57 protein-coding genes (2 of these 57 cut by a window edge) are annotated in these 57,671 nt (G+C 38.9%); 26 read left to right on the forward strand and 31 right to left on the reverse strand.

What is annotated here, in order from left to right; genetic code table 11:
* The 4 genes from E3D81_RS03600 to E3D81_RS03615 all read right to left on the reverse strand — a co-directional run.
* A protein-coding gene (locus E3D81_RS03600; RefSeq protein WP_245153278.1) for a nucleotide exchange factor GrpE crosses the window boundary here: on the reverse strand, positions 1-396 show its 5' portion. The gene continues 126 nt to the left of window position 1, outside the view; only the first 396 of its 522 coding nucleotides appear in the window; its start codon is at positions 394-396; its stop codon lies off the left edge, out of view.
* Between the two features lie 127 nt (positions 397-523).
* The gene (locus E3D81_RS03605; protein ID WP_099366755.1) at positions 524-1,207 is read right to left on the reverse strand and encodes a cell division ATP-binding protein FtsE; all 684 of its coding nucleotides are present in this window, start codon (positions 1,205-1,207) and stop codon (positions 524-526) included.
* A gap of 5 nt (positions 1,208-1,212) precedes the next feature.
* Positions 1,213-1,416: a fructose-6-phosphate aldolase gene (locus E3D81_RS03610; protein WP_099366756.1), complete on the reverse strand. Its 204-nt coding sequence runs from the start codon at positions 1,414-1,416 to the stop codon at positions 1,213-1,215.
* A gap of 60 nt (positions 1,417-1,476) precedes the next feature.
* Positions 1,477-2,490 (reverse strand): acyl-CoA reductase, encoded by a 1,014-nt coding sequence (locus E3D81_RS03615; protein ID WP_134776434.1) that lies wholly within the window; start codon positions 2,488-2,490, stop codon positions 1,477-1,479.
* Positions 2,491-2,650: 160 nt separating this feature from the next.
* Between E3D81_RS03615 and E3D81_RS03620 the strand changes: the two genes are divergently transcribed.
* Positions 2,651-3,001, forward strand: coding sequence for a 4Fe-4S dicluster domain-containing protein (locus tag E3D81_RS03620; protein WP_099366757.1), 351 nt, complete (start codon positions 2,651-2,653; stop codon positions 2,999-3,001).
* Between the two features lie 54 nt (positions 3,002-3,055).
* Here E3D81_RS03620 and E3D81_RS03625 read toward each other — a convergent pair whose 3' ends face one another.
* Complete coding sequence (locus E3D81_RS03625; RefSeq protein ID WP_209023098.1) at positions 3,056-3,880, reverse strand: DUF5694 domain-containing protein; 825 nt, start codon at positions 3,878-3,880, stop codon at positions 3,056-3,058.
* 160 nt (positions 3,881-4,040) lie between these two features.
* Here E3D81_RS03625 and E3D81_RS03630 point away from each other — a divergent pair, with 160 nt between their 5' ends.
* The 3 genes from E3D81_RS03630 (at position 4,041) to E3D81_RS03640 (ending at position 7,397) form a co-directional block, all read left to right on the forward strand.
* Positions 4,041-5,087 carry a sensor histidine kinase gene (locus E3D81_RS03630; protein WP_134776435.1) on the forward strand — a complete coding sequence of 349 codons (1,047 nt, stop codon included), beginning with the start codon at positions 4,041-4,043 and terminating at the stop codon, positions 5,085-5,087.
* On the forward strand, positions 5,084-5,800 hold the full coding sequence (locus E3D81_RS03635; protein ID WP_134776436.1) for a LytR/AlgR family response regulator transcription factor: 717 nt from the start codon (positions 5,084-5,086) through the stop codon (positions 5,798-5,800). The genes E3D81_RS03630 and E3D81_RS03635 overlap by 4 nt, the downstream gene beginning before the upstream one ends.
* Positions 5,801-5,900: 100 nt before the next feature.
* A complete protein-coding gene (locus E3D81_RS03640; protein ID WP_134776437.1) occupies positions 5,901-7,397 on the forward strand; it encodes a dicarboxylate/amino acid:cation symporter in 1,497 nt (498 codons plus the stop codon).
* Between the two features lie 11 nt (positions 7,398-7,408).
* Here E3D81_RS03640 and E3D81_RS03645 read toward each other — a convergent pair whose 3' ends face one another.
* The 4 genes from E3D81_RS03645 to E3D81_RS03660 are packed head-to-tail and all read right to left on the reverse strand — an operon-like array spanning position 7,409 to position 10,912.
* Positions 7,409-8,218, reverse strand: a complete 810-nt coding sequence (locus E3D81_RS03645; RefSeq protein WP_134776438.1) for a phosphate ABC transporter ATP-binding protein — start codon at positions 8,216-8,218, stop codon at positions 7,409-7,411.
* Entirely contained in the window at positions 8,173-9,027 is an 855-nt protein-coding gene (locus E3D81_RS03650; protein WP_134776439.1) for a PstA family ABC transporter permease, read from the reverse strand. The genes E3D81_RS03645 and E3D81_RS03650 overlap by 46 nt, the downstream gene beginning before the upstream one ends.
* A gap of 2 nt (positions 9,028-9,029) precedes the next feature.
* On the reverse strand, positions 9,030-9,917 hold the full coding sequence (gene pstC, locus E3D81_RS03655) for a phosphate ABC transporter permease subunit PstC (RefSeq protein ID WP_134776440.1): 888 nt from the start codon (positions 9,915-9,917) through the stop codon (positions 9,030-9,032).
* 20 nt (positions 9,918-9,937) lie between these two features.
* A complete protein-coding gene (locus tag E3D81_RS03660) occupies positions 9,938-10,912 on the reverse strand; it encodes a PstS family phosphate ABC transporter substrate-binding protein (RefSeq protein WP_134776441.1) in 975 nt (324 codons plus the stop codon).
* Positions 10,913-11,082: 170 nt separating this feature from the next.
* Here E3D81_RS03660 and E3D81_RS03665 point away from each other — a divergent pair, with 170 nt between their 5' ends.
* The 6 genes from E3D81_RS03665 to E3D81_RS03690 are packed head-to-tail and all read left to right on the forward strand — an operon-like array spanning position 11,083 to position 17,410.
* Positions 11,083-13,191 carry a HEPN domain-containing protein gene (locus E3D81_RS03665; protein ID WP_134776442.1) on the forward strand — a complete coding sequence of 703 codons (2,109 nt, stop codon included), beginning with the start codon at positions 11,083-11,085 and terminating at the stop codon, positions 13,189-13,191.
* A 15-nt stretch (positions 13,192-13,206) separates the two neighbouring features.
* On the forward strand, positions 13,207-13,977 hold the full coding sequence (gene cobA / locus E3D81_RS03670) for a uroporphyrinogen-III C-methyltransferase (protein ID WP_134776443.1): 771 nt from the start codon (positions 13,207-13,209) through the stop codon (positions 13,975-13,977).
* The gene (locus E3D81_RS03675) at positions 13,974-14,567 is read left to right on the forward strand and encodes a bifunctional precorrin-2 dehydrogenase/sirohydrochlorin ferrochelatase (protein WP_134776444.1); all 594 of its coding nucleotides are present in this window, start codon (positions 13,974-13,976) and stop codon (positions 14,565-14,567) included. The genes cobA and E3D81_RS03675 overlap by 4 nt, the downstream gene beginning before the upstream one ends.
* Positions 14,545-15,249 carry a phosphoadenylyl-sulfate reductase gene (locus tag E3D81_RS03680; protein WP_134776445.1) on the forward strand — a complete coding sequence of 235 codons (705 nt, stop codon included), beginning with the start codon at positions 14,545-14,547 and terminating at the stop codon, positions 15,247-15,249. The genes E3D81_RS03675 and E3D81_RS03680 overlap by 23 nt, the downstream gene beginning before the upstream one ends.
* 10 nt (positions 15,250-15,259) lie before the next feature.
* Positions 15,260-16,150 carry a sulfate adenylyltransferase subunit CysD gene (gene cysD / locus E3D81_RS03685; RefSeq protein ID WP_134776446.1) on the forward strand — a complete coding sequence of 297 codons (891 nt, stop codon included), beginning with the start codon at positions 15,260-15,262 and terminating at the stop codon, positions 16,148-16,150.
* An 18-nt stretch (positions 16,151-16,168) separates the two neighbouring features.
* Positions 16,169-17,410 (forward strand): sulfate adenylyltransferase subunit 1, encoded by a 1,242-nt coding sequence (locus tag E3D81_RS03690; RefSeq protein ID WP_134776447.1) that lies wholly within the window; start codon positions 16,169-16,171, stop codon positions 17,408-17,410.
* Between the two features lie 125 nt (positions 17,411-17,535).
* Here E3D81_RS03690 and E3D81_RS03695 read toward each other — a convergent pair whose 3' ends face one another.
* Entirely contained in the window at positions 17,536-17,937 is a 402-nt protein-coding gene (locus tag E3D81_RS03695; protein ID WP_134776448.1) for a type II toxin-antitoxin system HicB family antitoxin, read from the reverse strand.
* Between the two features lie 394 nt (positions 17,938-18,331).
* On the opposite strand from E3D81_RS03695, the gene E3D81_RS03700 reads away from it, so the two are divergent.
* A complete protein-coding gene (locus E3D81_RS03700) occupies positions 18,332-18,817 on the forward strand; it encodes a GNAT family N-acetyltransferase (protein WP_134776449.1) in 486 nt (161 codons plus the stop codon).
* 11 nt (positions 18,818-18,828) lie between these two features.
* On the opposite strand, the gene E3D81_RS03705 is transcribed toward E3D81_RS03700, so the two are convergent.
* Together E3D81_RS03705 and E3D81_RS03710 are read right to left on the reverse strand one after the other, a co-directional pair.
* Entirely contained in the window at positions 18,829-20,169 is a 1,341-nt protein-coding gene (locus E3D81_RS03705) for a hypothetical protein (protein WP_134776450.1), read from the reverse strand.
* Positions 20,170-20,265: 96 nt separating this feature from the next.
* Entirely contained in the window at positions 20,266-21,870 is a 1,605-nt protein-coding gene (locus E3D81_RS03710) for a M60 family metallopeptidase (RefSeq protein ID WP_134776451.1), read from the reverse strand.
* A 220-nt stretch (positions 21,871-22,090) separates the two neighbouring features.
* Between E3D81_RS03710 and E3D81_RS03715 the strand changes: the two genes are divergently transcribed.
* Both E3D81_RS03715 and E3D81_RS03720 read left to right on the forward strand, forming a co-directional pair.
* Complete coding sequence (locus E3D81_RS03715) at positions 22,091-22,462, forward strand: BlaI/MecI/CopY family transcriptional regulator (RefSeq protein ID WP_134776452.1); 372 nt, start codon at positions 22,091-22,093, stop codon at positions 22,460-22,462.
* A 71-nt stretch (positions 22,463-22,533) separates the two neighbouring features.
* Positions 22,534-23,076 carry a hypothetical protein gene (locus tag E3D81_RS03720; RefSeq protein WP_134776453.1) on the forward strand — a complete coding sequence of 181 codons (543 nt, stop codon included), beginning with the start codon at positions 22,534-22,536 and terminating at the stop codon, positions 23,074-23,076.
* Here E3D81_RS03720 and E3D81_RS03725 read toward each other — a convergent pair.
* Positions 23,066-23,662, reverse strand: coding sequence for a M60 family peptidase N-terminal accessory domain-containing protein (locus E3D81_RS03725; RefSeq protein ID WP_167554221.1), 597 nt, complete (start codon positions 23,660-23,662; stop codon positions 23,066-23,068). The genes E3D81_RS03720 and E3D81_RS03725 overlap by 11 nt on opposite strands.
* 220 nt (positions 23,663-23,882) lie before the next feature.
* Between E3D81_RS03725 and E3D81_RS03730 the strand changes: the two genes are divergently transcribed.
* The gene (locus E3D81_RS03730) at positions 23,883-24,254 is read left to right on the forward strand and encodes a BlaI/MecI/CopY family transcriptional regulator (RefSeq protein WP_134776452.1); all 372 of its coding nucleotides are present in this window, start codon (positions 23,883-23,885) and stop codon (positions 24,252-24,254) included.
* Between the two features lie 71 nt (positions 24,255-24,325).
* Complete coding sequence (locus tag E3D81_RS03735) at positions 24,326-25,684, forward strand: M56 family metallopeptidase (protein WP_167554222.1); 1,359 nt, start codon at positions 24,326-24,328, stop codon at positions 25,682-25,684.
* 283 nt (positions 25,685-25,967) lie between these two features.
* Here E3D81_RS03735 and E3D81_RS03740 read toward each other — a convergent pair whose 3' ends face one another.
* From E3D81_RS03740 to E3D81_RS03760, 5 genes are all read right to left on the reverse strand, one after another.
* Positions 25,968-28,778 carry a hypothetical protein gene (locus E3D81_RS03740; RefSeq protein ID WP_134776456.1) on the reverse strand — a complete coding sequence of 937 codons (2,811 nt, stop codon included), beginning with the start codon at positions 28,776-28,778 and terminating at the stop codon, positions 25,968-25,970.
* Position 28,779: 1 nt separating this feature from the next.
* Positions 28,780-29,925 carry a hypothetical protein gene (locus E3D81_RS03745; RefSeq protein WP_134776457.1) on the reverse strand — a complete coding sequence of 382 codons (1,146 nt, stop codon included), beginning with the start codon at positions 29,923-29,925 and terminating at the stop codon, positions 28,780-28,782.
* 243 nt (positions 29,926-30,168) lie between these two features.
* Complete coding sequence (locus E3D81_RS03750; protein ID WP_134776458.1) at positions 30,169-31,071, reverse strand: sugar phosphate isomerase/epimerase family protein; 903 nt, start codon at positions 31,069-31,071, stop codon at positions 30,169-30,171.
* Positions 31,072-31,175: 104 nt separating this feature from the next.
* On the reverse strand, positions 31,176-31,928 hold the full coding sequence (locus E3D81_RS03755; RefSeq protein ID WP_134776459.1) for a TIGR00730 family Rossman fold protein: 753 nt from the start codon (positions 31,926-31,928) through the stop codon (positions 31,176-31,178).
* Positions 31,921-32,763 carry an ATP cone domain-containing protein gene (locus E3D81_RS03760; RefSeq protein WP_134776460.1) on the reverse strand — a complete coding sequence of 281 codons (843 nt, stop codon included), beginning with the start codon at positions 32,761-32,763 and terminating at the stop codon, positions 31,921-31,923. Before E3D81_RS03760 ends, E3D81_RS03755 begins: the two co-directional genes overlap by 8 nt.
* 120 nt (positions 32,764-32,883) lie before the next feature.
* Between E3D81_RS03760 and E3D81_RS03765 the strand changes: the two genes are divergently transcribed.
* The gene (locus E3D81_RS03765; protein ID WP_099366277.1) at positions 32,884-33,177 is read left to right on the forward strand and encodes a DUF2892 domain-containing protein; all 294 of its coding nucleotides are present in this window, start codon (positions 32,884-32,886) and stop codon (positions 33,175-33,177) included.
* A 63-nt stretch (positions 33,178-33,240) separates the two neighbouring features.
* A complete protein-coding gene (locus tag E3D81_RS03770; RefSeq protein ID WP_134776461.1) occupies positions 33,241-33,924 on the forward strand; it encodes an SIR2 family NAD-dependent protein deacylase in 684 nt (227 codons plus the stop codon).
* Positions 33,925-34,110: 186 nt separating this feature from the next.
* On the opposite strand, the gene E3D81_RS03775 is transcribed toward E3D81_RS03770, so the two are convergent.
* The 3 genes from E3D81_RS03775 to ispE all read right to left on the reverse strand — a co-directional run bounded on the left by E3D81_RS03775 (position 34,111) and on the right by ispE (position 36,678).
* Positions 34,111-34,356 carry a hypothetical protein gene (locus E3D81_RS03775; RefSeq protein WP_134778376.1) on the reverse strand — a complete coding sequence of 82 codons (246 nt, stop codon included), beginning with the start codon at positions 34,354-34,356 and terminating at the stop codon, positions 34,111-34,113.
* Between the two features lie 68 nt (positions 34,357-34,424).
* Positions 34,425-35,759, reverse strand: coding sequence for an NADP-specific glutamate dehydrogenase (gene gdhA / locus E3D81_RS03780; RefSeq protein WP_134776462.1), 1,335 nt, complete (start codon positions 35,757-35,759; stop codon positions 34,425-34,427).
* Between the two features lie 112 nt (positions 35,760-35,871).
* Entirely contained in the window at positions 35,872-36,678 is an 807-nt protein-coding gene (ispE, locus tag E3D81_RS03785; protein ID WP_134776463.1) for a 4-(cytidine 5'-diphospho)-2-C-methyl-D-erythritol kinase, read from the reverse strand.
* 106 nt (positions 36,679-36,784) lie between these two features.
* Here ispE and E3D81_RS03790 point away from each other — a divergent pair, with 106 nt between their 5' ends.
* On the forward strand, positions 36,785-39,640 hold the full coding sequence (locus tag E3D81_RS03790; RefSeq protein WP_134776464.1) for a triple tyrosine motif-containing protein: 2,856 nt from the start codon (positions 36,785-36,787) through the stop codon (positions 39,638-39,640).
* Here E3D81_RS03790 and E3D81_RS03795 read toward each other — a convergent pair whose 3' ends face one another.
* Positions 39,641-41,107 (reverse strand): TPM domain-containing protein, encoded by a 1,467-nt coding sequence (locus tag E3D81_RS03795; RefSeq protein WP_134776465.1) that lies wholly within the window; start codon positions 41,105-41,107, stop codon positions 39,641-39,643.
* Positions 41,108-41,237: 130 nt separating this feature from the next.
* Here E3D81_RS03795 and E3D81_RS03800 point away from each other — a divergent pair, with 130 nt between their 5' ends.
* Together E3D81_RS03800 and E3D81_RS03805 are read left to right on the forward strand one after the other, a co-directional pair.
* Complete coding sequence (locus E3D81_RS03800; protein ID WP_134776466.1) at positions 41,238-41,798, forward strand: DUF4230 domain-containing protein; 561 nt, start codon at positions 41,238-41,240, stop codon at positions 41,796-41,798.
* A 10-nt stretch (positions 41,799-41,808) separates the two neighbouring features.
* Positions 41,809-42,408, forward strand: a complete 600-nt coding sequence (locus tag E3D81_RS03805) for a class I SAM-dependent DNA methyltransferase (RefSeq protein WP_134776467.1) — start codon at positions 41,809-41,811, stop codon at positions 42,406-42,408.
* On the opposite strand, the gene E3D81_RS03810 is transcribed toward E3D81_RS03805, so the two are convergent.
* The 5 genes from E3D81_RS03810 to leuS form a co-directional block, all read right to left on the reverse strand.
* A complete protein-coding gene (locus tag E3D81_RS03810) occupies positions 42,405-43,613 on the reverse strand; it encodes an MFS transporter (protein ID WP_134776468.1) in 1,209 nt (402 codons plus the stop codon). The genes E3D81_RS03805 and E3D81_RS03810 overlap by 4 nt on opposite strands.
* Before the next feature lie 60 nt (positions 43,614-43,673).
* The gene (locus E3D81_RS03815; RefSeq protein ID WP_134776469.1) at positions 43,674-44,087 is read right to left on the reverse strand and encodes a hypothetical protein; all 414 of its coding nucleotides are present in this window, start codon (positions 44,085-44,087) and stop codon (positions 43,674-43,676) included.
* 172 nt (positions 44,088-44,259) lie between these two features.
* Positions 44,260-45,174: a DUF5106 domain-containing protein gene (locus tag E3D81_RS03820; protein ID WP_167554223.1), complete on the reverse strand. Its 915-nt coding sequence runs from the start codon at positions 45,172-45,174 to the stop codon at positions 44,260-44,262.
* Between the two features lie 146 nt (positions 45,175-45,320).
* Complete coding sequence (locus E3D81_RS03825) at positions 45,321-46,559, reverse strand: OmpA family protein (RefSeq protein ID WP_134776471.1); 1,239 nt, start codon at positions 46,557-46,559, stop codon at positions 45,321-45,323.
* Between the two features lie 667 nt (positions 46,560-47,226).
* Positions 47,227-50,010, reverse strand: coding sequence for a leucine--tRNA ligase (gene leuS, locus E3D81_RS03830; RefSeq protein WP_134776472.1), 2,784 nt, complete (start codon positions 50,008-50,010; stop codon positions 47,227-47,229).
* 157 nt (positions 50,011-50,167) lie between these two features.
* Here leuS and E3D81_RS03835 point away from each other — a divergent pair, with 157 nt between their 5' ends.
* The 5 genes from E3D81_RS03835 (at position 50,168) to E3D81_RS03855 (ending at position 53,966) form a co-directional block, all read left to right on the forward strand.
* Positions 50,168-51,046, forward strand: a complete 879-nt coding sequence (locus E3D81_RS03835; protein ID WP_099366291.1) for a cell division protein FtsX — start codon at positions 50,168-50,170, stop codon at positions 51,044-51,046.
* 15 nt (positions 51,047-51,061) lie between these two features.
* Complete coding sequence (locus tag E3D81_RS03840) at positions 51,062-51,313, forward strand: DUF3098 domain-containing protein (protein WP_134776473.1); 252 nt, start codon at positions 51,062-51,064, stop codon at positions 51,311-51,313.
* A gap of 3 nt (positions 51,314-51,316) precedes the next feature.
* Positions 51,317-52,132 carry an undecaprenyl-diphosphate phosphatase gene (locus E3D81_RS03845; protein WP_099366293.1) on the forward strand — a complete coding sequence of 272 codons (816 nt, stop codon included), beginning with the start codon at positions 51,317-51,319 and terminating at the stop codon, positions 52,130-52,132.
* Between the two features lie 111 nt (positions 52,133-52,243).
* Positions 52,244-52,972 (forward strand): tRNA pseudouridine(55) synthase TruB, encoded by a 729-nt coding sequence (gene truB, locus E3D81_RS03850; RefSeq protein ID WP_134776474.1) that lies wholly within the window; start codon positions 52,244-52,246, stop codon positions 52,970-52,972.
* Positions 52,973-52,988: 16 nt separating this feature from the next.
* A complete protein-coding gene (locus E3D81_RS03855) occupies positions 52,989-53,966 on the forward strand; it encodes a bifunctional riboflavin kinase/FAD synthetase (protein WP_134776475.1) in 978 nt (325 codons plus the stop codon).
* Between the two features lie 52 nt (positions 53,967-54,018).
* Here E3D81_RS03855 and E3D81_RS03860 read toward each other — a convergent pair whose 3' ends face one another.
* The 4 genes from E3D81_RS03860 to E3D81_RS03875 are packed head-to-tail and all read right to left on the reverse strand — an operon-like array spanning position 54,019 to position 56,338.
* A complete protein-coding gene (locus tag E3D81_RS03860) occupies positions 54,019-54,339 on the reverse strand; it encodes a hypothetical protein (RefSeq protein ID WP_134776476.1) in 321 nt (106 codons plus the stop codon).
* 54 nt (positions 54,340-54,393) lie between these two features.
* On the reverse strand, positions 54,394-55,113 hold the full coding sequence (bshB1, locus tag E3D81_RS03865; protein ID WP_134776477.1) for a bacillithiol biosynthesis deacetylase BshB1: 720 nt from the start codon (positions 55,111-55,113) through the stop codon (positions 54,394-54,396).
* A 48-nt stretch (positions 55,114-55,161) separates the two neighbouring features.
* Entirely contained in the window at positions 55,162-55,662 is a 501-nt protein-coding gene (locus tag E3D81_RS03870; protein ID WP_099366298.1) for a glutathione peroxidase, read from the reverse strand.
* Between the two features lie 46 nt (positions 55,663-55,708).
* The gene (locus E3D81_RS03875; protein WP_134776478.1) at positions 55,709-56,338 is read right to left on the reverse strand and encodes a DUF4294 domain-containing protein; all 630 of its coding nucleotides are present in this window, start codon (positions 56,336-56,338) and stop codon (positions 55,709-55,711) included.
* Between the two features lie 153 nt (positions 56,339-56,491).
* Between E3D81_RS03875 and E3D81_RS03880 the strand changes: the two genes are divergently transcribed.
* On the forward strand, positions 56,492-57,671 hold the 5' portion of the coding sequence (locus E3D81_RS03880) for a RelA/SpoT family protein (protein WP_099366300.1). Its footprint extends 1,025 nt past the window's final position; the window shows 1,180 of its 2,205 coding nt (coding positions 1-1,180); its start codon is at positions 56,492-56,494; its stop codon lies beyond the right edge, outside the window.

Consider the following 57,671-nt stretch of genomic DNA (forward strand, 5'->3'; position numbering starts at 1 on the left):
TTGATATTCAGGATCAAATGGTTGTCCAATGACATCCATTTCCTTCACACCCAATTGTTCCATGGTTTTACGGAATTTCGTATTCACCAATTCAACGCCTTGTTTGATAGGATCTTCGTTGGAAACATTTTTCATATGGTTTAGCGCTCTGTCAAAATCATCCATCACAGGAAGCAATTTGATGATTACATCCTTTCCGGCAGACTGCATGAGCTCTATTTTCTCTTTGGAAGTACGTTTTTTGTAGTTGTCAAATTCAGCCACCAATCGTGCATAACGATCATTGGACTCGGCTAATTTTTGGTTCAGGTCTTCAGCTTCAGCTCCTGTATTCTCCACGTTCTCCTCGAATTGATTCAATTCTTGGTCTTGAATATTTTCATTTTCGTTCATCATCAGCTTATTTTAACGTATTAGTAGGCGTGTCAACAATTATGTTGCCAACGCAAAAAATCCGACATGCTGTCAGTAAAAACTGGTTTTTACTGGCAATAATGTCGGATTTGAAATGGCTTGTCAGCCTTTATATCGATACATTGTCATGCAAAGAACCATCCGCGGTACGAAGGATTCTTGCAGGCATATTTCTTATGATCTGGTAATCATGGGTAGCCATCAAAACCGCAGTTCCGGAAGAGGCGATGTCTCTTAATAATAGAACGATCTCTTCGGAGGTTGACGGGTCTAAGTTACCTGTCGGCTCATCGGCTAGGATGATTTCTGGGTTGTTCAGAAGTGCGCGTGCAATAACTACACGTTGCTGCTCACCACCGGAAAGCTCATGCGGCATCTTCTTAAGTTTTGATCGCAATCCTACTTTTTCCAACACATCCAAAATCCTGTTTTCAATCAGACCTTTTTCTTTCCAACCTGTTGCTCTCAAAGCAAATTCAAGGTTTTTTTCAACGGTCCTATCATTCAACAAATGGAAATCCTGGAATACAATCCCTAATTTTCGACGTAAATATGGTACATCATTTTCATGAAGTTTTCTCAAATCAAAACCTGCTACCATACCTTCACCGCTAGCGATGTAGAGGTCGCCATAGATTATCTTCAACAAACTACTCTTTCCTGATCCCGATTGACCGATCAGATACAGAAATTCACCTTGTGCAATATCCAAATTCACATTGGACAATACCAGGTGCTTCTGCTGATAGATCTCGACATTCTTTAATTTGATAACCGTATTTGTTTCTTTCATATTGCTTATACGTCTATTTTCTTTATTTGGCCAAACGGCAGTTCCCGAACGATCTCCATGATGTATTCTGCTTTATCACCAAGGCCTATTTTATCTAATGATTTATCAGGTCGATCCACGCGGAAATAGGCAAGAAGGGTAAATGCATCATCTCGTAACTGAACATAATCCGGAATTTTTGCTACTCCTTTTACCTTAATAACATACATAATCGAACAAAAATATAATTTTTTATGAATTCATAACCATATAACGCCACAAAAACCAATTTATTGGTTTGCTTTCAAAAAAGCTAAGGTATCCACGCCGTCAGCATAATCATCCAAGGCAGGGTGTTGGCTTGCTCCAAATGGGAATACCGCAGCATCAACTTTTAAGTCTGTTTCTGCAGTCACACACTGAATCTCTTCTAAGTGATTTTGGATAAAGGATTCCACCTCCTTCAACTCTTTATAGCGTTCATAATGGATAACGGCCAGGGGAGAGGCCATAGCCTCATCTTCCTTGATCAACAAAAACCCGTTATCAAAATGTTCGTTACGATTGATCAGGTAGATGGATTTATTGAAATCATAGTTATTGTTGTACTTAAAATGATCTTTAATCGGGGAGAAGCTCTCCAGCGATTCATATAATCGAGCAATATCATAATCCTCGGGAATAAAGATCTTGGAAACCGATCGACATCCTAAACCAAAATAATCGAAAATATCATTTCCGAGCTGGTTCAGTTGTTCTTTAGTCTCCCGACCCGTAATCACCGCAACAGAATTCCTGTTCTTACGGATGATATGTGGTTTTTTACCAAAATAATGTTCAAAATAACGAGAAGAATTGTTACTTCCAGTAGCAATGATCAGGTCATAGTTTTCCAAACGCTCCACCAGTTGAAAACGATTGGAGAAATCCGGTTCGATAGAAACCAAGATATCCAAAACAGCTTTCGTAATACCTGCATCTTCCGAAGAAGTTTTGATTTCAGCTTTAAAACCAGTGATCAGTACAGATAAGATATCATGGAAACCCACAAGCGGTAAATTTCCGGCCAACACCAACCCAACTACCTTATCGTTCTCATGATCTGGAAAACCTTGCAGCCATAAAGTCAATTTTTCCTCGGTCAGATTCTGTCCGATAGCCTTAGCCTGTTTCAAGACATTTTCTTTGCTATACCAAGGGTTCCTATTGGCTACTGAAAAGAGGAAAGGGGAGTTTTCAAAATCACTGGAAAGAAGATAATCGCCGAGTTTTACAAATGCTTGGATTCTTTGTTTTAATGTCAAAATCTTATTATTTAGAATTATTCTGTTATTATTTTGCCGTATATTTGCCATTAGTTTGTAAATAACTACCAATGTTATATACTTTTTGTTCAAAGTAAGTAGCTGAAGTAGTACCTTTGAAGACACAAAATTAGTTTATTATTTTATTGTAAGGACATAAATGGCAATTAAAATTACAGATGAATGTATAAATTGTGGAGCATGCGAACCAGAATGCCCGAACAACGCAATTTATGATGCAGGGGTTTCATGGAAGTTTTCTGATGGAACAGCTTTAGACGGAGTTATTGATTTTGGAGATGGTGTTACAATCGATGCTAACGAGTCGCAAGATGCTATTTCTAATGAAGTATATTATATTGTTTCAGATAAGTGTACAGAGTGTAAAGGTTTTCACGATGAACCTCAATGTGCAGCAGTATGTCCGGTTGATTGTTGTGTAGAAGACGAAGAAGTAGTGGAAACAGAAGAAGAATTATTAGCGAAGAAAGCCTGGTTACACGCTGAATAAGCTAGCTTATAATATTAAAAAAGAGCTGTTAATTAAAATAACAGCTCTTTTTTTTTATTTTAGATAAGGAAGAACATCTACTTCATGATATTTTGGAGATCGTTCCAGCCATTGTCTGAAAAACGCAGAATGGGTACCACCCATCAACAAAAACACGCGATCATCAGCTGACAAGGGAATCTTATTGAAATTAGAAAACATGATCAGGTTCCGTTCATAAAATTTAGCCGCTTCGAAAGCCCCTTCATTTCCTTCTGGGCTTGATGCATACAATAGCATATCAGCATTCACATTCATTAAAAAATCAAGATAAACCTTCGAATTGTTCATTTGAAAATGATCCATAACCGTAGGTTCCCTATTCAATTTCTCCATGTAATTCTTGGTGTTCTTTTCCACCAATTTCCAGTAGGCATTATAGGTGATGGAATCCGCTTTCGTTTCTAATTCCCCATATATCCTGTAATTATATCCCTTTTTATAATCTATACCATAGACTTTTTTTACACCGGACAACCTTCCGACCTCAAACGCTAATAATTCAATTTCACTAGGATGCTCGAATGTCATTTGGGGGTTTTTCAAGTACGCATCATACATGGCCTGCAAAGCCTCCGTTCGCGATGGAACATTTTCTAAAACTAGAACAGTTGGTTTAAAGGCAGCGAAGCGTTTAGCCAAAGCATGTACTTCTTTCACACGTTCAGGATCCTTCGGATTGAACGCTGTCCGAGTAGCATCACTGGTAAATCCCATATGAAAAGTGGCGACATTTAAAACCGGAATGGTTTTCTCAAATTTTGTTTGGAATGGAACCAATTGGGCATGAACCAATTGCTGGACAGTTAATAGCAAGATAATTAATAAGTATTTTTTCATTTGTAATGGATTAATGATCCAATTTTAATACAAACCTCCAGCTTATACAATTTATATCGACAAACCCCTTAGAAAAATCGACCAAGCGGATATTTTATGAAATATTGAATAGCTATCTTTATGAACTCAAAAGCCATCCATAAAGAAAGAGCAAAACAACTTGATAAATCAAAAGAATAAATACCAACCAGGCATTACTTTAAGAAAGGAAATTGTTATCAATATCCTTTTTTGGTTGATTTGGGCATATTTCAGTCTTTTGAAATGGACTGGAGACGGAATTGAACTCAAGTCGGTTGGGTTATTCCTAGCCACTTACTTTTTGGTGTTTTCCTCCACATTTTATCTCCACTACCTTATCGGCCTTCCGTGGGCATTTCGAACGTGGAGGGCATGGAAAATCATAGCGGCTATATTTGTTGGTATTATCTACTTCATGACCAGTAGATATCTACTTGAAGAAATCCTTATGCCGATTTTTGCTGGGATGAGGAATTATCATCCAAACACCACCTTTGGTTTTTATGCTATCGATAATCTCTATTATGCATTCCAGCCTATCATTTTAAGTACAGCGCTTTGGTTGATTCTTTATACCATCCGATTAATTTCCAAACAATCCAATTTGATTGAAGAAAATAAAAATACGGAGATTAAATTCCTGCGATCACAGCTAAATCCCCATTTCATCTTCAACAGTCTCAACAATATTTACTCCTTAGTTTATTTCAAATCCGAAAAATCCTTGCCTGCCATTGAAGAGCTCGGGAAACTTATGCGATATAATACCTACAACAGTGATAAGGAATGGATGGACATCGAGGAGGAGCTCCATTATATACACTCCTTTATCAGTCTGGAGACCCTAAGAATCTCCTCTGAAGATTGCATAGACCTGCAAGTAGAATTGAACAATAAGCAAATTAAACTACCAACCTTCACATTGATCACGTTTATTGAAAACGCCTTTAAGCACGGAGAAATCACCAACACAAGTCCATTAGTAATAAGCTTATTTACTGATGATAAAAGCTTACTATATAAAGTAAAAAATAAAATAAAAGATGGGGGCAAAGATCAGCAAAAAGGAATCGGCATTCAAAATTTAAAGAAACGGTTAGACCATTACTATCCTAATCAATACCATTTGATTGAAACCATCACAAATGGAGAATTTGAGGCTACACTAACAATAACATTCAGATGATGAAACCGATTCCATGTATTATTTTAGATGATGAACCAATGGCATATAAGCTTCTTGCTGATTATGCTGAAAAGCGACCTGAACTAAATCTTGTATACGCTGGTGATGATATTACCCATGCACTTTCTCTACTAAAACAAAATCCCGATCCTCATCATGGACAAGCCCACCCCTTAATTATACTGGATATTCAGATGCCTGCCATGAATGGCTTGGATATCATGAAATTATTGGGAAAGGATTATGATTTCATCATCAGTTCCGCTTATGCAGAATTTGCACTTCAGAGCTATGCTTTTACGGTGATAGATTATTTATTAAAACCCATTTCCCAGCAACGGTTTAATCAGGCGATTGACAAGCACCTCGCTTGGAAAACGCCTAAAACAATTCAAACCAAAGCATATATCCAATTCAGAGCCGACAGAAAGGACCATCGGATCGAACTATCCAAAATTGACTATATAGAAGGATTAAAAGATTACTTGATTATCCATTTTGAAGGACAAAAGTTGATGACCTTAGAAACGATGAAAGAAATGATGAACCGCTTGCCGGCAGAAGAATTCATCCGAATCCACCGATCTATTATTTTGCCGAAGAAAAAAATCAAGGCAATTGATGCCCATCAAGTCCAACATCATAATGGGGATTTCTTTCCTGTAGGGGAAACTTTCAAGGAAGAACTTTTCCGTTGGTTTAAATCCCTATAATCGGGAATAAAAGGCTTCGAAATTTGGTATGCCCACCAATTTTTTTATTTTTGTTCGTCTTTAAAACAAAATTTTAACAAAAGTAACCCCCATAAACCGCATGTCAAAAAAAGCAACGGGATATTTAATGCTAGTTACCATAGCATTAGCTTCAATTATTACCTTATTATACGAATTTAACATCGTAGCCGTTCCAGCAAGTGTTATGATGCTCGTCAGATGGATTACAGCTGCTGTATTGATTCTAAACGCAATTGTCCGTAAAGGATTAACCACCTGGATCTTAACCTGTATGGTCCTTGGTATATTTGTCGGATTAGATTTCCCAAATGTTGCTAAAGCGCTTCAACCCTTAAGCCAAGGCTTTATAAAACTGGTGAAGACCATTGTAGGACCAATCTTGTTTGCTACGTTAGTTTTTGGTATTGCGGGACATTCCGACTTAAAACAAGTTGGTCGTATGGCTTGGAAGTCCATGCTATATTTCTTCTGTGCCACCACCTGTGCTATTTTTATTGGTTTGGCGGCGATCAATCTTACCAAAGCTGGTGTCGGTATCGACATTGAACATATGCCACATGAGGAGCTACCTCAGACCTCCGGTATGTCTGAAGGCGATAAATTAGCCTTAAGCCATATCGACGAGAGTGCTCATGGCCTTTATAAATTCACATCCTTCTTCAGGGATACCTTTCCTGAAAACATCGTAAAGTCGGTTTATGAGAATAAGGTCCTACAAATTGTTGTTTTCGCCGTTATTTTCGGTATCGGATTGGCCATGGTGGAAGAGAAGAAACGAAAACCTTTTGTCGACTTTGCAGAAAGTCTCTCGGAAGCGATGTTTAAGTTCACCAATTTGGTCATGCTATTTGCACCAATTGGGGTTGGTGCGGCAATGGCCTATACCGTTGGACATCTCGGCGTGGATATCCTCAAAAACTTATTCATGCTCTTGGCGACCCTTTATTTAGCTTTAATATTTTTCCTGCTTATCATTTTGTTACCCGTGGCCTTATATCTCAAGGTACCGATCAAGCAATTTGTAAATGCCATCAAAGAGCCGGTTTCCATCGCTTTTGCTACCACAAGTTCGGATGCTGCCTTACCAAAGGCGATGAGCGCGATGGAGAAATTCGGGGTTCCAAGAAAGATCGTTTCTTTCGTAATTCCTACGGGGTATAGCTTTAACCTGGATGGAACATCCTTATACCTCTCTTTAGCTTCTATTTTTGTGGCTCAAGCAGCGGGGATCGATTTATCTTTTGGACAACAATTGATGATCGCCTTCACCTTGATGATCACTTCCAAAGGTGTTGCGGCCGTTCCTAGAGCCTCCTTGATCATTTTGATCGCTACGGCAGATCAATTCGGTTTACCGGTATTTGTTATTGCAGCCATTTTGGGTATTGATGAATTAATGGATATGGCCAGAACATCGGTCAACGTAATTGGTAACTGTTTGGCAACAGTTGTTGTCGCCAAATGGGAAGGTGAATTTGATGAAGCTGCTCCATTCCGAATGGACACTGACCCGGATGGTGTAGCAGAAATTGCCGAAACCATTGAGGAAGGTCCTGAAGGCGAAACAAGGACTTAATGAAAACATACTCATGAAATAAATCCTTTCACATACTGTTTGGTGATTTCATGCTTAGGATGGAGAAGTAATTCTTCGGTTTTACCGAACTCAATTACTTCTCCTTGATATAAAAACAGGATATAATCCGAGACCCTTCGGGCTTGCCGAAGGATATGGGTCACCAGAACAATTGTATACCGCTGTTTAAGATCCATCAGCAGGTTTTCAATGATCTGAGTGGAAATAGGATCCAGTGCCGAAGTAGATTCATCGCCCAGGATGATCTCTGGCTCAACCGCCAATCCTCTAGCCAAACACAGCCTTTGCTGCTGCCCAATAGAAAGCCTTGTCGCCGAAGAATCCAAACGGTCTTTCACCTCTTCCCAAAGTCCTACATTCCGCAATTGCTGCTCTACGATAGCTTTAAGCTTACCTTTATCCTTTTCGCCATGGATCTTGGGACCATAAGCAATATTTTCAAATATCGACATCGGAAGCGTAAAAGGTTTCTGCGATAGCAAACCCATCTTTTTCCGGATATGTGTCACTTCCGCATTCTTGGCATATATATCCTCTCCATTGACCAAAACAGAACCACTGATCTCCACATCCTTACTATCATCCAGCAGTCTGTTCAAGGTTTTCAATAAGGTGGTCTTACCACATCCAGAAGGCCCTATGATCGAAGTCACCGAGTTATTGGGGATGCTCAGGTTGATGTTTTTCAGGATTTCTTGCCCTTCCACCACAACATGCAGATCCTTGATCTGTATATGGGGTTGTTTCAGGCTGATTATGTTTGGTGTTTCTTCTGCTTGGAGGATAGGAAATGAGTACATAGCACAATAATTAAAATTAAAAATGTAAGGATCAACGCGGAGGCATAAGCCCGACCTTGCACCTCTGGGATAGGACTGCTCAGTTGGAAGAATATCGCCAAGGGCAGCGTGGCTGTTGGCTCATCTAAGTATTTGGGGATATTATCGGAATAGCCGGTGGTCAACATCACGCCGGCCACATCGCCAATAGCGCGACCAAATGCCAATAATAAAGCCGTGAACAAACCTGGTCTGATGTATTTGAGCATCACCTTAGCCGATTCCCAGCGGGTAGCTCCCAAGGATGCTGTCACATGTTTCAGATCTTGGGGGATGGTACGCAAAAGCTCGTCCAATGTTCTTACCACAATTGGAATGGTCAATAAGGTTATGGTGATTACTCCACCAAGAAGGGAAGCCCTGATCCCAAAGAAAACCATAATGCTAAAAGCAATTGCTCCATATACGATAGAAGGTATACCAAATAATACATCAAAGAGCAATTTGGAAAACCTGGAGATGGCTGTGCCTTGTCGCACATACACATGGAGGTATATCGCTATGGGAATCCCGATCAATGTTGCCAATATTGTAGATAATCCAGCCAGGTATAATGAACCGATAATCGCATTCAATACACCCCCAGATTTTCCCAGGTAAAATCCTCCCTTAGGTGTTTGAGAAATCATCTCCCAGGTCATATGCGGCAAACCCTTGTACAGGATCGTCCCTAAGATCAGAAATAAGGATCCGGTGATCAAAATGCCCGAAAGCTGCATGAGCAATTTGGCAATCTTTTCTTTTTGAAGTCTTTTCGAAATATTAGCCATAATTAATGTGGAGCTTCTAATTTATTTAATATCAACCTGGAAAGGAGGTTGAACCCAAAAATGATGATGAAAAGCAACAGCGCTGCAAACATCAATGCAGCATCGTATAGCGGGATAGACATCATCTCTCCAAAATTATTGGCAATAAGTGCTGGAATCGGATAACCAGCGTCGAATAAACTGTTCGGAACTTTAGGGATGTTCCCACAAACCATCAATACCGCAATGGTTTCTCCAAAAGCACGGGATATTGCCAATACAACGGCGGCAATGATGCCTGGCCTAGCTTTCTTAAGGATGACATGCTGGATGGTTTCCCATTTCGTTGCGCCTAAAGAGAGGGAAACCGCCTTCAGTTCTTGAGGAATAGTCTGTATCACTTCCACCATGATGCTCATCATGATTGGGAATATCATCACCGCTAATACCATCCCCCCAGCAAAAACCGAATAGCCAGATATCTGCAGCCCAAAAAGTGGGGCTATAACGTCCCTGATCACCGGCACGACAAAAAGGACTCCCCACACGCCATACAAAACAGGAGGAATTGCGGCCAGCACATTGACCAAGGGCAGCACCATATTCCTTAATCGGTCTTCTGCATACTCAACCAAATACACAGCAGCCAAAATACATAAAGGAACAGCGATCAATAGGGCGATAAGTGTTACCCAAACCGTACCTAATATAAAAGGCAGAAAACCAAATTCTCCCTTCATGGGCGCCCAAACACTCTTAGAAAGAATGTCCCCTAAGGGATGAGATTCCAATAAAGGTTGCGATTTGAGTATAAGTCCAATAAAAATCAACAATACTACCAAGAGCATAAATCCCAATAATAAGGCTGAACTGTTTTTGACTAATTTATCCTTAACTATTCTTCTATCCATGAATACTTACGCTTTTAAGCTTATAATTCATTCAATTTTTCTAATTGCCCACCTAACGTAGCACTATCCAATGGCACATAGCCATGTGCTAATAAATATCCTTGTTCTTTTGCTTGAAGGATAAATCCAAAAAATTCCTTCAGCAGTTTTGATTGCTTTCCTTGTTGAACAACAAACATCAGGTCTCGTGCCGGAGGCGATGGATAAGAACCGTTGCCAATGGCTTTGGTTAGCGAATCCAGATGCCCATAAAAATCTTCCTGTTCATCTATTCTTCCGTTTGCATTAATATCTATCGGCAAGGCTCTTATATTATCCGATGTATTCTTTGTATGTAGATCAAAAACATAATTGATATTATTGAATCCAACAGCCAATTCGTTTTCTTTCACCACTTGAGCTAGACCAGGATCACCAAAAATCCCAATGCCTTTCAGGTCTTCCTGCGACGATTTGAAAAACTTGGCCCAGGTTTCTGCTGCTCCTGCAGCATCCGACCGACTATAAACCAAAATCGGCTCATCAACCATCCGAGAATCAATATCCTTCCAACGTGTATAGGAACCATGGATGAATATATTTTCCAATTCTTTGATCGTTAAACCTCTTTTCTTTAGAAGCTCCATATTTGGATGTCGGCTATTGATGGTTGCAATGACAGCATCTTTCGCCACGATAATAGGAAAGGCTCCTCGATCATTTTCCTGTGGATGAAGGTCACGAGAAACCAATCCAATATCCACCATATCGGTCAACACATCCGCAATACCTTTTCCCGCTCCGCCTGCCGAGATGTTAAACCGTACATGGGGATGAATCTTCTTAAAATCCTCTGACCATAAAACCGCCAAAGGATATAATGCAAAGGCTCCTGAAATGGAAATGGAACCCGAATAACCTCTGTCTGCATGATAGCTTTCCGATTCTTTTGGAGCACAACCTTGCGTTAAAAACATCGATAACAACATGAAATACAAGGATTTAAATCTATTCATCCGTCTGAGTTAAACCATCAAAAAAATCAATAACGCTACAAATATATACTAATTTGGTAGATTTAATATACTATCTAAAAAAATAATTTATACATTTGTCCACGGAGATTACAAATTCCATAATGAAAGGGTAATAATGTTATACAATTAATAAACATCAAAGGAATATCATGCAGAGTTTTCGAACAGAATTAGAGAATCCTATTGTAGAAAAGGAAATCATTGAGTTGGAACAAAAGATTCGGGCATATCAGAAAGGGGAGGTACCAGAGGAAAAATTCCGATCGCTTAGACTGGCGCGTGGAGTATACGGGCAAAGGCAGGCAGGGGTCCAGATGGTCCGGATCAAATTACCATTTGGAAAGGTCACTTTTAAACAAATATTGAAGATTGCTGATATTTCGGATGAATATGCAAGTAGCAACCTGCATCTGACCACCCGCCAGGATATTCAGATACACTATGTAAGTTTAGACAGAACACCGGAGTTATGGGCTAAACTTGCGGAAGACGACATGACCTTGCGAGAAGCATGTGGAAATACAGTCAGAAACGTAACGGCCTCTGCAACGGCAGGAATTGATCCGCTTGAACCATTTGATGTATCTCCGTATGCACATAAAACCTTCAGCTATTTCCTACGAAATCCCATCTGCGCCGAAATGGGGCGAAAATTTAAGATATCCTTTTCCTCGAGTGAAAAAGACACCGCCTTTTCCTATATCCATGATTTCGGATTCATACCCAAAATCAAAACTATCAATGGTAAAGAATTAAGAGGTTTCAAAGTCCTTTTGGCAGGCGGATTGGGCGCACAACCGATCTTGGGTCAAGTGGTATCTGAATTTCTACATGAGGATGAAATCATCCCTTATATGGAAGCCACCCTCCGGGTATTCGATCGTTATGGCGAAAGGAACAACCGCAATAAGGCCAGGTTCAAGTACCTCGTTCAAAAACTTGGTTTTGAAGAAGTTTTAGCGCTTATCGAACAGGAAAAAATAGCCATAAAAAACCAAAAGGTAGCCATCGATGCCTGGGTAGAGGAGCCTTTAGAATTACCTAATCATCCAATAAAAGAAGTTAAACCTGTGGATGAACCAGCTTTCTTCCTGTGGAAAAGCACGAATACCTTTGAACAGAAACAATCAGGTTTTTTCGGCGTATATGTCCAAGTGCAAACAGGAGACCTCTCCACAGATAAGGCTAGAAAACTGATCGAAGGCGTGAAGGATCATATTGCGGATGATATACGGATCACTCAGGACCAAAATCTACTGTTCAAATATGTAAGACCATCGTCCCTGCCGCATTTATTCAATGTATTGCATGATTTGGGGCTGGCAAAAGCAGGTTATAACAGTACTGCAGATATCACTACCTGCCCAGGTACGGACACCTGTAACCTAGGCATTTCCAATTCTACGGAAATGGCAAGGGTCTTGGAAAACTATATTCATGAGTTTCATCCTGATTTCATCCGGGAACAGGAATTGAAGATCAAGATTTCTGGCTGCATGAACAGCTGTGGACAACATGGATTGGCACATATTGGTTTTCATGGCAGTTCGGTGAAGGCTGGAGGCGCTGTTGTTCCTGCTGCGCAGGTAATGCTTGGAGGCGGAACAGTAGGCGATGGCATAGGCAGGGTAGCCGAACGGGTGATCAAAGTTCCTACCAAACGCGTGCTTCAAGTAATAGATCTCCTTTTGAATGATTTTAAAAGCAATAAAAGAAACGACCAGAATTTCCACCGTTATTACGATGCGCATGGAAAGGATCATTTCTACCGTTTGTTGAAACCTTTAGCTGACCTGAGCAACCTGACAGCCGATGAAATGCTCGATTGGGGTCATGAAGAGACTTTTGCCACCGCTATTGGCGTTGGTGAATGTGCTGGGGTGATGATCGACCTGGTGGCGACTCTCTTATTGGAAGCCGAGGAAAAATTGGACCTGGCCACGTTGGCCTTAAATCAAGAGCAATTCGCCGATGCGATCTACCATGCCTATTCAGCATTTGTATGGACTGCCAAAGCCCTGTTGCTGGATCGGGGGATCAATGTCTCTACCCAATCGGCCGTTATCCAGGAGTTTGATCAACAGTACATCAATGATGGCAGCTTCAACTTGCCTAACACATTTGAACAGCGGGTGTTACAGATCAACAAATATGCACCGTCCAAAGAATTTGCAGCGACTTATATCCTTCAAGCTCAAGCATTCTATCTGGAAGCGGCAGCCCGAAGAGAAGAATTAAAATCATTAGTAAACCATTAATATACAGCAAACAACATGACACAAGTGAAAGCAAAGGTTACTTTAGTTGGAGCAGGGCCAGGCGACCCAGATCTAATTACGTTAAAGGGAATGAAAGCCATAGCGTCTGCTGATGTTATTCTTTACGATGCCCTAGTCAATGAATGCTTATTAGCAGAAGCACCAGCCCACTGTACTAAAATATATGTAGGAAAAAGGGCGGAAAGGCTCTCTACTTCACAGGATTATATCAATCAATTGATGGTCGAATATGCATTGACCCATGGGCATGTAGTTCGTTTAAAGGGGGGCGACCCTTTTGTATTCGGTAGAGGTGGCGAGGAACTCGATTTCGTTAGAACCTTTGGTATTGAAACCGCTGTAGTTCCAGGTATATCGTCTTCCGTAGGTTTAACAGCATTGCAGGAAATCCCCTTGACCTATCGAGGAATAGCCGAATCTTTTTGGGTGATTACCGGCTCCACATCTGATGGAAGGATCTCAGAAGATTTATTTGCTGCCGTAAAAACCAATGCAACCGTGGTGGTATTGATGGGATTTGCAAAGCTTAAGCAAATCGTCAAGCTTTATCAGGATGCTGGAAAAGGAGAATTGCCGATCGCACTCATCCAAAATGGTTCCTTGGAAAATGAAAAAGTGGTTTTAGGACGAATAGACTCTATTATCGAAGCCGTTGAAGAAAATAAGATAGGCGTTCCTGCCATTATCGTGCTTGGTGAGGTAGTCGCTAAACATCAACAATTTGAACAGGTAAAAAAAGAACTTTTAAGCTCCGTTGCATCATGAACGAGTTATTCCCCATATACCTGAAATTGGATCAGTTACAGACTTTGCTGGTAGGAGCAGGACCTGTCGGATTGGAGAAATTACAGGCAATATTAAGCAATTCGCCACATGCTCAAGTCATGGTGGTAGCAAAGGAGATCACTCCAGCATTTCGGGAATTCGCAAATGGGAAACCAAATGTGGACATCCATGAAAGAGCCTTTCAGGATAATGATGTGGAGAATAAGCATATCATCATCCTGGCCAGCAATAACCCAACTTTCAATGAGCAAGTAAGAGAATTGGCCAAGAGTAGGCATATTCTATTAAATGTGGCAGACAAACCGGCTTTATGTGATTTTTACCTGGGATCGGTTGTTCAAAAAGGCAACCTAAAGATCGGCATATCCAGCAATGGGAAGTCACCCACCATCAGCAAAAGATTAAAGGAATTCTTGCAGGATATCTTACCGGAGGAAATTGATGAGAGCCTGGAGTTATTATCCAGCTATCGCAATCAGCTTAGAGGCAATCTAAAAGAAAAAATAAAGGTGTTGAATGAACATACCAAAGGATTAATTGCAGATTATGAACAGGGTAGCAGAAATTAAACAGGAGATTCAAGGGCTTGATGCGATCGGAATTCTAACCTATGTGGATACTAAGTTTGGGAGCAATGCTGTGTTCACAACCTCCTTTGGTATAGAGGATCAAGTGATCACCCATTTATTGGCTTCCATCAGAAGTCAAGCCCAATTGATCACCTTAGATACTGGTCGACTTTTTCCAGAGACCTATTATGTATGGAACCGGACCTTGGAAACCTACCGAATGCCCATTCGGGCATATTATCCAAATACATCAGCTGTAGAAGAACTTGTTAACAAAAAAGGCCCTTCCAGTTTTTATCAATCCATAGAGGATCGAAAGGAATGTTGTTATATCCGAAAGATTGAACCCTTAAAAAGGGCTATCCACGGATATGAGGTATGGATCACGGGAATCCGAAGAGAGCAATCCGATAACCGCGATCAAATGGAGCCAGTGGAATGGGATGCATCCAATCAAATCATCAAAATACATCCGTTATTTGATTGGACATTGGCAGAAGTTGAACTTCAACTAAAGAATAACTTCATACCTTATAATCCATTACACGACAAAGGTTTTCCAAGTATTGGATGCCAACCTTGTACACGAGCTATACAGGCAGGCGAAGACTTTAGGGCAGGACGTTGGTGGTGGGAAGATAAAAGCAAAAAGGAGTGTGGATTACATCAGATTACGAAATAAGAACATAAGCATGGATTATTTAGATCATTTAGAGGCGGAAGCCATTTATATATTAAGAGAAGTTGCCGGGCAATTTGAAAAGCCAGCCTTATTATTCTCTGGGGGAAAAGATTCCATCACCTTGGTGCACTTGGCTAAGAAAGCCTTTCGGCCTGGAAAATTCCCTTTTCCTTTAGTGCATATCGATACAGGGCATAATTTCCAGGAAACATTAGATTTTAGGGATCAATTGGTTAAAGAAACTGGCGAGCAATTGATCGTTGCCTATGTTCAGGATAGCATAGATCAAGGGAAGGCGATTGAGCAAAAAGGCAAAAACGCCAGTCGAAACGCGCTGCAGACCATTACGCTGTTGGATACCATCGAACAACATGGATTTGATGCTTGTATTGGTGGGGCAAGGAGGGATGAGGAAAAAGCTCGGGCAAAGGAAAGGATATTTTCGGTTAGGGATGATTTTGGACAATGGGATCCAAAGAGGCAAAGACCTGAACTGTGGAATATCTTCAATGGGAAGATTCAGAAAGGTGAGAATGTCCGCGTATTTCCCATTTCCAATTGGACGGAAATGGATGTATGGAACTATATAAAAAGAGAGCAGATAGCCATTCCGTCCATCTATTTCAGTCACGAAAGAGAGGTGGTTTTTAGGAATGGGCAATGGATGGCTGCACATCCTGTCCTACAATTAGATCAAGAAGATAATATTAAAAATAAATCCGTAAGATTCAGAACAATAGGAGATATTACCTGTACAGCTGCAGTAGATTCAGAAGCGAATACCTTGGATGACATTATCGCAGAAATAAAAGCTTCTACGGTAAGCGAAAGAGGAGCAAGAATGGACGATAAGGTATCGGAAGCCGCGATGGAAGAGCGCAAGAAACAAGGTTATTTTTAAACTTAGTATAGCATCATCATGAACATTATAAAATTTATTACAGCTGGATCTGTTGACGATGGAAAAAGCACCTTAATCGGGAGATTGCTCTATGATACGAATTCCATATTGGATGACCAGTTGGAGGCCATAAAACGGGCTAATAGAAAAAATGACGATGGAACTGTAGATCTTGCCATATTGACCGATGGGCTCAAGGCAGAACGTGAACAGGGAATTACCATCGATGTAGCTTACAAGTATTTCCAAACCGAAAAAAGGAAGTTTATCATAGCCGACGCGCCCGGGCATATACAGTATACCCGAAACATGGTAACCGGTGCATCCAATTCTGATCTGATCATTATTTTGATCGATGCGAGGAAAGGGGTTATCGAACAAACCAAAAGACATTCATTTTTAGCCAAATTATTAGGGCTAAAAAAGGTATTGGTTTGTATCAATAAAATGGATATGATGGATTATGAATTGGCTGTATATGAGAATATTAAAACGGATTACCTTCGTTTAGCTGAAAACCTCGAGTTAAAAGATGTAGACTTTATTCCGGTATCAGCCTTAAAAGGTGATAATATTGTTTCAAAATCGAATGAAATGAGTTGGTATTCAGGACCCTCCTTATTGGAATATCTTGAAAATGTGGAAATTGATAGTTCGGAAAATAAAGGCTGGCGATTGCCTGTACAATGGGTAATCAGACCACAAAGCGCTGATTTACATGATTATAGGGGATATGCTGGTAAAGTGCTAGGAGAGGGGCTGAAGATAGGAGAAGAGGTTGTAATCCTTCCAAGCGGACAACGATCTAGGGTTTCAGCCATAGAATTCGACCAGAAACCATTAGATATCGCTGAGAATGGTGCATCTGTAATTTTGCATTTGGAGGATGAATTGGATATTTCCAGGGGTGATTTTATAGTTAGTGCAGCATATCCAGCAAGATCCGAAAAAATAGTAGAGGCGAATTTGGCTTGGTTTGAAAATCAAGCTTTGGAAATTGGTCAAATCTATCTTTTACAAAATCACAGTAAACTGACCAAAATTAAGGTAGCTGAAATTGAGTATAAATACGATGTGCACAATCAGGAAAAAATTGTTGGAGAGAATATCGGTTTGAATGATATTGCCAAAGTGAAAATTAAAGCAGCGGAGAATATCATCTTTGATGACCAACTGGATTTTCCTGAAAATTCAAGGGGTATATTAATAGATCCTAGAAGCAACTTAACGGTAGCAGCAGTGATATTACATTCAGCCTAATCGGATACATTATATTTTAAAACAACGCAAGGATTCTCTATAAGGGGAGTCTTTGTAATATTCTATTTAACATAATATAAATTATAGGATTACTATAAGTAAAATTTAAATAATTAGTAGTTGCCTTAAATTAATACTATTGATTGAAGTTCTTTTGCAAGCTTGTGTAAGCCATCTTCAATTTTTTTAAGCTGTGGTTGTCGTGGTTTTTTTAAACCTGATGAATAATGTTGTAACTGACGCTGATTAATGCCTGTTATTTTTTCGAGTGCAGCATTGGTAAAGATTCCTTTGTAATAGTTAAGAAAACTTTCAGCATCGAAATGATAGACAATATTATAATCACCTTTTAATACGTTTGGAATATTTTCTGCAGTATTATACTCTTTTAACAGTTCAATACTATCAAGGATGGATTGTTTTGTCTCTTCAACTGTATTTCCTGTCCCATAAACTCCTTTAATTCTCTCTGCATACGCTCCAAACATTTCTTCTCCGCGTTCAATTATAATTTCTAAAGTTTTCATATCCTTTAATTTTAAGAAATCATCCTTGGGATCATTCAGTCTTAAATTTACCCATAAAATTCCATCAAAAAGATTATTATATTTACTTGTCTCAGCAAATTCTGAATATCAACGTATATTATCTATTTCCTAAGCCTGCTTTCTAACCTAACACTTCAAAATATGTTTGATTTAGGGTTAGAATCGTACTTTAAGCATGTTTAAACCAAGATTAAAGCAAGTAATAAATATATAAAGCATACATTTTACTTACTTTCAGTATGCTTTCAGTATACTATTACTTCGAAGCCAAACATAAAAGCTAATCCACGAAAATGATTATTAGTTTTATTTTTACTTAAAGATAATTTTCCAAAGGATTTAATTGGAACTATTTAAAAAACTATTTATGCCCATGAATAACTTTTACAAAAACATAAGATTAAGACCAACAGAATCCTCAGATCTAGAAACCTTATTTCAATTCCAACTGGATCAAGAAGCTCGGCATTTAGCGGCATTTATGTCAAAAGATTCTAAGAACAAATCCGCATATCTTAATAAATACACTAAAATATTAGCAGATCCTTCCACCAACAACCAAACGATCTTGATTGACAATGAAATCGTAGGAAGCATTTCCAAATTTATCCTCGAATCAGATGCAGAAATCACCTATTGGATTGACAGAAAATTTTGGGGACAAGGAATTGCTTCAAAAGCATTGGAAAATTTCCTTGACATTGAAAAAACAAGACCATTATATGGACGTACTGCATTTGATAACCTAGGCTCACAAAAGGTCCTGGAAAACTGTGGATTTATAAAAATCGGTTCAGATAAAGGATTTTCAACGATCAGACAAATCGAAATTGAAGAATATATTTACAAGAAAATTTAATCAGAAACAGCTTATAACTTCAAATCAATCCTGGCCGGGAATAATCTTTCTGGATCTGCAAAAATCGCACAGCTCGCTATAATATTCGCCTCTGAAAGCTGCAATTTTTTATTTTGTACAAGTTTTCCCTGATAATATACCTTGATCTTTTTAGACAAATCAACCATGTCCTCCGCTAGATAGATACTGATTTCTCCCGAATCGACTGGTTTGCTTTTGACACTCATTTTATCCTTCAAACTTGTTTCTAAATAGATGGCATTATCCTTTTTATCTACCCTAAATTTAAATGATGCCCGATCAAATTCATCCGCCTCTGAAATATTCAAGGGTTTCCGCACAAAAACGTTATAAAAACTTCTACGATATCGGCCATCCATCGGAAACAGTATCCATTCATAATCTATTGGACGTGGCTTTCTAGAATAATTTACCAACCAAGGTGTAGTTACACGATAATCAATACTATGACCTTTTCCTTCTTGCAGATTGATTTTATGGATAAAATCTCCTGGATACATCTTACTTAAGCTATCGAATTGCTGCTTAGCCGCTAATGTCAGTTTATTCCTTCCAAAACCCGTATCCTTTTCCCCAGTTTCCAACGAAAAGGCGATATGCCTAAAATTTAATGGTGGCGCATTTTCTAGAGGCTCCCCTCCTGCCATTGGCCCTGCTCCTGCTAGATAATCCGCATAAAATGCCGCCAAGCGTTGGCTTCCATATCCTCCTTCCGAAATACCCATTACATAGAGTTTATTTGGGTTAAAGGTATTATCTATCATTGCCAATCGAAATAACTTTTCCCAGGCATATTGCTTGGATTTAAACCACCAGCGGTATCTTTTCTCATTGGGAATCTGGGGAATAAAATAAACAGAGGGACCGTCCTGATAAACTAAACTCCATTTTAGCGTAGCGAGGAACTCCGAAGATTTTGGCCCTGAACCATGGGTATTTAGGAACAATGGATAACCTCCCGCAGGTTTTTCCTGTTTCTTGAAATAATAGAAAGGCATGGGGTTCTCTTCAATCATTTTCCAAGAATATATCGGATAATCATATTTCTCTTTTGGGGCTTCCGATGAAACTATCGGTAACTGCTCAAAAGTGGTATTTGCATTTTTCCAAAGTTCCCAAATCCTTTCTTTAGCTGAAGCAACCTGGTTTATCGGAAGCTTTTTTCCCTTCTGGTAAGCATAATCTCCAGATTTTTCATAATCCTTGATCCTAGCCCTGAAATATTCCACTATACTGCTATCCCCATTCGCAGCAAAAGACGTAATTGGTAATAAGGTGATTGGTAACAGCAATAATAAATAATGAAAAAATAATCGCGAAACTGATTTCATGCAGCTTTAAGTTAAAGTGGTATTAAAAATAATGTGGTATTAATGGCTTTAATTTAAAAAAAAATAGCTTGTCAAAAAACAAGCTATTCTTATATTTTAAAATTTATCGCTTAACGTACTGATATCTAAACTAGGTTTTTTATAGTTCATCGCCTTAATGGCTTTCTTGCATTCATCAACCATTTCTTGCGTCATATTATAATTATATTTTCCATAATCATCATATTCCATAGTACCTACATAAAAGAAGCCATATTTATCAAAGAATTCGGTCAGGTCAGTTTTGGAAACTTCACAGGCTGTTTTCACGAAATTCAGTTGATGTACAGCTGGATTACGTTCCATTGGAGCTCCTGCCCTGCCCCAATTTGCCTGGATTCGCTGCCTGTTCGGGGTATTGTTTTTATTCTGATTACGGAAAGCCTCAAAAAGATCAGGATAAAAGTCAGGATTATTACCAGCCCCTTCAAAATACAACTGCAATTGCCAGAATGGAACCAATCTATTAAATACATCAGGATCCTGCAGGAAGGAAATCTTTTTATCGATGATATTGGTCTTTGCCAAATTGAAATTGTTCTGTCCCAATATCCGGGATTTATTTCCGAAGGAACGCATCACATATAAGGAAAATAGGTTATTACTCACTTCACCCAAACCTCCCCAATTGAACATGGGTCTGGTTTGGTGCACATGCCCTACTTCATGGCTGAATCCCCAACATGGATCCCCTTTGATCACCGATGCCGGATTTACCACCATCCCCATGGCATATCCCTTCTTATCACCCATATAAGCTACCCCATCCCCATCACGGAACATGTAATAGTTATAGTTTACCCGAGCCAGGATTTTATTTTCCGGCACTCGGTTGTGTTTGATCAGTCCCATGATCCGGTGTTGGCGATATACCAGGGAATCATAATTACTGATCAGCTCTACCCCTTTACCTGCCGCATATTTTTTAAGGGATTCCACCGGATAAGCAATCTGAATATGCTTTCCTTTGGCATCCAGAATAGGAAATACCGCTTGGGATAACATGCGGTCCCAATCTGCATCCTTATGTTTATTGATATCAAAATATCCGTTTACCTGTCCAGTAAGGAAATTGACTGTAATCGGTTTTTCTTTTTCAGGTTCATAGGAGAAATAACTGATGTAGGCCAAACTTCCAAAATCCTTTAATTCGATGATATTGACACCATTTTTCAACTCAAATTCCTTCTTCTCGATTCCCCATCCTTTCGGATCTTTGGTAGGTTCTTCCGGATTGGGAGCTTTTCGCATCCAATTGGGAACCAATAACTTCACATCTTTACCTTCCTCAATTCCATCTACGATGATGATATGTTTACCTTTTGGAAGATAAACACCCGTAACATTCTCATATTTACTATATCCATCGCCAATGCTCAACATATTTCCCAGAACATTTGGGGATAAATAGGCCTTATAACTTGCCAATTTATATTGGTTATCGTTTTTACCATTCAATAAGTCCAATGCCAGTTGTTTTAAAGCTGGATCCTTTAATTGTTCAATCTGTTTTTTCTTGATGCCTGGCTTAAGTTTGGTCGCCATGGCATCCTGGAAAATAGATAGGTTCTCATAGGCGTCCTTAAAATCTTGGGCGCTTTGTCCCAAAGCAGAACCGGTCAACAAACAGGAAATGGCTAAGGTCAAAAAGGTTTTATTCATAATAAAATTCATAATGTTTGAACCTAATATAAGTATTAGATTTCGATAAAAACCCGTTTTTAAGGGGTTGAAAGGGATGCTAAGGGCATATTATGCTAATCAATCGATTGCTTAGATTGTAATATTTATGTGATTTGGCTATGCCATTAAAATTTGATAAAAAGTTTGGAATTCTAATTTTAATATCTACATTTGTAGAGTAACATAAACAATTGTAGACATGAGCCTTTCAAAATCCGAAGAACAAGTAATGGAAATCATCTGGAACCTAGAAAAAGCCTTTATGAAAGAAATTATGGATCAGTTCGAACCTCCTCTTCCGTCCAATTCTACGGTATTGACCTTATTGAAAAGGATGCAGGAGAAAGGATTTGTAGGTTATAAGATGTTGGGAAATTCTCGGCAGTACTATCCCTTGATCGACAAGGAAGCGTATTTTGGGAAACAGGTAAACAGTATGATCAAGGATTTTTTCGGAAATTCTCCTTTGCAATTTGCCTCCTTTTTTACCAAATCAAGTGATCTGAATGAAGAACAGTTGCAAGAACTGAAACGAATGATCGATTCGGAAATAGAAAAGAAAAAATCATGATGGCTTATATTATAAATTATCTGCTTTGCTCTGCCTGTTTGTATTTCCCATATAAACTATGGTTTGAAAACATGAATTATCATGTAGCGAAGAGAATATACCTCATCGCCTGTATCCTATTTCCCTTTGTAATTCCTTTCCTAAGTTTTTCCGTGATGGATGCACCGGAATTGCTTCATCAGATTCCAAATATACAGCAGACTGTTATTAACCAAGGGTCAGTTGGACCTTCCATTCTTACCGAACCGAACTTAGTTGAGCAGGAAAAGATTGATTGGGTTTTTGTGCTTGTCATCCTTGGGATAGGTATATCGGTTTTGTTATTGATCAGGTTTCTCAAAAACCTCCTTCAATTATACAGATTGATTAGAAGAAATAAAGGAATTCCGCAATCAAATTTTACCTTGATTGTATTAAACGGGAAAAACGATCCTTTCAGCTTTTTCAAGTATGTATTTGTTTCTAAGAAAGATTATGGAAAGGATATTTCGAAAATGGTCTTAGATCATGAATTAGCGCATGTCAGACAGGTTCATAGTTTAGATGTGTTATTGGCTGAAATCATCTTGATCTTTGCTTATTGGAATCCTTTTAATTGGTTGATCAAAAATTGACTGTAATCGGTTTTTCTTTTTCAGGTTCATAGGAGAAATAACTGATGTAGGCCAAACTTCCAAAATCCTTTAATTCGATGATATTGACACCATTTTTCAACTCAAATTCCTTCTTCTCGATTCCCCATCCTTTCGGATCTTTGGTAGGTTCTTCCGGATTGGGAGCTTTTCGCATCCAATTGGGAACCAATAACTTCACATCTTTACCTTCCTCAATTCCATCTACGATGATGATATGTTTACCTTTTGGAAGATAAACACCCGTAACATTCTCATATTTACTATATCCATCGCCAATGCTCAACATATTTCCCAGAACATTTGGGGATAAATAGGCCTTATAACTTGCCAATTTATATTGGTTATCGTTTTTACCATTCAATAAGTCCAATGCCAGTTGTTTTAAAGCTGGATCCTTTAATTGTTCAATCTGTTTTTTCTTGATGCCTGGCTTAAGTTTGGTCGCCATGGCATCCTGGAAAATAGATAGGTTCTCATAGGCGTCCTTAAAATCTTGGGCGCTTTGTCCCAAAGCAGAACCGGTCAACAAACAGGAAATGGCTAAGGTCAAAAAGGTTTTATTCATAATAAAATTCATAATGTTTGAACCTAATATAAGTATTAGATTTCGATAAAAACCCGTTTTTAAGGGGTTGAAAGGGATGCTAAGGGCATATTATGCTAATCAATCGATTGCTTAGATTGTAATATTTATGTGATTTGGCTATGCCATTAAAATTTGATAAAAAGTTTGGAATTCTAATTTTAATATCTACATTTGTAGAGTAACATAAACAATTGTAGACATGAGCCTTTCAAAATCCGAAGAACAAGTAATGGAAATCATCTGGAACCTAGAAAAAGCCTTTATGAAAGAAATTATGGATCAGTTCGAACCTCCTCTTCCGTCCAATTCTACGGTATTGACCTTATTGAAAAGGATGCAGGAGAAAGGATTTGTAGGTTATAAGATGTTGGGAAATTCTCGGCAGTACTATCCCTTGATCGACAAGGAAGCGTATTTTGGGAAACAGGTAAACAGTATGATCAAGGATTTTTTCGGAAATTCTCCTTTGCAATTTGCCTCCTTTTTTACCAAATCAAGTGATCTGAATGAAGAACAGTTGCAAGAACTGAAACGAATGATCGATTCGGAAATAGAAAAGAAAAAATCATGATGGCTTATATTATAAATTATCTGCTTTGCTCTGCCTGTTTGTATTTCCCATATAAACTATGGTTTGAAAACATGAATTATCATGTAGCGAAGAGAATATACCTCATCGCCTGTATCCTATTTCCCTTTGTAATTCCTTTCCTAAGTTTTTCCGTGATGGATGCACCGGAATTGCTTCATCAGATTCCAAATATACAGCAGACTGTTATTAACCAAGGGTCAGTTGGACCTTCCATTCTTACCGAACCGAACTTAGTTGAGCAGGAAAAGATTGATTGGGTTTTTGTGCTTGTCATCCTTGGGATAGGTATATCGGTTTTGTTATTGATCAGGTTTCTCAAAAACCTCCTTCAATTATACAGATTGATTAGAAGAAATAAAGGAATTCCGCAATCAAATTTTACCTTGATTGTATTAAACGGGAAAAACGATCCTTTCAGCTTTTTCAAGTATGTATTTGTTTCTAAGAAAGATTATGGAAAGGATATTTCGAAAATGGTCTTAGATCATGAATTAGCGCATGTCAGACAGGTTCATAGTTTAGATGTGTTATTGGCTGAAATCATCTTGATCTTTGCTTATTGGAATCCTTTTAATTGGTTGATCAAAAATTCAATACAATTAAATCATGAATATTTAGCGGATGAAGCGGTATTAAATAAAAGCAATTCATTAAAAGCCTATCAATACCTCTTGATCGGACTGGAATATCAAGAGAAAAATCCAATTCTGAGTAGTCAATTAAATTTTAAACAATTAAAAACCCGATTAAACATGATGAACAAAAAAGAAAAATGGAGGAACAAAGCAGGTATGCTTGTTTTCTCTGGCTTGTTGCTGGCAGGGTCTGCCCTATTGTTCAGTAACAAGACTGCTGGAAGTCTTCCAATGGAAACAATTTCTGAAATGGAAGATGTGGTTTCTGCGAATAAGGCATTTCAGGCTACGGATACTGTGCCACAAAAAGGTGCAAGTAAAGCCATGTTGGAGGAGTATGATAAAGTGATTAGAGAATTGTCTGTTGGTAAAAATAGGAATAATGTGGATTTTAGCTCCATTGATCAAAAACGGATGGCGTATATTGCTTCCAAAATGACGAAGGAACAGAGAGCTGCGAGATCTGGGGAAGGTAATATGTTTTTGAGTCCTGGTGTATTTATTACATTGGAAACAAAACCAACAAAGAAATCACCAGATATGAATACGTTTTCTGCCTGGAAAAACCCCTCGGTTTATGGAGTTTGGATTGATGGTAAAAAATCAAGTAATAAGGATTTGGATAATTTTTCGAATGATGATATTGTGTATTATTCAGTGAGTAAATTGCACGGAAAGGCCAAGGAAGGAAGGATTTATACACATCAGATCGATGTTTATACCTTGTCTTATTATAATAAGGTTTTTGGGAATAGGTTATTTGATAGTAATTAACTTTTGAGAGGTTTTACGTCATTGCGAGGCCATACGTCATTGCAGGTTGACGTCATTGCGAGGAACGAAGCAATCTTTCAGCGTCATTGCGAGGAACGAAGCAATCTTCCCTGCATGTCATGCTGAGCGAAGTCGAAGTATCTACATTTGGTACACGTGCAGATCCTTCGACTACGCTCAGGAGGACATGGAAAGAAAGATTGCTTCGTCGTACCTCCTCGCAATGACGCAAACCTCCTCGCAATGACGCAAACCTCCTCGCAATGACGAAAAAACACTAAAATTACTTCCCAAACTTCCTTGGCATATAGCTCAAAGAAACCATATAATACTGCGTTAGAATATTCCTCGTTCCTGAAGTAAACTCCGTTACACTATCATAAAAATAAAAGCCTTTATTCTGCTTCAATAAATCCAGCGCTGCTACCTTCACTTCTAAATTATTACCTTTCAACATTCTATACGTCATATTCGCATTCCAGATCAAAGCCTTATTATCCTGAAACTTTGAAAAGTTGGTCCTGTTATCCAAACTAGTATTAATTGTCCATCTTTTCGTCAACATATATGCCGTAGCAAGACCCAAAGTCCAATTCTTTGACGTATAATCATTATTACTGTTCTCCGCTTTTTTATCTGTTCTCGAATAAATTCCAAAATTATTCTTCATCGCCACCTGCAGCTTATTCAAGAATGTATAATTCATATTCATTTGAAAAGAAAGGTTTCTATTGATCATTTCCTGCATAAAGTCATCCACATATTGATATTTATTACCCCAACTTCCATTATTGGAAACATTAAGGGTTAAGGTATGATCTTTCTTTAACAAAAATGGTTTATCAAAACTAAGATAATAAGACACGAGATGTTGAGATTGAGGAACCTGACTCGTATATACCTGTTGTTCGGGTCCTTCAAAAACCAAACTATCCGTAAGACCATCCTTATAAATTCTATAATTAACATTATAATTAAACCTAGCAGAATATTGCTTCATTTCATTATAATTTCCATTCAAACTAAAAGCATGAACACCAGTAGCTTTTAATAGATATCTTGAACCATAATACCGTATTCCTGGATTGATATCATCATATATCGGCCTCAGCCTATCCAAAGAAGGATACTCTTCATTATAATTATAACTTAAAGCATTGCTGAGGTAATATTTACCCATACGGCTAAAGCTTTGGTTTAGGGAAATATTAGGCTTAAATGTGGTGAAATTTTGAAGTAAATTCCGATAATCCAATGTAGAGGTCTGATCATCCCTAAAAAATCTTGCCCCCATAGACAGGTTAAGACTGATGCTTTTACTATACCTACCATTTAGGTATTTACTCTGTAAACTGGTATTATAGGTTAAAGTTGGTTCATATTCTAACTGATTTGATGAAGAAACATGTGTCAATGAACCATTCTCAATCATATCTCCCGCAAACAGTTCATTTACAACTTGGTCAAAATCTGATTTTTTATAATTTAACCGCTGTTTCAAACCAAATTTATCATATGATAAATTCATATCTGCAGATATATCTTTAGAATCATTTGAACTATTATAACTCCTATTACTTTCTTTGTTCAATTCAGGATCAGTAAAGTTCTCATAATTACCAAGCATAAAGTTTTCTCCATTTGAGGAACCTACTGATCCCCATAATCCAAAATCAAAACCAATTAAATCAAACGTTTTATTCAAACTTTTCCCATCCCCATCCTTTACTTTCCATTTCTGATTTAAATTATACCGTAAATTGAAATCCATAGCTGAATTTAATGAGGTATTTGAGTTTTCAAGGCTATTGGAAGATTGGTTTTCCAAATAATCATATAGGTACAGGTTACTTGAAATACTTTCTGAGTGGCTATTTCTCAAATTGATATCTGCACTGTAATTAAAGCTACGTTCTTCACCATTGCTTGAATTTTTTCTCCGGGAATATTTAAAATTTCCAGTCTGATGTCTAGAATCATATTCCGCATTGGATTTGGATGAGCGGCTATTATGGTCTGTACTTTCCGAGGTCAATAGAATGGTTTGCGATTCGTTTTCCTGCAAATTCTTTTCCCATCTCGCATTTACATTTCCCTGAAAATTGTGTTGATTATTGGTTTGGTTGTTACCACTAAGGTCGTATTGATAACGAGCGCCAATCACATGCTGATTCAGGATCCCCTGTCGCTGAAAATCGGATTCAAAATCCGCATTTACCCCTATCCCTTTGAATGTTGTATTCCTCAAGAGTTGGTCCACACTGCTCAGGTTTTTATTGATATTATTGACAGAATACGCAACTGTTGCCTGTGATTTGCCAAAGCTTTTATTCAGGTTCATATTTCCTTGATACCTATCGTCTGTACCATATCCAGCACCAATACTACCAAACATCATGTTCTCCTTCCCCCTTTTCAGCACCACATTCATTTCCATCTGTTTATTTTCAGGCTCTTTCTGTTTTTCTTCAAAGGTTCGCTTATCATATACCTGAAGCTTATCCACCGCTTTTTTATCAATATTCTGAAGCGCAATAGCCATATCCGATCCAAAGAAAGGCTTGCCATTCACTAGAATAGTGGGAACCGTTCTACCATTATACGTCACTTCACCATCGCCCCAGACAACCATCCCAGGCAATTTTTGTAACAGATCTTCAACAACCGCATTGGAATCCAATTGGAAAGCATCAGCATTGAATTCGATGGTATCCCCATTCATGCGAACAGGAGGAATCAGATCCACCACTTCAATCTCATTCTCTACTTGGATCATATTGATTTTGCCAAAATCCTTGCTTTCATTGGTGGCCAATTGATAATCGATCTTTACTTTTTTATAACCCTGAAGACTGAACTCAATATACATGGGTTTTCCAACCGTAGGTTTTTCGATTAGGAATTTCCCATACCGGTCAGTAAGGGAAACTTGATCTACCGATTTCTTGCCGTTTTCATAAATGGAAACCGTAGCTGCTTCCAACACCCTATTGTAGGTGGAATCAATAAGAGTACCTTGAATTTTTGTTTGGGCATGGATAGTACCAATCATGCCCATGATGAACATGAGGAATAGTATAATTTTTTGGCGCATGTTATTTAAGCTTAAAACGGACAAGGATTGGGTTTAGGGACTTTTCTAATTGGAGATATTCCTTTCGCATACTATGCCCTTCAATTTTAGACTTCTCCTTTGCACGGGCTATATCATTTGGAAATATAATGGTATAAATGTATTCTCCATCCGTTGTCAATAAATTATAGCCTAAAAATTCCAGATAATCGTTGGATTTATCGGGAAGTATTTTATTGAGGCTAATTATTTCATTGTTCGATAAATTTAGGGCAATACGAGTCTGGTTTGAACCAATTACTTGAAATAAAAGATATTGTTTATAGCGTTTTGCTGCCGCAATGCTTACTATTTTATCCCTATTATTTTCAATATATTTCATATATGATTGTACGGATTTATACAAATCATAATTACTGGTATCCACCGTATTTTTAAATGGGAATACTAATTGGATAATTTTACTTACTCCCGTAGGATTGAGCTGGGCAATTCGATAGGTATTTGGGAATACGGCAAAACCAATTTCTTCGGAGGTTTTAATGATTGTTTCAGTTCCAAACATAAATCCTATGGTATCTCTTGGGTCATAACGAACCAATATACTATCATTCATTTTTAGAGCATATTCCGGCAAGGAATCTTTTTTTCCAGAAGCAGGAGAACCATAATAAAATTTGGTGTCCTGTAAGGAAATAAAAGACTTTGTCCCCTTGTATTTATAATCTAAGTCCTTTTCCAGGATTTCTCCTTTTTCGTTAAAAACAACCTTTAATTTATCGCCATATGCAACAATTTTTCCTTTTTCCTGTTGGATGTAATAGAATAAGACTTTATTTTTTGGTTTAAATCCTTCGATTTCTGAAATACGTTTTATTAAATTCCCTTTCAGATCGTATATGAATAGATTTTGATTACTGTTGTTGATGATGCCTATATTAGTAGAGGTAGTAATGATATTTGATATGTAATCAATAATGTCGTTTTTACCACCTCCTAAAGGGATATATTCAAGATCAGTTAAGTTTTCAGATACTGTGCCCCCGCGCAATTGTTCCAGGATAATACGGATTTTTTCTACAGGATAATCGGAAGAATAAATCAAACGCTGGGAATAAGCAGAAAGAAAGGTTGAAAGGAATAGGAATAATAATAGGATTTTTCTCATAAATAAGGTGTTGATAATTGGTATTTATATTTGGTATTGATAATTGGTGTTGTTAATTGGTGTTAATCCTACGTCATTGCGAGGAACGAAGCAATCTTCCCTGCATGTCATGCTGAGCGAAGTCGAAGCATCTACATTTGGTACCCGTGCAGATCCTTCGACTACGCTCAGGATGACATGGAAACTCAGGATGACATGGAAAGAAAGATTGCTTCGTCGTACCTCCTCGCAATGACGTAAACATTACCCAAGTTTTAAAATCTCATCAAACTGCTGGGATAATTTTCTCAAATGATTCCGATCCCCGTGACCTACTTCCAACGTCATCCACTCTCCCTTATAATTACTCTTCCGAATCGTTTCCATTACCCTCTTCCAGTTCACATCCCCCTTCCCTAATTCCACCCCAAATCCCTTTCCTAAGCCTTGATTATTCATGATATCCTTACTAAACTCCTTCACATGCAATTTCACGATATGCGAATCCAAGCTTTCCAGCCAATGCTCCGGCCAGCCGTACCTAAGAATATTTCCTAAATCAAAATACCATCCCACTAAAGGATGATTGATTTCCTTCAGATACATTTTAGCCTCTATAGGACTTAAAATAAAGTTATTCCACACATTCTCAATCCCAATCTTCACCCCAAATTGTTCCACCTGTGGTAATATCCTCTTGATAGAATCAATGGAATTCTTCCAGGCAGTCTCATAAGAAACTTTATCATTAACCACTCCAGGCACCACCAGAACAGTATCTCCACCCAATGCCTTTGTTTCCTTAACAGTCTTTACCACCGAATCAATCGTAAATTTCCTTACAGAAGCATCAGGATCCGAAAGCGGCTTCGACCAATGATCCCGATTCACCAAACTCGGAATTTCTATCCCCGATTTTTCCTTTGCATCCAACAACTCATCAACAGTAAAATCTATAGGTCCATTAAACTCTACCCCATCAAAGCCCAAATCCTTTACCAACTTCAATTTATCCACCAAACTCAGGTTCTCTTGGATCATACTAAATCCCAATCCCTTTTTTATCTTTTTAGCAAACAAATACGATTCGGTCTTTGAAAATACAGGCGATGCAAGGCTAGCCCCCGCAAGAATGGATAAGCTTTTAATGAAATCTTTTCTTAACATGATTAATTAAATTGGGTTCAGGAATCTTAAAAAAGTGTCATTTTCATAATTCAACGGGAAAATACAAAAAAGAATACCTATTGCAAAACAATAGGTATTTTATATTAAACCGCCTTTTTTTCCTTTCTGATTTTGGGCTCACCCAATATCCAGCTTGGTTTTGGCTCTTTCAGTTTGATTATCTTATTGGTATCGGCATATTTCCGGATATGTTCCACAGCCTCCTGCACATCATCCGTAAACAATAACAGATCCTGATCTTCCGGACTAATGGTCTTCTCCTGAATCATCAGCTCCACATGTTCTTTGATAAATCGGTGATAATCAAGCCCCATAATAACAATTGGAAATTGGGAAATCTTTTTGGTTTGAATCAAGGTCAAGGTTTCAAAGAATTCATCCAATGTTCCAAAACCTCCCGGCATGATCACAAATGCAAAGGAATATTTCCTTAAAAGTTCTTTGCGAACAAAAAAGTAATCGATATTCACGAACTTATCCATATAGGGATTATGCATCTGCTCGTGGGGAAGTACGATATTACAGCCTACTGAAGGACCACCTACATCCTTAGCACCTCGATTTGCAGCCTCCATTATCCCAGGTCCTCCTCCGGTCATGATCGTAAATCCGATATTGGCCAATTCAGCCGATACTGCTCTTGCCTGCTTATAATACCGATGATCTTCGCCAAAGCGGGCAGATCCAAACACCGTAACACAAGGTCCTACAAAATGTAGCGTCCTAAATCCTTTCATAAACTGAAAGAAAACGCCAAAAACATACTTCAGCTCGATTAACCTATTTCTAGCTCCTTTAAAAAAGCTGATCTCTTCTCTAACAAATTTATTACTCATGTTCCAAAGGGCTAGCTAACAATTCTTGGGCTTCCTGTAAAATCTGCTGCTTTTTAGGTTGGGGAATCTGAATCCGATCCAATACGGCAGCATCTCGTATCAAGTCCTTTACCAGAATACATTGATTTTTCAATAACATGGACTTGTCCTGTTGGGTCAAGGTCGTTAAACAAGTTACCGGATACTCCCCATTATTATCCACCCGAGCTTTGATGGAACTTCCGCGCGGATAATCCCATGAAAGCAGGTTCATTTTATAATATTCGCCGAAGGCAATGGAATCGGTGGTTAGGTAGGCATTGGTCACCAACCACCCATCCGTAAATTCCTTTTTCTGGCCGAAGAAACTATACGGAATACCCGATACATCCTCTACCCTAGACTTGAAATACATAGGCGTAGTGACCGAAATCTTCGCGTCAGCATCGTTTCTGAATTTACATTCAATTGCCAGTAAAGTTTCCCCATGGAGAGCCACCACATCAATTTCATGTGATACGGCATGGCCTTGAACGGTTTGTCCGGTTACAGCTTGATACCCGTCTTCTTGAAACATCCTGGCCACCCACTTTTCAAAATAGAAACCCTCTGGTCCTAATTCACGTAAGGCTTTCTTCAGGCTATAACGCGCAGCGTAGGAACTTTTCTTAGCTTTTAAGGCTTTAAATGCCGCATCATAAAGCTCTCTTGTGCTGATTCCATCATAAAGACAATCCTTGATATCTTTATAAACCTGATCCACCTCCTGATCAGTAGCGCCGGAACGTGTCAGTGATTTTCTTAAAGCAGATTCATCAAAAGGCACCAATTCGCCAGAATACTTCTTTACTAGCATAGATAAATTTATTTTAAATGTGAAAGTACAAATTTTGCAGGTTATCCTGAAAATTCTAATTTCTCTCAAAACAAAAGCCTCGCCAAAACGTTTATAACATAACGATTAATAGAGACAATTATGAGCGGAATATTAAATTTAGCATTCGACAAGTTAAAATCTACCATGGACGATTCTTGTACAGATGGAAATATCGGCAAATCGGAACGCGTATTATCTGTTGTTGCAGGTGGATTCATTTTAGCGATGGGTATCAAATCCGTTTTGAAAAGCCCGTTAACATCCGTATCTGGAATCACTCTGGGTGGAGCATTGATCTACCGAGGAGTAACTGGTTATTGTGCTGTTAAAGATACATTTGACAGCAAAAAAGCAGAAGCTACAGTAGTTGAACACAGGTATTTTGTAAAATAACAAAATAGCCCATAAGAAGATCCGATTCCTATCCGTAGGAATCGGATTTTTTTATCTTTGAAAATGAAAAAAGTTGTCGTATTTACCGGAGCTGGGATCTCCGTAGAGAGTGGATTACCTACTTTTCGTGGAACAGATGGACTATGGGAGGGTCATCGCGTAGAAGATGTGGCCACTCCGGAGGCTTGGCAAAGAAACCCAGCATTGATGCAGGATTTTTATAACAAGCGTCGGAAGAACTGTATAGAAGCCACTCCAAACGAAGCACATTTAAAATTGGCTGAGTTGGAGCAGGATTTTGATGTACACATCATCACTCAGAATATCGACGACCTACATGAACGAGCCGGTAGCAGCAAGGTACTTCATCTCCATGGTGAAATCCGAAAGTCCCAATCCTCCATCAATCCCAATTTGGTATATGAAATCAAAGGCGATGAAATAATTTCTGGAAGTGTGTGTGAGTTAGGTTCTCCATTAAGACCACATGTGGTTTGGTTTGGGGAAGCTGTCCCGAATATGATCCCGGCATCCAAGCTTGCCTCCCAGGCTGATGTATTTGTAGTGATCGGCACATCCCTTCAGGTTTACCCTGCAGCAAACCTATTATATGAAACTTCCCCCTTATGTAAACTCATTCTGATTGACCCTAATGCGGAAGAATATCGGGTTCCACCCAACGTGATCAAGATTTCCGAAAAAGCCTCCAAAGGTGTTAGATATTTGGCAGATTTAATAGCCAAATAAAATTTTTTTACCACATAAAAACAACTATAATTCAACATTTTAGATATATTACATAAATTAATAATTTACTTTCCTATTTTTATGACAACAAAAAGAAAACCCCAAAACAAAATATAATTTTGTTTTGGGGTTTATTTATTAAATACCTATTGTTTTTCAAGCATTTATAAAATTTATATAAACCTATTATTGATATTTATTATAGGTTTCGATTATTGCCCCTCTCATCTGGGTAAAGATAGAAAGCACCTGTTGAATAAAGTGTTCATCCAACATTTCAAAAACTCCATTTATACCACCTACTACATCCACTTCAGCCAATTTATAGGATTGCTCTAAAGTACCTTGCTCAAACTTGATGATAAACTTCTGATTCATGCCGAAGATGCTAATCTTACATTCCGGATGAGGTAATTCTGCTAATACACGCATATAGATCACTAAAAAAATTCCAAGCCTGAATTGGACTTGGAATTTCAAAAATATAAAATTTAAATTGCTTAAACGACCCCTTGCGCTTTCATGGCTTCGGCTACTTTTATGAACCCACCAATATTAGCTCCTTTGAGGTAATTGATATAGCCGTTTGGCTCTTTACCATAGCGCACACAGGTTTTATGTATATTTTCCATGATCAATTTCAGGCGGTGGTCCACTTTTTCCCGTGCCCATTGCTGTCCGATCGCATTCTGGGACATTTCTAAGCCGGAAACAGCGACACCTCCAGCGTTGGCCGCTTTTCCAGGACCAAAATGGATCTTAGCTTGCAGATATACTTTAATGGCTTCTGCTGAGGATGGCATATTTGCCCCTTCAGCCACAATCTTACATCCATTTTTCACCAATCTTTTGGCATCTGCCTCATTGATCTCGTTCTGGGTGGCACATGGAAGGGCAATATCGCATGCAAACTGCCATGGATTTTCCTTGGCATGATAACTTGCAGAAGGATATTTCTTCGTGTATTTGGCCAGATCTCGCCCTAAGGTTCCTAGATAATTCAATTTATCCAGACTAAAGCCTTCCTTATCATAAATCGCTCCTTGACTATTGGACAAGGTGAGTACTTTTGCGCCCATTTGAATAGCTTTTTCAGCAGCGTAAAAGGCTACATTCCCTGCTCCGGAAATACAGACAGTCTTTCCTTCTATCTTTTCGTTATTGTAATCCAAAATACATTGAACAAAATAAAGCAGACCATAACCAGTAGCCTCTGGACGGATGTACGAACCACCCCAAGCAGTACCTTTTCCGGTCAATACACCTGAAAAATTGTTCTGCAAGCGCTTATATTGCCCGAACAGATAGCCTATTTCACGTCCTCCAACACCAATATCCCCCGCAGGAACATCGGTTTCCGACCCAATATGTCTTTGTAATTCGGTCATGAAGCTTTGGCAAAAACGCATGATTTCCATATCTGACTTTCCTTTGGGATCAAAATCAGAACCTCCCTTTCCACCACCAATAGGCAAACTGGTCAGGCTGTTCTTGAACACCTGCTCAAATGCCAAAAACTTAAGAATGCTCAGATTTACATCTGGGGCAAATCGCAAACCTCCCTTGTAAGGTCCGATGGCCGAATTCATTTGAACACGATAACCTCGATTTACCTGGATCTGATTCTGATCATCTGTCCAAGCCACCCGAAAAGAAACAATTCGTTCAGGTTCAACCATCCGTTCTAAAATTTTAAGGTCAATAAGATCAGGACGATGCTCATTTACATAGGGAATAAGATCTTCGACAACCTCCGTGACAGCCTGTAAAAATTCAGGTTCATTTGGGTTTCGCAAATCAACTTGTTTGATGAAATTCTTAAGATTTAGGGACATTTATTGTTAATTATTTATTTTTTCACCACAATACTAATGAAAATATTGAAAAAACGCTAATTATTTACGCATTTTATCAATACAATTAAAAGCCCTAAATAACTGGAAAGGATTATAAATTAGTAGGCAAAAACAGTTGACCGTAATGCTTTAAATCTTCCAATCCATCGGTGGTATCAAAAATACCGTAGACAGAAGATCCAGATCCGCTCATGGATGCATAAATAGCCCCCAATTCATACATCTTATTCTTGATATCACCTATCAGCGGATATTTTTCGAAAAGAGAAAATTCAAAATCATTCTTAATGGTATATTTCCATTCCTGAATGGGAAGATTTATCGCTTGCCGTAAATCCAGTTCGGATGGTTTCGGAAGGACCTGACTATATGCTTCTGCCGTAGAGATATGGATATCCGGCTTGACCAGTACGATCTGATAGGAAGATAGATCAAGAGCAATCTCTTCGAGATCTGTTCCTATACCTACAGCATACATCGCTTTATTCTCTACAAAGAATGGACAATCGGCACCAAGTTTTGCAGCTAATTGCTTCAATTCTTCTGTAGAAATATTTAAGGAAAATTGTTCGTTCAATAACAGTAATACAGCTGTTGCATCGGAAGAACCTCCCCCTAAGCCAGCACCAATCGGAATATTTTTCAGCAAATGAATGGTTACTGGAGGTAAATCATATATGGAACTTAACAACCTATATGCCCTTAAACACAAGTTATTATCATCAGCTATTAAATCTGAATTCCAAATCTGCAAGGCTACTTCCTGGCTAGGTGTGATTTCGACAGCATCATAAATCTTCACTGGATAAAACACAGTTTCCAGGTTATGGTATCCGTCGGAACGCTTTTCTGTAATATGCAAGCCTATATTGATTTTAGCATTTGCGAATTTGAGCATAGTTGATTTTTAATGTGGATGATATAATAAACGCACTCTCTTCCTACAAATATGCTATTTTTTAAGGATTAAATGGATTTATTATCTTTGGATAAGTTTGAACCTTATGTCTATAAAATCTGGCTTTATTGGCTTTTTCCTATTATTCATTAGTGTCAGCATCCTAGGGCAGAACATCCCTAGGGTCGGAACCCCTTTTGTGCAGCAATATACCAAATCGATGTATGCTGCTGGAAACCAAAATTGGGGACTTGCCATCAGTCATGACGGATTTGTATATGCAGCCAATACGGAAGGTTTATTGGTATTTGATGGACAGGAATGGAAGCTTTTCCCTATGAAGAACCACGCCAGCCTACGCAGCGTCAATATCGATAAAGAAGGAAGAGTTTTTGTTGGTGGGTCGGGTGAATTTGGCTATTGGACCAGAGGAAGCTATGGGAAAATGAACTACACCAGCTTGTCGGACTCAATCAAAGATAAAGAAACCTTACGCAATGATGATATCTGGCGGATCCTCATCCAAGAAGACCAGGTATTCTTCCACAGCTTTTCAAAAAGTTACCGCTATCAAAAAGGGAGCATTGATTTGCTAAGAGCACAGGGCGAGCCTTTCCTATTCGGCCATCAGGTTGGTTACAACCTGTATTTTGAACAGATACCTTCGGGTTTACACCGCTTGAGCAATAATCGTCTAGAAAGGATTCCAGACGCAGCCAAGCTCCAGGGCATGAATATTTTAAGCATGCTCCCCTTCCATGATCATCAAACCTTAATCGCAACCGCCAATCATGGTTTGTTCTTAATGAGCCCCACAGGCTCCATCAAACCTTTTCCAACGGCGGCTGATGATGCCCTCAAAAGATATCAGATCAATAATGGGGTTAAACTTTTTGCAGATCAGTACGCCTTTGGAACCATACAGAATGGGGTGTATATCGTGAATAAATCGGGTGAAATCGTTCAGCATATCAGCAAGAACAATGGATTACAGAACAATACCGTATTAAGTTTAGCCGTGGATAAACAATCCAATCTTTGGGTGGGCTTAGATAATGGGATCGACCGCATTGATATCAATTCACCCTTATATTATTATTCAGACTTTACAGGCAATATCGGTACAGTATACAGTTCGATCCTGTTCAATAATAAGATCTACCTGGGCACCAACCAAGGTTTGTTCGTAAGTGATTGGAAAGGGGTTTCCTCTTATAATTCATTGAAATTTCAACTCATCCCCAATTCCCAAGGCCAAGTATGGCAATTGGCGAATATTGCGGGAAAACTGGTTATAGGCCATAATAATGGCACTTTTATCTTAGAGGACCAAGTGCTTAAAAAAATCTCTTCTGTAACCGGAGCTTGGAAATTTCTACCTGTTGCCAATAGTAATTATTGGCTGCAAGGAAATTACACTGGAATCGGATTGATGACCACAGATCCAACCGTGTCATTTGTCAAACAGTTGGAAGGCAGGAACGACCTAACGCGCGACATTTACCAAGAGCAAGCGGAAACTTTTTGGATAAGTAACCAACAGCAAGTTCAACAGGTAAAATTCAATCCCGGATACCAATCCGTAAAAGAATGGAAAACCATGGATAAAGGACTGCCGAAGAATGCCCGGATCCATGGAATATATAACTTGGCCAATAACGCTGTATTTGCTACCGACTCAGGCTTCTACCGTTTTGACCATGTATTGAATGAATTTAAAGCCTATGCGGAACTCAACGGACAGCTGGGTTCTTTTTACAATGCCAACAAGGTCATTCCGATCAGCAACAACCAATACTGGCTAATCAAAAAATCTCATATTGCCCGGGTGGAATTTCCCGCCGATGAACAAATCCGAATTGACTCTTCCTCCTGGAATTCGTTAAAAGGGAGAATGATGAATAATTACGAACATATATTACAGGTTAACAGCGAACTATCCCTGTTTGGTTTAGATAATGGTTTTGCACTTTACTTCAACAAATTCCCCGTAAAGCAACAGATTCCCAAACCCATTATCACCAATATCTGGAACATCACCAAGGACCAGAAACCTTTATATGACGACTTAAGCATTCCCAATGCCGAAAACAATTTAAGGATTTCATTCGCGTCGCCTTGGTATTCCTCATCGCCCATTCGATACCAATATGTCTTGGAAGGTTATACCGATGATTGGTCCAACTGGGATGTGGTAGCTTATAGGGATTTCACGAATCTGCCCTTTGGAAATTATACCTTTAAGGTTCGAGCGATATCAGCAAACGGGATACAATCTGATATCACATCGATTAACTTTCGAATCAAGGCTCCTTGGTACCTGAGTTGGCCAATGATCCTGCTATACGTATTAGCGGCTATCTTTCTGTTCTTTTGGAGCAAGAAAGCTTATGAAAAGCGGCTAAAGGAAGACCAACGTAAGCTGAAGGAAAACATGTTAGCAGATCAAGAAAAACGTTTGGCCCGAGAAGCCGAAGAGAACGAAAAGAAATTGATGGCCATAAAGAACGAACAACTCGAACAGGAACTTGCCATCAAAAACAGGGAATTGGCCAATTCGGCCATGAATATTGTCTATAAAAATGAAATGCTCAACAACCTGCATCATGAACTGACCAACCTGAATGATTCTAATGGTAACAAGTTGAGTAACGAGCAATTACGAAAGGTAAATAAACTGATTGATGAAGCACATAGTGATGATCGGGACTGGGATCTTTTTGAAAAAAGCTTCAATGAAGCCCATGAGAATTTCTTCAAAAAACTGAAAGCTGATTATCCGAGCTTGGTGCCCAATGATCTTAAACTCTGTGCCTACCTAAGGCTGAACATGTCGAGTAAGGAGATTGCCTCCTTATTGAATATCAGTACCAGAGGTGTGGAGATCCGTAGGTACCGATTGCGGAAAAAACTGGAATTGCCAACGAATAAAAATCTTACCGAATTTTTATTGGAACTGTAATTACCATCGCCCGCCGGCACCCCCACCACCGGAAGAACCACCACCAAAACTTCCACTGCTGGATGAGGAACCACCGCCAGAAGATCCTCCAGAAGAACTACTGCTGCTGGAGCGGGTCTTCTTGGCAATGGTGTAGAATTCAATATGCTTTTTATAATTACAAAACTGACATTTATCGAATTTCTCTCCAGAACCTGCACTGGAATAATTCGCAGCAACTACCGTTTTGGTCTGGTTTTTCAATAAGGTATGATACCCACATGCCGGACAGACATCAAATTTTTTACTTACTTCCCAAGGGACCAATTCATACTTCCCGGTCTTACTATGCTGCCAGATTTCATATTTCCGGGATCCTTTCTGCTCTTCGGCACGTTGGCCATCATCAAGGATCGTCTTGATCTTTTTGGCGTCCTTATTTCGATTCAAGCGCGTCCATTCCGGATCATTGTTCGGTGGAAGAAAACGACCTCTGTTTTTGAACATCCGATTTGAAAGCCAAATCAAATCGAATAGCGCCAATGGTGAAAGCAACATAGGTACCAGAAGGTAATTCCTAAACTTCTTGAGTGCAATTTGTTTTTCTTCCTCATCCTTGCCACCCTTAACGATACTTTCCCTACCAGTAGTAATCCGCATGGCCAAAATAACCCCTCCCAATGCAAATAATATATAAGGGGTATTGTTCTTATTATACAAGGGGCTGAGATCCTCATATAAAATGATCAGTGGGAAAACTGATACAAACATCAATAATACACCACATCCAAGCCCATAAAATATTGGCTTTACAAACGAGACTTTGTTCGCTTTTTTTAATAGCGATTTAATGACTAGATGGGTATAGATGTATAATGCAATAAAAAAGAGGATCACCAATAAGCTATTTTTAAAAATAGCATTATCCCAACTGAAGAAAGGCTGTGCTTCGGGCATCATCTCCTTCAGCTCTTTTACGGAATCTGGTGATTTAAGCACATGTTCAATAAAACGCACCGCTTGAAAAACACCAGCGCTGTAATACCCCTGTTGAAAATTAGGTACAAGGTATAATTCGCCCACCCGCTTTAAATAGGCATCCGGAAAGAGCCGTTCCATTCCATAGCCAGAAATAAAACGATATTCCCGCCTATCCTTTGCGATAAAGAGCAACAATCCATTGTTGGACTCTTTTTTCCCAATCCCCCATTTATTGAATAAAGATAAAGCAAATTCAAAATCATCTTCACCATCGTAATCATTGACCAGCACAATGGCAAACTCCGCCCCTGTTTCCTGTTCTATGCTTTTACATATACTATCAAGTTCCTGCACGGAATACCAATCCAAAATACCATCGGGATTGGAAACATAATAATCTTGTCCTTTACTTTTAGGATTGGGGATCTGCGCATGTAAAGCTGGGATACAAAAGAATAGAACCAGCCAAAGTTTTAGAATAGTGTGAAAAATACCTTTCAAAAGCATAATTGGATTTAAATCATACCCCCATGTACTTGGGGAGAATTATCATTCGAATATAATCATTTAAAAAATACCCTTACAAGAACTTGACATTTTATCCCTATTATGGTCTATTATTTGAGCAATATATATTATGGGAAAAATTTTAAAAGTACTTTTAACACTGGCCATCATCATCGGGGTCACCTGGTTTGTATGGGACCGTATAAAGCCAAGCACGAAAACCGAAAGCAATCATCAGGTGCTATTGGAAAGAATCGAAGCCATGGGCAAACTCGAGTTGGTAAAATATAGATATAGCGACGTGGTTGAACATAAAAGCATCAGTGCCTATCTTCCTGATGCGAGTGTACTATTGATCATCAAAGCAGATGCAGTAGGTTGTATTGACCTCACTAAACTCGATTCAACGGACATTCAGGTTACTGGTGATTCTGTTACCATCCATCTTCCAAAACCTGAAATATGTTACGTCAAAATCGACCATAAAGATTCGAAGGTATATGATACCAAAATGGCGTTTTTTAGGGAAGCAGACCTGGTAGATGAAGCCTATAAATATGCAGAAGAGGAAATCCACAAACAGGTTAAGGCATCTGATATCCTTTCACAGACTCAAAAAAATGCCATGTCGGTGTTCCAGCCTTTGATCGAAGCTTTGGAATTCAAAAAAGTAACCCTTACATTCGATTAAAATCGAAATCATGAAGGAAAGTAAAGATGTCTACAAGATCTATGACAAAATAGCCGGTTGGTTCCATCAGAACCGTGGGCAAGACCTCATGGAGAAGGCTTATCTGGATTTTGTCCTGGAAAAAATCCCCCAAGATGGAAAGATACTGGATTTAGGTTGCGGAACTGGAAAGCCCATCTTAGCCTATCTACTATCTTTGGGAAGATCAGTCGTTGCGGTTGATGCCAGTAGGGAGATCCTTAAGATTGCAGCCCAGAATTTCCCCGAACAAGCTTTTATCCTTCAGGATATGAGGAATTTGGATCTACCGGAAAAATTCGACGCCATCATAGCTTGGCATAGCTTTTTTCATCTGCCTGCTGCAGATCAGCAATCGATGTTCCCTATATTCAAACAATACTTGAACCCCGGTGGTATGTTGGTTTTTACCTCCGGCCCGGATGAGGGTGAAGCTTGGAGTAGGTTAAACCAGGAAGATGTATACCATGCCTCCTTATCCCCAACGGATTATGAGCATCTATTAAAAGCAAACGAGTTTATTGTCCTTAAGAAAGCGTTGGAAGACCCAACTGTTGGTAATGCTTCCGTTTGGGTCTGCCAAAGAATCTAAACTGTCTTAAATCCGATCTTTTTCATGTTTGGCAAGAAGTAAGCAATAATACCAATCAAAGGCAGGAATGAACATACATGATAGATATTATCTAATGAGGTATGATCGGCCCACCAACCCAGGAATGCGGCTCCTATCCCACCCATTCCAAAGGCAAAACCATAGAATAAACCCGATACCATGCCGATTTTCTTCGGCAGCAGTTCTTGTGCATAAACCAAAATGGAAGGAAAGGCAGAAGCCATAATAAATCCAATAACCGAAACCAGAATGGCCGTCCAGAAGGGATTGGCGTAAGGTAATAACAATGTGAAAGGTGCACAACCTAGCACAGAAAGCCAAATAATATATTTCCTACCTAAAATATCGCCCAAGGATCCGCCAATCAAAGTTCCTAAAGCAATGGCAATCAAGAAATAGAACAGGTATAACTGCGCTCCAACTTCAGATATCCCGAACTTCTGCATCAGGTAGAATTGCAGGTAACTCGTAATGCTGGCGATATAGATGTATTTGGAAAAAATCAATAGCAATAATATACCAATTGACCAAGCAATGCGTTGGGAAGACAGATCTGGGATTTTGAGCAGTTTCTTGCCATTTCCTTTTTGTGCCAACAAGACTTTCTGGTACCATTTTGCAATATAGGTCAACACCACCTGGGCAAGAACAATTACAGCGACAAACCAAATAATATACCGTTGTCCATTGGGGATGACAAACCAGGCCAATAGCAATGGTCCTAAGGCTGTCCCGGTATTACCACCGATCTGGAAAATAGATTGGGCAAGACTTCTTTTTCCTCCGGAGGACATAAAGGCCACCCTGGAAGATTCAGGATGGAAGATAGATGACCCGATACCCACCATGATCACGGAAAACAAGATGGAACCATAATTATTGGAATAGGCCAGAGAGATCACCCCTACAAAACTGAACATCATCCCAACGATCTGTGAATAAGGTTTTGGATGTTTATCCGTATAAGCGCCTATAACGGGCTGTAGTAAGGAAGAAGCCAATTGGAAGCAGAGGGTAATAACACCAATCTGGGCATAATTCAAATGGAAATTTTCTTTTAGCATCGGATAGGATGCTGGTATGATAGCCTGGATCAGGTCATTCAGTAAATGTGCAATACAGATTGCAAATAATATGGGATAGGTAGTTTTTTGAGGATTATAAACAAAGGAAGCCTTCTGCATGATATATACGAAAATTAACAGCCGGATGTTAAATTCATCCGGCTGTCAAATCTAATAAGTTTACTTCTCTAATTCAAGCGAAGGTTTAATATCTTCATAGAGGGCTTTGTATTCTTCTCCGCTACTTTGCGTATCCGGAAAAACTTTTCCTTCAACCATGACCTGCACGGAACCATCCTCTTGTGGGATTTCAAATACCTTCGAGATATGCACATGTGCTCTTACCGGAATCTCCTTAATGAGTTCGGCAGATGGCATCTGTGGTTGGGAGGATAAGAAATATCCTTCTTTACCATCCGGTCGCTGTTGTTTGTAATGATAGTAATAGGTCGGCTGTTTGGTGAAAAAGATATTGTTTGCAATATCCGCATACCTTGGGTCTTTGGTTACTTCGTCCTTTTGTCCGGAATTACAGCCAATAAAAAAAATGCTGGAGCAAAACAATGCAAGCATTGTCAAAAAAAATCTATTCATGGTTAGTGTGTTTTAAAAATTGACACAAATATCCTTAATTATGATTAGAAATTATCCCTAATCTAAAAGCAAAATACCTGCTTTCATTCAAATAAATACATTATCCATAAAATTGTAAGTTTTCGTCTATACCAAGCAATGGGCTTTATACCTCATAGGAATGTTTTATGAGTTAAATCTTGAGATACTTGGCGACCTCATCTAAATTTGCATCCTTTAAAAGAACATTTTTATGTTGATCGAGCAGGTAAATCGTGGGGGTTGCTTTGATCTGATAGATGCCTTTGTTCACAATATATTGCTCCTCATCTAAGCCGTTGATCCAATTCTCAGGAATTTCCGCTTTATAATCATCCCAAAGGTCACGGTTTCCATCGGGATAAATCGCTAGTACCTTTAATTTTCCAGAGTCAATCAGCGCATTGAATGGCTGATAATCTTTTAATGCCTCAATGGCATCTGCGCAGGAACTACAACCCGGTTCATAGAAAAAGAGAAAGATCCAATCTGCTTTTTCTTCATAGAGACTAGAAAACGTTGCATCATCTTTCAAGAACTTAAAATCAGCTGCCTTAGTTCCCGGTTTATTTTTCTGCACCATCGGAAGTAAGGTTTTGTACTTTATCGTTAGAGCTTCCGTTAATTTATCTGTTTTTAGCAGGTTAAGTATAAAACCTTCATAAAGGATATCGTTCCTTAATGGTGAATTTGGATCACCCAAGTAACGATCCATGGTAGTTGTTAGGTATTGAAAGGTTTTGGGTTCTATTTTCGCTTGGTTGAAAAGATCCTCCAGCCCATCATTAAACTTCTTTTCATCTACGAATTTCATCATATTGATATAATTCACAATTGCTTGCTCACTGTATTCCGGATTCAAGGATAATAAGGTGTCCTGAAAATTATAATTATCCCAATAATGGTCAAATACATAGGTATTTTGATCTTCAGGGCTGGTTAAAACAGTAGGCGCTTGTGGTGGACTATAGACCTTCGCCGTTGTTGTTTCCGTAGGAGTTGATGTTTTTTTATTTTGTTGACAAGATACAATGACCATTAAGCCGAAAAGGATACCTAAATATTTCATGTGTTCATTTTTTTGTAAGGTATGGATTATCACCATATATTTCAAAAGGACAAATATCAAACCATAAAAGCAAAAGAGGCTATATCAAGCATTTGATAAAGCCTCTTTTTATATTCTTAAAGAATTGATAGTTATCAAATTCTCATTTAGTTTTCTTCGATTTTTTCATTTAAAAGAAGATCAGCAATCGTAATAACTGCCCTGCTCAATCTAGGGTCGTTATAGAACATATTCGCAACACCACCTTTATGGTCTTTCTTCAACTGGTTAGGATTAACCTTAAATTCGTTGACCAATACATTGTAAATAGCATCTGCACGTTCTCTACTCAAACGTTCGTTAATCGCTGGAGTACCTGTACCCTCATCCGCATAACCCGTGATACTGTATACAAAATTAGGATTGGTTTCTTTGATCAACTTCGCGAAGAAGCCTAGGTTTACACGAGCTTCATTACTAACCGTACTTTTATTGATTGGGAAAGTAACAAGAATTGGTGCAGCCAACATGTTTCTCTTCACGTTAATATTCGTAATGGTCGTATCCTTAGCTTGAGCCAACAATTTACGTAAGGCATCGTTGTCTGATTCCAGTTGCTTTAAGCGATCTAGGATAGCTTGCAGTTGTGCTTCATCGTAAGATTCCGTTACTTTAATTTGGGTTGGCTTATCCCAATCGCGTTTGTTGAAACGGTAAACAAGACCTAAACTTGCGGATAGGATACCATCATTTCTCCGGTTACCTTCATCCCCATCAAAACGGTCATGAACCATTGCTCCTCTTACATCAAGTGTTAGGTCCAAGGCATTTGCTAAACGAAATGTATTATAAACACCAATGTTTGCACTTACTTCACGCTCATTTGGCGTTTCGGTAGTCACCATCCAACCTAAACCAGCATAAGGGCTAACGTTGTAAAAACGGTTTGGTTTAAAACCATCTAAGATATTCGTTAAATTGAACAATACATCTCCACGAAGATGCCAATATCCAAACTCTTCATTATATAACCAGTATCCATCCCATGGTTTTCCATCATATTGTACACCTGTTGAATGCGGACCAAATTGGGTTAATCCTTTAACCTTTAATCCATCAACACCTACGCGCACCCCAATACCTGGTGAGAACCATTTCCCAATATAGCCATGGAAATATGGTGTTAAACGTTCGCCAAATTTTGCTTGTTTATTGTGGTCACCAAAATACATTTGCGCACCAGCACCAGCACCAAAAAACCAGTTATCAAAAAAGCGGTTGGTAACAACTTTGTATTGATCGTCGCTTACAGTAACTACTGAATCGCGTTTGATGGTTAGGGTTTGCCCGTAACTTGCTGCACTAATGGACAGACCAAGGGCTATAGAAAGTAATGTTTTATTCATTTCTTAACGATAAGAATTGATTTAATAAATTTTTAAATTGATTTGTTGGATAAAAATTAATAGTTAGTGTGATCTTAATTTTATACTCCCCTATTCAAATCTGAAACAAAGATATAATTGAAAATCTTTTTTAGGAAAATAGATGACCGACAATATTGTGTAAAATATTTCTTTATAGTGTAATATATCTCAAATAATCAAAATTGAATTTTTCAAATCAAACGTTTGTTTTAAATATTTATTATCAAAATTAATTTTATAATAAATTTTTAATCGAAAAACGGAAATCCTATTGAGTAATATTTAAAATGGGTTAAATTTTATTTGTAAACAAACATCTACATAGGAAAGCCTGCAATAAATCATGCTTAAAACTTGTTTAAACCCATTATTTAATTTGTCTTTCACTAAATTTTCTTTCCTAGCCTAAAAACCCTGATCGGATTTCATGCTTCTTCCATGTTGCTCTGTTTTTACAATATGAATCGTATTTTGGGTCTTGGTGAAAGTGAGCTGGAAGTGACATGTAAGTGAGGTGTAAGTGCCTTTATGCACTTAAACCTTACTTACAAGGTGCTTACAATATACCTTCATTGTGAACCAAAAAAGGCCGTATCAAACACGAATGTGCTGATACGGCCTTCTGCTACTTTAAAAAAATATTGATTTAGATCACGATATTAATGATCTTCCCTTTTACAAAAATGATCTTCTTAACTGGTTTCCCATCCAAATACTTCTGTACATCTTGGTTTTCCATAAGAATTGCCTCTACCGCCTTTTGATCCAGATCTAATGCCAAAGGTAGATTCATACGCATTTTACCATTGATAGATACAGGATATGCAAATTCGCTTTCCACCAAGTATTCTGGATTAAAGACTGGATATGGTGCATAGGATATGGTTCCTGGTTCATTGCCCAATAAGGACCAAAGCTCTTCCGTAATATGTGGTGCATAAGGTTCCAAACAGATGATCAGATCCTGTAAGATCTTACGCTTATTACATTTAAGATCAGTCAACTCATTGGCACAGATCATAAAAGCAGAAACGGAAGTATTGAAGGAAAATCTTTCAATGTCCTCTTCCACTTTCTTGATGATCTTATGCAATGCTTTGTATTCGGCTTTGCTAGGCTCGTCATCTGACACCAGGAAGTTCCCTTCTGCATCATGGAACAGACGCCATACCTTACGTAAAAATTTATATACCCCTTCAATACCGTTTGTATTCCAAGGTTTTGCCTGCTCTAAAGGACCCAGGAACATTTCGTACAAACGTAGGGTATCTGCACCATATTGACTGATGATATCATCTGGGTTAACCACATTGAACTTAGATTTGGACATCTTCTCCACCTCAGTTCCACAGATATATTTGCCATTTTCCAAAATAAATTCAGCATTGGCAAAGTCCGGACGGAATGATTTGAATTTCTCCAGATCCAACACATCGTTATGAACAATATTTACATCAACGTGCAATGGAATCGTTGGATACTCATTCTTTAAGCCTAAGGATACAAACTTGTTGGTTCCTCTACCTTCCGCATCCAAAATACGGTAAACAAAATTCGACCTTCCTTGGATCATCCCTTGGTTGATCAATTTTTTGAATGGCTCTTCTTCATTATGGTATCCAATGTCCTTCAGGAATTTGTTCCAGAAGCGAGAATACAATAAGTGGCCGGTGGCATGTTCTGAACCACCAATATATAAATCTACGGCTTTCCAATAATCAACCGCTTCAGAAGAAGCAAATTGCGTTTTATTTTTCGGATCCATGTATCGGAACCAATACCAAGACGAACCTGCCCAACCTGGCATGGTGCTCAACTCATACTCGTATTCATCCTGATATTTCCAGTCTTCAGCGCGTCCCAATGGTGGTTCGCCCGATTCGGTCGGCAAATATTTATCAACCTCTGGTAATAATAGAGGCAACTCCTCCTCTTTGATCAGATAAGGCAACCCTTCCTTAAAATATACAGGAACTGGTTCGCCCCAATAGCGTTGTCTACCAAATATGGCATCCCGCATACGGAAGTTTACTTTTGCTTTACCCAATTTCAAAGATTCCAAACGCTCCACCAAAGCAGGCACTGCCTCTTGGTAGGTCATTCCATTGATAAAATCAGAGTTGATGTATTTTCCGTCTTTGTTTGGATCTGCTGCTTCTGAAATATCCTGGGTATCAGAAATTGCGATGATCGGCAATCCAAAATGCTTAGCAAAGACGTAATCTCTTTGATCTCCGGATGGAACGGCCATTACTGCACCAGTTCCATAACTTGCCAATACATAATCAGCAATCCAGATCTGTACATCTTCTCCCGTAATCGGATGTTTTGCATAAGATCCGGTAAATGCACCTGAAACAGTTTTTGTATCTGCCATCCGATCTAATTCGGATTTTTTGGATGTCTTATCGATATATGCCTCTACTTGTGCCTTTTGGTCGGCTGTAGTCAATGCATCCACCAATTCATGTTCTGGCGCCAAGACTACGAAACTTACTCCAAAGATGGTATCTAAACGGGTAGTGAAGACTTCAATCTCGCTGTTCAATTGTGGAACTGGAAATTTCACACTTGCTCCTACCGACTTGCCTATCCAATTGCGTTGCATTTCCACTAAGGGTTCTGGCCAATCGATCGTTTCCAAACCACGCAATAACCGGTCTGCATAGGCGGTGATACGCATCGACCATTGCATCATTTTCTTTTGTTCTACCGGGAATCCTCCGCGTTCGGATACACCATTGATCACCTCGTCATTCGCCAATACAGTGCCTAATGCAGCACACCAGTTCACCGTACTTTCGCGTAGGTAGGCCAAACGGTATTTCAACAATTCTTCTTGTTGTTCTTTTTCAGAAAAATCTTTCCACTCCGCTGCGGTGAATTCACGGATATCATCATCTGCTTCGGCCTGTATACCTGCTGAACCTTGGCTTTCAAAATGTTGGATCAGCGCTTGGATGGTCTCCGCCTTATCGCTGGTTTTGTTGTACCAGGCATCGAACAATTTCATGAAAATCCATTGGGTCCAATGGTAATATTCAGGTTCAGAGGTTCTGATCTCCCTACTCCAATCGTAAGAGAAACCGATATTATCCATCTGCTCCCTATAGCGATTGATATTAGCTTCGGTAGTGATTGCAGGGTGTTGGCCAGTTTGAATGGCATATTGTTCTGCCGGAAGGCCAAACGAATCGTATCCCATGGGATGCAATACATTAAAACCCTTCAGCCTTTTATATCTTGAGAAAATGTCAGAAGCGATATATCCGAGTGGGTGGCCGACGTGCAGACCTGCGCCCGATGGATAGGGAAACATGTCTAACACATAATATTTTGGTTTATCGGATGCCGTTTCTGTTTTAAAGGTCTGATGATCAGCCCAAAACTTTTGCCACTTTTGCTCGATGGAAAGATGATTGTACTCCATTATTATTGATAAAAGAAATGTTGTAAGAATTGCGAAAATAGCTATTTTAAGGCAATTTTAGCACAAAACTTTTTTATTCTATACAATAATTTCTGATATTCGTTGTTAGATGTTTAGTGAAAATACTTACTTTCGCACATAATATTAAGGAAATCATATGTCAGTGATCGAACAGGGTTCGCCAAGAAAAAAAACTAAATCGGTATACATTTCTACAGTGATCAGTATTGCACTGGTACTATTAATGACAGGCTTATTGGGATTGATCCTCGTGCATGCCAAAAACCTATCTCGGTATGTGAAGGAAAATATCGTGCTGAATGTCATTGTCAACGACAATGTCAATGAAGGCGATGTGCTTTCTTTGCAGAAGGACCTTGAAAAAGATCCATATGTGCTCCGTTCAGAATATGTGAGTAAAGAATTAGCAGCCAAGAATCTGAAAGAAGATCTTGGTGAAGATTTCGTAGAATACCTGGGCCATAACCCCCTATTACCATCTGTTGATATCTACATGAAAGAACAGTATGCCAATACCGATAGCATCAAAATGTTCATTGATAAGGTTGGCAAGAACAGTAAGGTAAAAGAAGTGGTTTACCAAGAGTCATTGATTGATATGGTCAACCAGAACATCCGTATCATTGGAATTGTTATTTTGGCATTCACGGTAATCCTATTGATCATTGCCGTTGCTTTGATCAACAACACCATCCGTTTAGCGATCTACTCGCAGCGTTTCTTGATCAAGAGTATGCAATTGATCGGTGCGACCAAGAATTTCATCAGACGCCCATATATCATGTATGGCATTGCTCATGGCCTAATTGGTTCCTTGATCGCTATTCTATTATTGGTATTGACCCTTCAATTTGCTCAAAAACAGGTTCCTGAATTGGTGTTCCTTCGTGATTGGGTGGAGTTTGCGATTATTTTTGCGATCGTTATCGGATTGGGGATCCTGATTTCAGGTTTGAGTACCTATTTTGCTGTTACCAAATATTTACGCGCTAAATCCGCGAGTTTATACCGTTAATCAATTATTATTAAAATGAGTCAGACTGTAAAAAACACGAAAACGCAGGCTAAAACGGCTAACCAAGGCCAATTTATCTTTCATAAAATAAATTATCAATTATTTATATTAAGCATCATTGTGGTTGCTGTAGGTTTTTTATTGATGATGGGTACTGAAGATATCTATAGTTTCACCAAGATCACGCTTGCTCCTTTAGTGGTAGTAGCTGGTTTTGCATTAGGATTCGTAGCCATTTTATATAAACCAAAGACAAAAGAAAAATAATAGATGAGTATTTTTGAGGCCATAATCCTAGCAATTGTTGAAGGATTAACCGAATATTTACCCATATCTTCTACTGCCCATATGGGATTCACAGCTGCCCTGATGGGTATGCAAGAAAGTGAATATCTGAAAATGTTTCAAGTGTCGATCCAGTTCGGTGCCATCCTTTCCATCGTCGTGCTCTATTGGAGAAAGTTCTTCGATTTTAAAAACCTGAATTTCTATTTCAAACTGGCCATCGCTGTTATTCCAGCTTTGGTTTTAGGTAAATTATTAGACGATAAGATTGAGGCAGTTCTAGGGAACCAGATTGCTATTTCGGCAGTTCTTGTCTTAGGTGGAGTTGTTCTTTTGTTCGTTGATAAATGGTTCAAGAATCCAAAGATCACAGACGAAAAGCAGATTCCAATTAAAAAAGCATTTATTATTGGTTTTTGGCAGTGTTTAGCCATGATGCCAGGGACATCGCGTTCTGCGGCATCCATCATTGGGGGTTTAACCCAAGGATTGGACCGTAAAGCTGCAGCTGAATTTTCCTTTTTCTTGGCGGTTCCTACCATGTTGGCCGTTACGGTCTATTCTATTTTCGTAAAGACTTGGGGCGAAGGAACAGCGCATGCACAGAAAGGATATGAAATGATCATGGCGAGCAATGAAACCATTATGGTGTTCATCATAGGAAATATCGTTGCCTTTATTGTGGCCATGATCGCTGTAAAATCATTTATCACTGTATTGACAAAATACGGCTTCAAGTTTTGGGGCTGGTATAGAATTGTAATCGGTATTGCTTTATTGGTTTTCTTTTATAACCAATAATCGTACGCTATAATAGGTAATGAACGGTCAAGGTGTGGTAAAACCCTTGACCGTTTTTATTTATAGCAAGGGCAATGCTAAATATTATTACTATTTTTGCAGAAAATTGGAATGAACAACATACAAGAAGATAAATCCATTGCCGACCTCAATTTTGCTGAAGGTGCCGTTTTGTTGATTGACAAACCGTTGACCTGGACGAGTTTTGATGTGGTGGGAAAATTAAGAAATACCCTAAAACCTTTAAAATTAAAGGTGGGACATGCGGGCACCTTGGATCCATTGGCAACGGGATTATTGATTGTATGTACAGGTAAAATGACCAAACAGATCGACGGCTTTCAGGCTGAAGACAAGGAATATACCGGGACCATTACTTTAGGTGCTACTACCCCTACGTATGACCTGGAAAGTGAAATTGACCAAACCTTCGAAACCCAACATATCACAGAAGAAATGATCCAGCAAACGGCTGCGGATTTCCTCGGCGAACAGGATCAATTCCCTCCTGCCCATTCAGCGATTAAAATTGGCGGTGAAAGGGTTTATGAAAAAGCAAGGCGTGGTGAAGAAGTGGAGCTGAAAGCGAGAAGGATAAACATTACTGCCTTTGACATTGAAAAAATTGAAATGCCATTGGTTTATTTCCGGATTCGATGTACTAAGGGAACCTATATCCGTTCTATTGCCAATGATTTCGGGAAAAGGCTACAATCTGGAAGTCACCTATCTTCATTGAGAAGAACAAAAAGTGGTGATTTTGATGTGCAGGATGCCTGGGATCTTACCACTTTAATTAATCAGATAAAAGAAACCAAAGAGCAATCTTTGTTAAAATAACCTTCAACAATAAGGAATGAAAATATACAGAAATCTTGATGAGTTTCAACCATTAGACTTTGCCATTGTCACCATCGGAACGTTTGACGGTGTACATGTTGGTCATCAGAAAATACTGAACAAATTGGTTGAGCTTGCCAAAGATAATACTGGTGAAACCGTGTTACTAACCTTCTACCCACATCCAAGATTGATCATCAATCCAGACGATGATTCACTGCGATTGATCAATGATATCGAGGAAAAAGTAGAAAGATTGGCTTTAGCCGGAATCGATCATTTAATCATAACTCCTTTTACCCGCGATTTTTCTAACCAAACAGCAGAGGAATACATCTCGAATGTATTGGTCAATAAAATTGGCTGTAAGAAGATTGTCATCGGATATGACCATCATTTTGGCAAGAATCGGGAAGGTACGATCAAGGATTTGATCCATAATTCGCAGATATTTGATTATACCGTGGAAGAAATTCCGGAGCAGGATATTGAGGATGTGGCTGTATCGTCTACCCGCGTTCGGGAATCACTTATCAAAGGGGATATCATTACGGCAAATAAATACTTGGGCTATCCATTTGAATTGACTGGAACGGTTATCCGAGGCGATCAAATTGGCCGGGAGATCGGTTTTCCAACGGCTAATCTTCATATTCATGAAGCCCATAAACTGATTCCAGCCTATGGAATTTATGCGGTGGAAGTGGAGATCTATCCTAGATCAAGTGAAATTAAAACTGGACACTATTATCAACCTGAGCCAGAGCGTGTAGCACAGGGAATGTGTTATATAGGCACCAGGCCAACTGTTGATGGTATGAACAGAAAGATTGAAGTGAATCTTTTGGATTTCAATGATGATCTATATACCAAGACCGTGAGGGTTAAATTCCTACAGTTTATCCGCCACGACCAATGGTTTGAAAGTTTAGAATTGATGCAGGAACAAATCAAAAAAGACGAAAAGGATATTCGAGCTTTCTTTGAAAATTGATAAAAACAAAAGGCCTAATTTTTTTTAGGCCTTTTGTTTTATATTGATCTTTTTATTTTAATTTTCGGAATTTAAGTTCATAACTACTATTCCTTTTATCTTCATCTTTAAGTTTTTGGACTTGTGCATTGGTTAACCATTTGATCTCTACGTTGACCACAAGCCTATTTTTTCCGATATCGACTTTTATTTCTCCATTATCATCATGGGGCATCGTGGATGACCAGGTTTCCGTAATCTCCCACTGATATAAAGTAGGGTCATCTAAATCCAGGTCATTTTTCTTACAAGCGCCCAATATAAACAGTACGAAGAGGATTGGAATTAAGCCATTCCCAATGTTATGTTTCCATGATTTCAGATAATTTCTCATTGGGATTTGGTTTGTAATAATTACTAAATAATTGACTAAACCAAATATAAAAAATTAAATCAATTCAAACAAATCACTGATTCCCAATAGTTTTCGTGATGTGAAGCCTTCCGCATATTTAACCTGGATAGAGCGGCCCAATTCCTGCGCACGAGCTCTCGTGGAATTCATGAAATCAGGGTTTGAAATATAGGTTTCTGGTTCATCATCCGAATCCGAAACATTGAATTGTGTTCCATAAGCCAATATAGATTTCTCTTTCACATCCCAATATTCCGTGATATCGATCAATATATCTGGTTGTATGTATTTATCCTGGATCAATTGCAATTGCAGTCTAGGTCTAAATGCTTCTTGTTCCTTTCCATCCAATTGAGTCTCTACCCTTCTCAGCCCCGCCAAAAACAGCGCATCATTGACCAATTTACTTGCTCTACCATGGTCAGGATGACGATCATCCAAAGCATTGGTGATCACAATTTCGGGTTGATATTTACGGATCGCTTTAATAATGGTCAATTGGCATTCTTCATTATTCTGGAAGAATCCATCCCTCAATTTAAGGTTTTCACGGACTGCGACTCCTAAAATCCTGGCTGCCTCTGCGGCTTCGGCTTCTCGTGTTTCAGCAGTACCTCTGGTCCCCAATTCTCCTTGTGTGAGATCAATGATTCCAACCTTCCTGCCTTCTGCTACATACTTAGCAATAACTCCACCTGCACCTAACTCCGCATCATCAGGATGAACGGTCATAACCAATAAATCTAACTTCATATTTTCTTATTTTTTTGGATGAATTCCAAATTTAACCAAAATATATGGTTAAACTTTTAACGAGAGCAGCTCTTCGATGCGATTGTGGACTTTCTTTGACATTGGGCTCGTCAAACTATAGAAATAATCGACAACCTCCCCTTTCCTGTTCACCAGGTATTTATGGAAATTCCAAAGTGGAACAGAATCCACCTTTCCGTTGATGTTACTATTGGATAGATATTGATATAAAGGGTCGGTAAATTCCCCTCTTACATGGATTCTTTTGAATACGGGAAAAGATACTTGTTTTGCGATCCTGCAATAGGTTTCCAGCGTTCTACCGGTCAGGGGCTCCTGCTTTCTAAAATCATTGGATGGAAAGGCCAGCACTTCAAAACCCAACTGTTTATATTTGCGATAAAGGCTTTCTAAGGTTTCGAATTGTTTATTGAAGAAACATTTACTGGCTGTATTGACAATAAGCACTACTTTACCTTCAAAATCTCGTAAAGACCGCTTATTACCGCTAAACTCCAGTGCTGAAAAATCATAGATCGTCTTGTTCATAATCGCTGGTTTTATTGGTTTATATGTTGTTGGAACCGATATCCCTTTATTGGGTCGTCATCGGACGCGAACGTTCGTATTCACGCAAAATGTTCTCTATTTCATAATCCTCTGTAGGATCATAGGTGCTTTTTAAGTTGTGACCGAAGATTTTAGCCACCCCTTGGTATAAAAACGCAGAAATATTACCCTTCATATCCTTCACAAGTTCATAACTCGTACTTCCTGTTTGTCTTTCAATCAGTTTAATGAGGATCTTTCCTTGGGAAACACTCAGGTTTTTCACTTCAGAAGTGATCTTCTTCTTGATTTCCTTTTCACATTCCTTGATCAATCTTTTTTCCTCACGATTGGAATTCGCCATTGCCAGATCACGATCCAATTGCTCATATCTCCTCTGCGCATAAATGGCATAAGGTAATACCCGAATAACATTACGTTTTAGACGTAAATATTTTTGTCTTTCTTCTTCCGTTTTAAATCTCCTGACCGCTACGATAACAATTTCTTCAATGGGAAACCATGGAACGACTTCTCCATTCTCCAATTTATCGGTGGCATACTTTTCCACTACGGGCGGTTTACCTCCTCCATACTGGGGCATAATCAAGGTTTGTGCTTGACCCCAGAAAGGGAAAAACAACCCGATTAAACATATCCCTAACCACTTTTTCATCCTTTTCGCTATTCTAAATAATTATGCCTGAAACCTAAATTATCATTTTTTTTGCGTATATTTATACGTTAAACGCTATACAAAAATACATAGTTTTTTGACCACTAAATATAATAAAAATTTTAAATATTATTTTATTACTCAGGAAGTTTTATGGAAGAATACGTGATTGATATTGAGGCAGAAAATAAGGAAATCCGTAAAAGATACCGCGCATTATTACGAGCTTGTAAACCGACCTTGCAGAAAGGCGACAAGCAACAGATCCGAAATGCTTTCGATCTTGCATTGGAAAGCCATAAGGACATGCGCCGAAAATCTGGAGAGCCCTATATCTATCATCCCATAGCGGTAGCACAAATTGCTGCCGAAGAAATAGGTTTAGGAACAACTTCCATTGTCTGTGCCCTCCTACATGATGTGGTGGAAGACACCAGTGTCACTTTACAGGATATTGAAGAACAGTTTGGTAAAAAGGTGGTTCGTATTATCGATGGACTGACCAAGATCTCTGGGATCTTTGATCCAAATAGCTCCATGCAGGCGGAGAATTTCCGTAAGATGTTGTTGACTCTTGCGGATGATGTCCGTGTGATCTTGATCAAACTGGCCGATAGACTTCACAACATGCGGACCATGGAGTTCATGGCACGCCATAAACAGTTGAAGATCGCATCAGAAACCAGTTACCTGTATGCCCCTCTGGCCCATCGCTTAGGTTTATACGCGATAAAATCCGAATTGGAAGATCTTTCCATGAAGTATACCGATCCGGATACTTATAAATTCATCGCCAAGAAACTGAACGAGAAAAAGGCCGAAAGGGAGAAGTTTATTGCCGACTTTATTGGTCCTATTAAAGAGATTCTAGGAGAAGAGGGAATTACGGCTTCGGTTTTCGGAAGACCTAAATCCATCCATTCCATCTGGAACAAAATGCGTAAAAAATCCATCCCTTTTGAAGAGGTTTATGATCTTTTTGCGATCCGGATCATCATAGATACGGTGGATGAGAAGGAAAAAACAGAATGTTGGAAGGTATATTCCATCGTAACTGACCTTTATCGCCCAAATCCAGATCGTTTGAGAGATTGGGTTTCCTCTCCAAAAGCCAATGGCTATGAATCATTACATACAACCGTAATGGGCCCAAGAGGTCAATGGGTGGAAGTACAGATCCGTACAAAACGCATGAACGAAATTGCGGAAAAAGGTTTTGCAGCACATTGGAAGTACAAAGAGTCTAATTCGGATAATGGATTAGATCTATGGATACAGAAGATCAGGGATATTTTGAGTAATCCTGAGCAGAATGCCATGGACTTTGTGGATG

The organism is Sphingobacterium sp. CZ-2 (assembly GCF_004526235.1).
GTDB classification, from domain to species: Bacteria; Bacteroidota; Bacteroidia; order Sphingobacteriales; family Sphingobacteriaceae; genus Sphingobacterium; species Sphingobacterium tenebrionis.

Bases quoted from the DNA above. Each gene is read 5' to 3' on its own strand.
- E3D81_RS03605 (WP_099366755.1), bottom strand. From the start codon at position 1,207: ATGAAAGAAACAAATACGGTTATCAAATTAAAGAATGTCGAGATCTAT.
- E3D81_RS03610 (WP_099366756.1), bottom strand. From the start codon at position 1,416: ATGTATGTTATTAAGGTAAAAGGAGTAGCAAAAATTCCGGATTATGTT.
- E3D81_RS03620 (WP_099366757.1), top strand. From the start codon at position 2,651: ATGGCAATTAAAATTACAGATGAATGTATAAATTGTGGAGCATGCGAA.
- E3D81_RS03625 (WP_209023098.1), bottom strand. From the start codon at position 3,880: ATGAAAAAATACTTATTAATTATCTTGCTATTAACTGTCCAGCAATTG.
- E3D81_RS03635 (WP_134776436.1), top strand. From the start codon at position 5,084: ATGATGAAACCGATTCCATGTATTATTTTAGATGATGAACCAATGGCA.
- E3D81_RS03640 (WP_134776437.1), top strand. From the start codon at position 5,901: ATGTCAAAAAAAGCAACGGGATATTTAATGCTAGTTACCATAGCATTA.
- E3D81_RS03645 (WP_134776438.1), bottom strand. From the start codon at position 8,218: ATGTACTCATTTCCTATCCTCCAAGCAGAAGAAACACCAAACATAATC.
- E3D81_RS03650 (WP_134776439.1), bottom strand. From the start codon at position 9,027: ATGGCTAATATTTCGAAAAGACTTCAAAAAGAAAAGATTGCCAAATTG.
- pstC (WP_134776440.1), bottom strand. From the start codon at position 9,917: ATGGATAGAAGAATAGTTAAGGATAAATTAGTCAAAAACAGTTCAGCC.
- E3D81_RS03660 (WP_134776441.1), bottom strand. From the start codon at position 10,912: ATGAATAGATTTAAATCCTTGTATTTCATGTTGTTATCGATGTTTTTA.
- E3D81_RS03665 (WP_134776442.1), top strand. From the start codon at position 11,083: ATGCAGAGTTTTCGAACAGAATTAGAGAATCCTATTGTAGAAAAGGAA.
- cobA (WP_134776443.1), top strand. From the start codon at position 13,207: ATGACACAAGTGAAAGCAAAGGTTACTTTAGTTGGAGCAGGGCCAGGC.
- E3D81_RS03675 (WP_134776444.1), top strand. From the start codon at position 13,974: ATGAACGAGTTATTCCCCATATACCTGAAATTGGATCAGTTACAGACT.
- E3D81_RS03680 (WP_134776445.1), top strand. From the start codon at position 14,545: ATGAACAGGGTAGCAGAAATTAAACAGGAGATTCAAGGGCTTGATGCG.
- cysD (WP_134776446.1), top strand. From the start codon at position 15,260: ATGGATTATTTAGATCATTTAGAGGCGGAAGCCATTTATATATTAAGA.
- E3D81_RS03690 (WP_134776447.1), top strand. From the start codon at position 16,169: ATGAACATTATAAAATTTATTACAGCTGGATCTGTTGACGATGGAAAA.
- E3D81_RS03695 (WP_134776448.1), bottom strand. From the start codon at position 17,937: ATGAAAACTTTAGAAATTATAATTGAACGCGGAGAAGAAATGTTTGGA.
- E3D81_RS03700 (WP_134776449.1), top strand. From the start codon at position 18,332: ATGAATAACTTTTACAAAAACATAAGATTAAGACCAACAGAATCCTCA.
- E3D81_RS03705 (WP_134776450.1), bottom strand. From the start codon at position 20,169: ATGAAATCAGTTTCGCGATTATTTTTTCATTATTTATTATTGCTGTTA.
- E3D81_RS03710 (WP_134776451.1), bottom strand. From the start codon at position 21,870: ATGAATAAAACCTTTTTGACCTTAGCCATTTCCTGTTTGTTGACCGGT.
- E3D81_RS03715 (WP_134776452.1), top strand. From the start codon at position 22,091: ATGAGCCTTTCAAAATCCGAAGAACAAGTAATGGAAATCATCTGGAAC.
- E3D81_RS03720 (WP_134776453.1), top strand. From the start codon at position 22,534: ATGAATTATCATGTAGCGAAGAGAATATACCTCATCGCCTGTATCCTA.
- E3D81_RS03725 (WP_167554221.1), bottom strand. From the start codon at position 23,662: ATGAATAAAACCTTTTTGACCTTAGCCATTTCCTGTTTGTTGACCGGT.
- E3D81_RS03730 (WP_134776452.1), top strand. From the start codon at position 23,883: ATGAGCCTTTCAAAATCCGAAGAACAAGTAATGGAAATCATCTGGAAC.
- E3D81_RS03735 (WP_167554222.1), top strand. From the start codon at position 24,326: ATGAATTATCATGTAGCGAAGAGAATATACCTCATCGCCTGTATCCTA.
- E3D81_RS03740 (WP_134776456.1), bottom strand. From the start codon at position 28,778: ATGCGCCAAAAAATTATACTATTCCTCATGTTCATCATGGGCATGATT.
- E3D81_RS03745 (WP_134776457.1), bottom strand. From the start codon at position 29,925: ATGAGAAAAATCCTATTATTATTCCTATTCCTTTCAACCTTTCTTTCT.
- E3D81_RS03750 (WP_134776458.1), bottom strand. From the start codon at position 31,071: ATGTTAAGAAAAGATTTCATTAAAAGCTTATCCATTCTTGCGGGGGCT.
- E3D81_RS03755 (WP_134776459.1), bottom strand. From the start codon at position 31,928: ATGAGTAATAAATTTGTTAGAGAAGAGATCAGCTTTTTTAAAGGAGCT.
- E3D81_RS03760 (WP_134776460.1), bottom strand. From the start codon at position 32,763: ATGCTAGTAAAGAAGTATTCTGGCGAATTGGTGCCTTTTGATGAATCT.
- E3D81_RS03765 (WP_099366277.1), top strand. From the start codon at position 32,884: ATGAGCGGAATATTAAATTTAGCATTCGACAAGTTAAAATCTACCATG.
- E3D81_RS03770 (WP_134776461.1), top strand. From the start codon at position 33,241: ATGAAAAAAGTTGTCGTATTTACCGGAGCTGGGATCTCCGTAGAGAGT.
- E3D81_RS03775 (WP_134778376.1), bottom strand. From the start codon at position 34,356: ATGCGTGTATTAGCAGAATTACCTCATCCGGAATGTAAGATTAGCATC.
- gdhA (WP_134776462.1), bottom strand. From the start codon at position 35,759: ATGTCCCTAAATCTTAAGAATTTCATCAAACAAGTTGATTTGCGAAAC.
- ispE (WP_134776463.1), bottom strand. From the start codon at position 36,678: ATGCTCAAATTCGCAAATGCTAAAATCAATATAGGCTTGCATATTACA.
- E3D81_RS03790 (WP_134776464.1), top strand. From the start codon at position 36,785: ATGTCTATAAAATCTGGCTTTATTGGCTTTTTCCTATTATTCATTAGT.
- E3D81_RS03795 (WP_134776465.1), bottom strand. From the start codon at position 41,107: ATGCTTTTGAAAGGTATTTTTCACACTATTCTAAAACTTTGGCTGGTT.
- E3D81_RS03800 (WP_134776466.1), top strand. From the start codon at position 41,238: ATGGGAAAAATTTTAAAAGTACTTTTAACACTGGCCATCATCATCGGG.
- E3D81_RS03805 (WP_134776467.1), top strand. From the start codon at position 41,809: ATGAAGGAAAGTAAAGATGTCTACAAGATCTATGACAAAATAGCCGGT.
- E3D81_RS03810 (WP_134776468.1), bottom strand. From the start codon at position 43,613: ATGCAGAAGGCTTCCTTTGTTTATAATCCTCAAAAAACTACCTATCCC.
- E3D81_RS03815 (WP_134776469.1), bottom strand. From the start codon at position 44,087: ATGAATAGATTTTTTTTGACAATGCTTGCATTGTTTTGCTCCAGCATT.
- E3D81_RS03820 (WP_167554223.1), bottom strand. From the start codon at position 45,174: ATGAAATATTTAGGTATCCTTTTCGGCTTAATGGTCATTGTATCTTGT.
- E3D81_RS03825 (WP_134776471.1), bottom strand. From the start codon at position 46,559: ATGAATAAAACATTACTTTCTATAGCCCTTGGTCTGTCCATTAGTGCA.
- leuS (WP_134776472.1), bottom strand. From the start codon at position 50,010: ATGGAGTACAATCATCTTTCCATCGAGCAAAAGTGGCAAAAGTTTTGG.
- E3D81_RS03835 (WP_099366291.1), top strand. From the start codon at position 50,168: ATGTCAGTGATCGAACAGGGTTCGCCAAGAAAAAAAACTAAATCGGTA.
- E3D81_RS03840 (WP_134776473.1), top strand. From the start codon at position 51,062: ATGAGTCAGACTGTAAAAAACACGAAAACGCAGGCTAAAACGGCTAAC.
- E3D81_RS03845 (WP_099366293.1), top strand. From the start codon at position 51,317: ATGAGTATTTTTGAGGCCATAATCCTAGCAATTGTTGAAGGATTAACC.
- truB (WP_134776474.1), top strand. From the start codon at position 52,244: ATGAACAACATACAAGAAGATAAATCCATTGCCGACCTCAATTTTGCT.
- E3D81_RS03855 (WP_134776475.1), top strand. From the start codon at position 52,989: ATGAAAATATACAGAAATCTTGATGAGTTTCAACCATTAGACTTTGCC.
- E3D81_RS03860 (WP_134776476.1), bottom strand. From the start codon at position 54,339: ATGAGAAATTATCTGAAATCATGGAAACATAACATTGGGAATGGCTTA.
- bshB1 (WP_134776477.1), bottom strand. From the start codon at position 55,113: ATGAAGTTAGATTTATTGGTTATGACCGTTCATCCTGATGATGCGGAG.
- E3D81_RS03870 (WP_099366298.1), bottom strand. From the start codon at position 55,662: ATGAACAAGACGATCTATGATTTTTCAGCACTGGAGTTTAGCGGTAAT.
- E3D81_RS03875 (WP_134776478.1), bottom strand. From the start codon at position 56,338: ATGAAAAAGTGGTTAGGGATATGTTTAATCGGGTTGTTTTTCCCTTTC.